The 57,671-nt window shown below is 63.7% G+C and carries 46 protein-coding genes, 1 tRNA gene, 2 rRNA genes and 4 pseudogenes (1 of these 53 cut by a window edge); 44 read left to right on the top strand and 9 right to left on the bottom strand.

The window, feature by feature from the left end; all coding sequences use genetic code 11:
- Nucleotides 1-158: 158 nt before the first annotated feature.
- From K1X41_RS05785 to K1X41_RS05680, 22 genes and pseudogenes are all read left to right on the top strand, one after another.
- Nucleotides 159-3,263: ribosomal RNA gene (locus tag K1X41_RS05785) — 23S ribosomal RNA — on the top strand.
- Nucleotides 3,264-3,408: 145 nt separating this feature from the next.
- Nucleotides 3,409-3,525, top strand: a 5S ribosomal RNA gene (gene rrf / locus K1X41_RS05780).
- 115 nt (nt 3,526-3,640) lie between these two features.
- The gene (locus K1X41_RS05775) at nt 3,641-4,354 is read left to right on the top strand and encodes a hypothetical protein (protein ID WP_220175544.1); all 714 of its coding nucleotides are present in this window, start codon (nt 3,641-3,643) and stop codon (nt 4,352-4,354) included.
- A gap of 38 nt (nt 4,355-4,392) precedes the next feature.
- Entirely contained in the window at nt 4,393-5,229 is an 837-nt protein-coding gene (locus K1X41_RS05770) for a hypothetical protein (protein ID WP_220175543.1), read from the top strand.
- A gap of 29 nt (nt 5,230-5,258) precedes the next feature.
- The gene (locus K1X41_RS05765; protein WP_258566670.1) at nt 5,259-6,266 is read left to right on the top strand and encodes a hypothetical protein; all 1,008 of its coding nucleotides are present in this window, start codon (nt 5,259-5,261) and stop codon (nt 6,264-6,266) included.
- Complete coding sequence (locus K1X41_RS05760; protein WP_220175542.1) at nt 6,263-7,303, top strand: HAD-IIA family hydrolase; 1,041 nt, start codon at nt 6,263-6,265, stop codon at nt 7,301-7,303. Before K1X41_RS05765 ends, K1X41_RS05760 begins: the two co-directional genes overlap by 4 nt.
- 189 nt (nt 7,304-7,492) lie before the next feature.
- Nucleotides 7,493-7,819 carry a hypothetical protein gene (locus K1X41_RS05755; protein ID WP_220175880.1) on the top strand — a complete coding sequence of 109 codons (327 nt, stop codon included), beginning with the start codon at nt 7,493-7,495 and terminating at the stop codon, nt 7,817-7,819.
- Nucleotides 7,809-8,681, top strand: a complete 873-nt coding sequence (locus K1X41_RS05750) for a TlyA family RNA methyltransferase (RefSeq protein ID WP_220175541.1) — start codon at nt 7,809-7,811, stop codon at nt 8,679-8,681. Before K1X41_RS05755 ends, K1X41_RS05750 begins: the two co-directional genes overlap by 11 nt.
- Nucleotides 8,678-9,607: an NAD kinase gene (locus tag K1X41_RS05745; protein WP_132204131.1), complete on the top strand. Its 930-nt coding sequence runs from the start codon at nt 8,678-8,680 to the stop codon at nt 9,605-9,607. Before K1X41_RS05750 ends, K1X41_RS05745 begins: the two co-directional genes overlap by 4 nt.
- Nucleotides 9,604-11,291: pseudogene (gene recN, locus K1X41_RS05740) on the top strand (DNA repair protein RecN). The gene K1X41_RS05745 and the pseudogene recN overlap by 4 nt, the downstream one beginning before the upstream one ends.
- 68 nt (nt 11,292-11,359) lie before the next feature.
- Complete coding sequence (locus K1X41_RS05735) at nt 11,360-12,625, top strand: AI-2E family transporter (protein WP_132204135.1); 1,266 nt, start codon at nt 11,360-11,362, stop codon at nt 12,623-12,625.
- A gap of 54 nt (nt 12,626-12,679) precedes the next feature.
- Nucleotides 12,680-14,386, top strand: coding sequence for a CTP synthase (locus tag K1X41_RS05730; RefSeq protein ID WP_220175540.1), 1,707 nt, complete (start codon nt 12,680-12,682; stop codon nt 14,384-14,386).
- The gene (locus K1X41_RS05725; protein WP_258566669.1) at nt 14,379-15,038 is read left to right on the top strand and encodes an NUDIX domain-containing protein; all 660 of its coding nucleotides are present in this window, start codon (nt 14,379-14,381) and stop codon (nt 15,036-15,038) included. The genes K1X41_RS05730 and K1X41_RS05725 overlap by 8 nt, the downstream gene beginning before the upstream one ends.
- Nucleotides 15,038-16,060: a site-specific tyrosine recombinase XerD gene (locus K1X41_RS05720; protein WP_220175538.1), complete on the top strand. Its 1,023-nt coding sequence runs from the start codon at nt 15,038-15,040 to the stop codon at nt 16,058-16,060. The genes K1X41_RS05725 and K1X41_RS05720 overlap by 1 nt, the downstream gene beginning before the upstream one ends.
- Nucleotides 16,061-16,365: 305 nt before the next feature.
- Nucleotides 16,366-17,220 (top strand): ParA family protein, encoded by an 855-nt coding sequence (locus tag K1X41_RS05715; protein ID WP_132204143.1) that lies wholly within the window; start codon nt 16,366-16,368, stop codon nt 17,218-17,220.
- A gap of 8 nt (nt 17,221-17,228) precedes the next feature.
- Entirely contained in the window at nt 17,229-18,092 is an 864-nt protein-coding gene (locus K1X41_RS05710) for a segregation and condensation protein A (RefSeq protein ID WP_220175537.1), read from the top strand.
- Nucleotides 18,085-18,894 carry an SMC-Scp complex subunit ScpB gene (gene scpB, locus K1X41_RS05705; protein WP_220175536.1) on the top strand — a complete coding sequence of 270 codons (810 nt, stop codon included), beginning with the start codon at nt 18,085-18,087 and terminating at the stop codon, nt 18,892-18,894. The genes K1X41_RS05710 and scpB overlap by 8 nt, the downstream gene beginning before the upstream one ends.
- A 154-nt stretch (nt 18,895-19,048) precedes the next feature.
- Nucleotides 19,049-19,756: pseudogene (locus K1X41_RS05700) on the top strand (pseudouridine synthase); the annotation flags it as partial.
- A gap of 410 nt (nt 19,757-20,166) precedes the next feature.
- Nucleotides 20,167-21,276: a prephenate dehydrogenase gene (locus K1X41_RS05695; RefSeq protein WP_220175535.1), complete on the top strand. Its 1,110-nt coding sequence runs from the start codon at nt 20,167-20,169 to the stop codon at nt 21,274-21,276.
- Nucleotides 21,261-22,043 carry a (d)CMP kinase gene (gene cmk / locus K1X41_RS05690; protein ID WP_220175534.1) on the top strand — a complete coding sequence of 261 codons (783 nt, stop codon included), beginning with the start codon at nt 21,261-21,263 and terminating at the stop codon, nt 22,041-22,043. Before K1X41_RS05695 ends, cmk begins: the two co-directional genes overlap by 16 nt.
- Nucleotides 22,040-23,611, top strand: coding sequence for a ribosome biogenesis GTPase Der (der, locus tag K1X41_RS05685; protein ID WP_132204153.1), 1,572 nt, complete (start codon nt 22,040-22,042; stop codon nt 23,609-23,611). The genes cmk and der overlap by 4 nt, the downstream gene beginning before the upstream one ends.
- Nucleotides 23,612-23,928: 317 nt before the next feature.
- Nucleotides 23,929-24,852: a DUF817 domain-containing protein gene (locus K1X41_RS05680; protein ID WP_220175533.1), complete on the top strand. Its 924-nt coding sequence runs from the start codon at nt 23,929-23,931 to the stop codon at nt 24,850-24,852.
- On the opposite strand, the gene K1X41_RS15420 is transcribed toward K1X41_RS05680, so the two are convergent.
- Nucleotides 24,849-25,334: a DUF4190 domain-containing protein gene (locus K1X41_RS15420; RefSeq protein WP_258566667.1), complete on the bottom strand. Its 486-nt coding sequence runs from the start codon at nt 25,332-25,334 to the stop codon at nt 24,849-24,851. The genes K1X41_RS05680 and K1X41_RS15420 overlap by 4 nt on opposite strands.
- Nucleotides 25,335-25,549: 215 nt before the next feature.
- Here K1X41_RS15420 and K1X41_RS05670 point away from each other — a divergent pair, with 215 nt between their 5' ends.
- Nucleotides 25,550-26,209, top strand: a complete 660-nt coding sequence (locus K1X41_RS05670; protein ID WP_220175532.1) for a maleylpyruvate isomerase family mycothiol-dependent enzyme — start codon at nt 25,550-25,552, stop codon at nt 26,207-26,209.
- Between the two features lie 75 nt (nt 26,210-26,284).
- Here the strand turns inward: K1X41_RS05670 and K1X41_RS05665 are convergent, their stop codons facing one another.
- Together K1X41_RS05665 and K1X41_RS05660 are read right to left on the bottom strand one after the other, a co-directional pair.
- Nucleotides 26,285-27,832, bottom strand: coding sequence for an MFS transporter (locus K1X41_RS05665; protein ID WP_133615785.1), 1,548 nt, complete (start codon nt 27,830-27,832; stop codon nt 26,285-26,287).
- A 344-nt stretch (nt 27,833-28,176) separates the two neighbouring features.
- Complete coding sequence (locus tag K1X41_RS05660; RefSeq protein WP_220175531.1) at nt 28,177-28,899, bottom strand: TetR/AcrR family transcriptional regulator; 723 nt, start codon at nt 28,897-28,899, stop codon at nt 28,177-28,179.
- A 171-nt stretch (nt 28,900-29,070) separates the two neighbouring features.
- Between K1X41_RS05660 and rraA the strand changes: the two genes are divergently transcribed.
- Both rraA and K1X41_RS15415 read left to right on the top strand, forming a co-directional pair.
- Complete coding sequence (gene rraA, locus K1X41_RS05655; RefSeq protein WP_133615788.1) at nt 29,071-29,541, top strand: ribonuclease E activity regulator RraA; 471 nt, start codon at nt 29,071-29,073, stop codon at nt 29,539-29,541.
- 622 nt (nt 29,542-30,163) lie between these two features.
- Nucleotides 30,164-30,637 (top strand): annotated as a pseudogene (locus K1X41_RS15415) (lysoplasmalogenase family protein); the annotation flags it as partial.
- 58 nt (nt 30,638-30,695) lie between these two features.
- On the opposite strand, the gene K1X41_RS05650 reads toward K1X41_RS15415, so the two are convergent.
- Nucleotides 30,696-31,694: an NUDIX domain-containing protein gene (locus K1X41_RS05650; protein WP_220175530.1), complete on the bottom strand. Its 999-nt coding sequence runs from the start codon at nt 31,692-31,694 to the stop codon at nt 30,696-30,698.
- 296 nt (nt 31,695-31,990) lie between these two features.
- Between K1X41_RS05650 and K1X41_RS05645 the strand changes: the two genes are divergently transcribed.
- The 8 genes and pseudogenes from K1X41_RS05645 to K1X41_RS05610 all read left to right on the top strand — a co-directional run bounded on the left by K1X41_RS05645 (nt 31,991) and on the right by K1X41_RS05610 (nt 41,810).
- Nucleotides 31,991-32,067: transfer RNA gene (locus K1X41_RS05645), tRNA-Pro, on the top strand.
- A gap of 179 nt (nt 32,068-32,246) precedes the next feature.
- Nucleotides 32,247-32,492, top strand: coding sequence for a helix-turn-helix domain-containing protein (locus K1X41_RS05640; protein ID WP_220175529.1), 246 nt, complete (start codon nt 32,247-32,249; stop codon nt 32,490-32,492).
- A gap of 4 nt (nt 32,493-32,496) precedes the next feature.
- Nucleotides 32,497-33,462, top strand: a pseudogene (locus K1X41_RS15925) (tyrosine-type recombinase/integrase); the annotation flags it as partial.
- Between the two features lie 110 nt (nt 33,463-33,572).
- Nucleotides 33,573-34,825 (top strand): IS3 family transposase gene (locus tag K1X41_RS05630; protein WP_258566719.1). Its coding sequence is split into 2 segments (ribosomal slippage): nt 33,573-33,864 and nt 33,864-34,825, totalling 1,254 coding nucleotides; the frame shifts between segments, so codons are not numbered across the junction.
- Between the two features lie 61 nt (nt 34,826-34,886).
- Nucleotides 34,887-35,501 (top strand): SAM-dependent DNA methyltransferase, encoded by a 615-nt coding sequence (locus tag K1X41_RS05625; protein ID WP_220175528.1) that lies wholly within the window; start codon nt 34,887-34,889, stop codon nt 35,499-35,501.
- On the top strand, nt 35,498-37,186 hold the full coding sequence (locus K1X41_RS05620) for an Eco57I restriction-modification methylase domain-containing protein (protein ID WP_220175527.1): 1,689 nt from the start codon (nt 35,498-35,500) through the stop codon (nt 37,184-37,186). The genes K1X41_RS05625 and K1X41_RS05620 overlap by 4 nt, the downstream gene beginning before the upstream one ends.
- Nucleotides 37,183-39,384, top strand: coding sequence for a GmrSD restriction endonuclease domain-containing protein (locus K1X41_RS05615; RefSeq protein WP_220175526.1), 2,202 nt, complete (start codon nt 37,183-37,185; stop codon nt 39,382-39,384). Before K1X41_RS05620 ends, K1X41_RS05615 begins: the two co-directional genes overlap by 4 nt.
- The gene (locus K1X41_RS05610; RefSeq protein ID WP_220175525.1) at nt 39,381-41,810 is read left to right on the top strand and encodes a GIY-YIG nuclease family protein; all 2,430 of its coding nucleotides are present in this window, start codon (nt 39,381-39,383) and stop codon (nt 41,808-41,810) included. Before K1X41_RS05615 ends, K1X41_RS05610 begins: the two co-directional genes overlap by 4 nt.
- An 852-nt stretch (nt 41,811-42,662) precedes the next feature.
- On the opposite strand, the gene K1X41_RS05605 is transcribed toward K1X41_RS05610, so the two are convergent.
- The 5 genes from K1X41_RS05605 to K1X41_RS05585 all read right to left on the bottom strand — a co-directional run bounded on the left by K1X41_RS05605 (nt 42,663) and on the right by K1X41_RS05585 (nt 46,332).
- A complete protein-coding gene (locus K1X41_RS05605; RefSeq protein WP_258566666.1) occupies nt 42,663-43,712 on the bottom strand; it encodes a VOC family protein in 1,050 nt (349 codons plus the stop codon).
- A gap of 44 nt (nt 43,713-43,756) precedes the next feature.
- Complete coding sequence (locus K1X41_RS05600) at nt 43,757-44,359, bottom strand: DUF305 domain-containing protein (RefSeq protein WP_243735989.1); 603 nt, start codon at nt 44,357-44,359, stop codon at nt 43,757-43,759.
- An 82-nt stretch (nt 44,360-44,441) separates the two neighbouring features.
- Nucleotides 44,442-45,116: a DUF3105 domain-containing protein gene (locus tag K1X41_RS05595; protein WP_132204195.1), complete on the bottom strand. Its 675-nt coding sequence runs from the start codon at nt 45,114-45,116 to the stop codon at nt 44,442-44,444.
- 160 nt (nt 45,117-45,276) lie between these two features.
- Nucleotides 45,277-45,747, bottom strand: coding sequence for a MarR family winged helix-turn-helix transcriptional regulator (locus K1X41_RS05590; RefSeq protein ID WP_243642867.1), 471 nt, complete (start codon nt 45,745-45,747; stop codon nt 45,277-45,279).
- Between the two features lie 228 nt (nt 45,748-45,975).
- The gene (locus K1X41_RS05585; protein WP_133615798.1) at nt 45,976-46,332 is read right to left on the bottom strand and encodes an ArsR/SmtB family transcription factor; all 357 of its coding nucleotides are present in this window, start codon (nt 46,330-46,332) and stop codon (nt 45,976-45,978) included.
- A gap of 16 nt (nt 46,333-46,348) precedes the next feature.
- Here K1X41_RS05585 and K1X41_RS05580 point away from each other — a divergent pair, with 16 nt between their 5' ends.
- From K1X41_RS05580 to K1X41_RS05530, 11 genes are all read left to right on the top strand, one after another.
- A complete protein-coding gene (locus K1X41_RS05580) occupies nt 46,349-46,819 on the top strand; it encodes an SRPBCC domain-containing protein (protein ID WP_220175524.1) in 471 nt (156 codons plus the stop codon).
- Nucleotides 46,820-47,223: 404 nt separating this feature from the next.
- Nucleotides 47,224-48,267 (top strand): ABC transporter substrate-binding protein, encoded by a 1,044-nt coding sequence (locus K1X41_RS05575; protein WP_220175523.1) that lies wholly within the window; start codon nt 47,224-47,226, stop codon nt 48,265-48,267.
- Entirely contained in the window at nt 48,260-49,075 is an 816-nt protein-coding gene (locus K1X41_RS05570; protein ID WP_132204203.1) for an ABC transporter ATP-binding protein, read from the top strand. The genes K1X41_RS05575 and K1X41_RS05570 overlap by 8 nt, the downstream gene beginning before the upstream one ends.
- Nucleotides 49,076-49,078: 3 nt before the next feature.
- The gene (locus K1X41_RS05565; RefSeq protein WP_133615806.1) at nt 49,079-49,924 is read left to right on the top strand and encodes an ABC transporter permease; all 846 of its coding nucleotides are present in this window, start codon (nt 49,079-49,081) and stop codon (nt 49,922-49,924) included.
- Nucleotides 49,925-49,960: 36 nt separating this feature from the next.
- Nucleotides 49,961-51,505: an aldehyde dehydrogenase family protein gene (locus tag K1X41_RS05560; RefSeq protein WP_132204207.1), complete on the top strand. Its 1,545-nt coding sequence runs from the start codon at nt 49,961-49,963 to the stop codon at nt 51,503-51,505.
- Nucleotides 51,502-52,530, top strand: a complete 1,029-nt coding sequence (locus K1X41_RS05555; RefSeq protein WP_258566665.1) for a dipeptidase — start codon at nt 51,502-51,504, stop codon at nt 52,528-52,530. The genes K1X41_RS05560 and K1X41_RS05555 overlap by 4 nt, the downstream gene beginning before the upstream one ends.
- The gene (locus K1X41_RS05550) at nt 52,527-54,101 is read left to right on the top strand and encodes a phytoene desaturase family protein (RefSeq protein ID WP_220175522.1); all 1,575 of its coding nucleotides are present in this window, start codon (nt 52,527-52,529) and stop codon (nt 54,099-54,101) included. Before K1X41_RS05555 ends, K1X41_RS05550 begins: the two co-directional genes overlap by 4 nt.
- Nucleotides 54,098-54,394 carry a muconolactone Delta-isomerase gene (locus K1X41_RS05545; RefSeq protein WP_132204211.1) on the top strand — a complete coding sequence of 99 codons (297 nt, stop codon included), beginning with the start codon at nt 54,098-54,100 and terminating at the stop codon, nt 54,392-54,394. The genes K1X41_RS05550 and K1X41_RS05545 overlap by 4 nt, the downstream gene beginning before the upstream one ends.
- Nucleotides 54,395-54,399: 5 nt before the next feature.
- Nucleotides 54,400-55,416: a LacI family DNA-binding transcriptional regulator gene (locus K1X41_RS05540; protein ID WP_220175521.1), complete on the top strand. Its 1,017-nt coding sequence runs from the start codon at nt 54,400-54,402 to the stop codon at nt 55,414-55,416.
- 363 nt (nt 55,417-55,779) lie between these two features.
- Nucleotides 55,780-56,316 carry a PadR family transcriptional regulator gene (locus tag K1X41_RS05535; RefSeq protein WP_220175520.1) on the top strand — a complete coding sequence of 179 codons (537 nt, stop codon included), beginning with the start codon at nt 55,780-55,782 and terminating at the stop codon, nt 56,314-56,316.
- Between the two features lie 35 nt (nt 56,317-56,351).
- Nucleotides 56,352-57,671: the 5' portion of an ABC1 kinase family protein gene (locus K1X41_RS05530; RefSeq protein WP_258566664.1), read on the top strand. The gene runs 375 nt beyond the window's last position; 1,320 of the gene's 1,695 nt are visible here — the first part of the coding sequence; the start codon lies at nt 56,352-56,354; its stop codon lies beyond the right edge, outside the window.

The following is a 57,671-nucleotide window of genomic DNA, read 5'->3' as shown; positions in this document are numbered from 1 at the left end:
ATCGACCGTACGTTGAGAACTACACAGTGGACGCGAGCATCTTATAACATCCCTTTTTTGGGGTGTTATTGATACTAATAATTTCATTGGTCACACATGACTGTGATTGGTCTTTCGGGACTGGTTGTGGTGGTGTGTGTTTCTGAATACTTATGTGATTTCAAGTTTATAAGAGCAAACGGTGGATGCCTTGGCATCTGGAGCCGAAGAAGGACGTAGTAATCTGCGATAAGCCTCGGGGAGCCGATAAACGGGCTGTGATTCGAGGATTTCCGAATGGGGAAACCCCGCCAGGGCGCGTGCGTACCTGGTGACTCCCGCCTGAATATATAGGGCGGGTAGAGGGAACGTGGGGAAGTGAAACATCTCAGTACCCACAGGAAGAGAAAACAACAGTGATTCCGGTAGTAGTGGCGAGCGAACCCGGATGAGGCTAAACCGATTATGTGTGATACCTGGCAGGGGTTGCATAGTCGGGGTTGCGGGACATACCGTGAGGCGCTGCTGAGCCTCGAACGTGAGAGTGAAGCTATAGGAGAACCGCTTGGAACGGCGGACCGGAGTGGGTGAGAGTCCCGTATCCGAAATGGTTTTACCGCGTGGTGTGTATCCCAAGTAGCACGGGGCCCGAGAAATCCCGTGTGAATCAGTCAGGACCACCTGATAAGCCTAAATACTTCCAGATGACCGATAGCGGACTAGTACCGTGAGGGAAAGGTGAAAAGTACCCCGGGAGGGGAGTGAAATAGTACCTGAAACCGTTTGCTTACAATCCGTCGGAGCACCCTTGTAGGTGTGACGGCGTGCCTTTGAAGAATGAGCCTGCGAGTTAGCGATATGTGGCGAGGTTAACCCGTGTGGGGAAGCCGTAGCGAAAGCGAGTCTGAATAGGGCGATTCAGTCGCATGTCCTAGACCCGAAGCGAAGTGATCTATCCATGGCCAGGTTGAAGCGCGTGTAAGAGCGCGTGGAGGACCGAACCCACTTAGGTTGAAAACTGAGGGGATGAGCTGTGGATAGGGGTGAAAGGCCAATCAAACTTCGTGATAGCTGGTTCTCTCCGAAATGCATTTAGGTGCAGCGTTGCGTGTTTCTTGCCGGAGGTAGAGCTACTGGATGGCCGATGGGCCCTACAAGGTTACTGACGTCAGCTAAACTCCGAATGCCGGTAAGTGAGAGCGCAGCAGTGAGACTGTGGGGGATAAGCTTCATAGTCGAGAGGGAAACAACCCAGATCACCAACTAAGGTCCCAAAGCGCGTGCTAAGTGGAAAAGGATGTGGAGTTGCTGTGACAACCAGGAGGTTGGCTTAGAAGCAGCCACCCTTGAAAGAGTGCGTAATAGCTCACTGGTCAAGTGATTCCGCGCCGACAATGTAACGGGGCTCAAGCACGCCACCGAAGTTGTGGCATTCATATAACAGGTAGGCCTTCGTGGTCCAGCCGTATGGATGGGTAGGAGAGCGTCGTGTGGCGAGTGAAGCGGCGGTGTGAACCAGCCGTGGATGCCACACGAGTGAGAATGCAGGCATGAGTAGCGAAAGACGGGTGAGAAACCCGTCCTCCGGAAGACCAAGGGTTCCAGGGTCAAGCTAATCTTCCCTGGGTAAGTCGGGACCTAAGGCGAGGCCGACAGGCGTAGTCGATGGACAACGGGTTGATATTCCCGTACCGGCGGTAAACCGTCAAAGACCTAACTAGTAGTGCTAAGCAATCCAAAGCTGACTGGATCCTTCGGGTGATGGTTTGTGGCGGCTGCGAACCCGAACTGGGGTGGTGAGCGTGAGGTGTGACGCAGGAAGGTAGCCTGTGCCGGGCGATGGTTGTCCCGGTGTAAGTGCGTAGGCTGAGGGATAGGCAAATCCGTTCCTCGTGAAGGCTGAGACACGACGCGGACCCGTATGGGGAAGCAGGTGATCCTATGCTGCCAAGAAAAGCATCGACGTGAGGTTTGCTGTTGCCCGTACCCCAAACCGACTCAGGTGGTCAGGTAGAGAATACTCAGGAGATCGAGATAATCATGGTGAAGGAACTCGGCAAAATGCCCCCGTAACTTCGGGAGAAGGGGGCCATCCACTTATACGGATTTACTCCGGAAAGGGTGTGGTGGCCGCAGAGACCAGTGGGAAGCGACTGTTTACTAAAAACACAGGTCCGTGCTAACACGCAAGTGGACGTATACGGACTGACGCCTGCCCGGTGCTGGAAGGTTAAGAGGAGAGGTTAGACCTTTGGGTCGAAGCTTTGAATTTAAGCCCCAGTAAACGGCGGTGGTAACTATAACCATCCTAAGGTAGCGAAATTCCTTGTCGGGTAAGTTCCGACCTGCACGAATGGCGTAACGACTTCCCAGCTGTCTCCACCGTGAACTCGGCGAAATTGCAGTACGAGTAAAGATGCTCGTTACGCGCAGAAGGACGGAAAGACCCCGTGACCTTTACTACAGCTTGGTATTGGTGTTCGGTGTGGCTTGTGTAGGATAGGTGGGAGACTGTGAAGCGGGCACGCTAGTGTTCGTGGAGTCGTTGTTGAAATACCACTCTGGTCATATTGGATATCTAACTACGAACCCTGATCGGGTTTTAGGACAGTGCCTGGTGGGTAGTTTAACTGGGGCGGTTGCCTCCTAAAAAGTAACGGAGGCGCCCAAAGGTTCCCTCAACCTGGTTGGCAATCAGGTGGCGAGTGTAAGTGCACAAGGGAGCTTGACTGTGAGACTGACAGGTCGAGCAGGGACGAAAGTCGGGACTAGTGATCCGGCAGTGGCTTGTGGAAGCGCTGTCGCTCAACGGATAAAAGGTACCTCGGGGATAACAGGCTGATCTTGCCCAAGAGTCCATATCGACGGCATGGTTTGGCACCTCGATGTCGGCTCGTCGCATCCTGGGGCTGGAGTTGGTCCCAAGGGTTGGGCTGTTCGCCCATTAAAGCGGTACGCGAGCTGGGTTTAGAACGTCGTGAGACAGTTCGGTCCCTATCCTCTGCGCGCGTTGGAGATTTGAGAGGATCTGACCCTAGTACGAGAGGACCGGGTTGGACGGACCTCTGGTGTGCCAGTTGTTCTGCCAAGGGCATGGCTGGTTGGCTACGTTCGGGATGGATAACCGCTGAAAGCATCTAAGCGGGAAGCCGGCCTCGAGATGAGATCTCCTTACACCTTTGAGTGTGTGAGGCTCCCAGTAGATGACTGGGTTGATAGGCCAGATGTGGAAGCACTGTAAGGTGTGGAGCTGACTGGTACTAATAAGCCGACGACTTGATTTCATCCCCACTATTGTGTGGGGGCATGAGTTCTTCAGTAACGATGTATTCGCGTCCACTTTGTGGTTCCCAACGGGCGGCCACACACTTTCCCTGATGGGCGGTTGAACCGTTCGTGGGGGTGGTGTGGTTGACAAGTTGATAGAGTTACGGCGGCTATAGCGTCAGGGAAACGCCCGGTCACATTCCGAACCCGGAAGCTAAGACTGACTGCGCCGATGGTACTGCACTCGGGAGGGTGTGGGAGAGTAGGACACCGCCGGACACCTTTTATCGAGGGTCGTATCCAGGGACAACCAGTGATGGTTATCCTTGGATGCGACCCTCGACTCATTTCACGACATTTTTTATCTCAATAGCGCGCAGCTGGAGGCACCATTATGAACGATCGGGATCGACGAGAGCGCCCGGACGACGGCGCCCCCAGCAAGCGCCGTGAGGGTTCACCGTACCGCGGGGACCGCACTGATGGCCCGCGTGGACGCCAGGACGACCGCTCCGGACGCTCCGACTCCGGACGGCCGCAGCAGCGCCGTGACGGGGACCTGACCGCCGCGAGAGCGGCTACCGCGGGAACGACGGTGGAGACCGCCGCCCTGCTCAGAGTGGACGGGACGACCGTGGTGGACGCCCGCCGTTCCGTGGTGGCGATGACCGTCGTCCGCAGCGCGACGACCGCGGTGGGAAGCCGCCTTACGGCAACCGTGACGACCGTGGTGGCGAGCGCGGTGGATACCGCGGCGGCGATGACCGTCGTCCCCAGCGCGACGATCGTGGCGGCCGGCCGTCCTTCGGCGGCAACCGTGATGACCGGGGTGGCGACCGCGGTGGATACCGCGGCGGCGATGACCGTCGTCCCCAGCGCGACGACCGCGGTGGGAAGCCGTCGTACGGCAACCGTGACGATCGTGGTGGCGACCGCGGTGGATACCGTGGTGGCGATGACCGTCGTCCGCAGCGCGACGACCGCGGTGGGAAGCCGTCGTACGGCAACCGTGACGATCGGGGTGGCGAGCGCGGTGGATACCGTGGTGGCGATGATCGTCGTCCGCAGCGTGACGACCGTGGTGGGGGCCGTCTTACGGCAACCGTGACGAGCGGGGTGGCGAGCGCGGTGGATACCGTGGTGGCGATGACCGTCGTCCGCAGCGTGACGACCGCGGTGGGAGGCCGTCTTACGGCAACCGCGACGACCGTGGCGGTCGGCCGTCGTATGGGAACCGTGACGACCGTGGCGGGAAGCCGTCCTATGGCAACCGTGACGATCGTGGTGGTGACCGCGGTGGATTCCGTGGTGGCGATGACCGTCGTCCGCAGCGTGACGACCGTGGTGGGAGGCCGTCGTACGGCAACCGCGATGATCGTGGAGGCCGGCCGTCCTTCGGCGGCAACCGCGACGACCGCGGTGGGAAGCCTTCCTATGGCAACCGTGACGATCGTGGTGGTGACCGCGGTGGATTCCGTGGCGGCGATGACCGTCGTCCGCAGCGTGATGACCGTGGTGGGAAGCCGTCGTACGGCAACCGCGACGACCGCGGCGGCAGGCCCTCCTACGGCAATCGTGACGATCGTGGTGGCGACCGCGGTGGATACCGTGGCGGCGATGACCGTCGTCCCCAGCGCGATGACCGTGGCGGGAAGCCGTCGTACGGCAACCGGGATCATCAGGGAGAATCGCGTCCACAGCGTCGTGACGATCGGGGAGATTCACGCCCTGCTCGTCGCGATGATCGAGGCGATCGAGGCGGCGACCGTCGCGAGAGTGGCAACCGTGAGGGTGGCCAGAGCTACGGCCGTGGCGGTACCCGTGGCGGCGGGCGGAGTGACCGCGGCGGAAGCGACCGTGAATTTACGGAAGCTGAGCGCCTGCAGCACGAACTGCGTCCCGTCCGTGCTGAGCACGACGACCCGATCATCCCGGACGAGGTTGATCCGCGCGATCTGCACCCCTCGGCTCGCAATGAGCTGAAGACGCTGCAGCCCGAGGTCCAGGAGCGCGTGTCGCGACACCTGGCGATGGTCGCCTTCCTCATCGACGACGATCCCGAGCTTGCACACCAGCACGCCGTTTCCGCAAGCCGTCGCGCAGGCAGGATCCCGGTTGCCCGCGAGACGCTCGCGATCACTGCATACCGTACGGGCGACTTTGCCCTCGCCCTGCGTGAGCTGCGCACCTACCGGCGACTCAGCGGACTCGACGGACACGTTGCACTCATGGTCGACTGCGAGCGCGGCCTCGGCCGTCCGGAGAAGGCCATCGAGACCGGTCTTGAAGTCGACTCGAAGACGCTCGATACTGATCAGCGTGTGCACTTGGCGATCGCCATGTCCGGCGCCCGCCTTGACCTGGGCCAGACCCAGCAGGCGCTCTTCGAACTTGAGATCCCCGAGCTGAACCCGAATAAGGCGTTCTCCTGGAGCCCCGCACTGTTCTCGGCCTACGCGGCTGTGCTTGAAGATCTGGGGCGTGAGTCCGAGGCCGCCAAGTGGAACCAGCACGCGGATCGTGCGTTCGCTGCCCTCGCCGAACACGCGGGTGGACAGGACGAGCTTGAGGTCTTCGAAATCGAGGAAGAGTACGAGCAGGAATCCGGTTACAGCCCGGACACTGCTGAGCACTCGGACGACATCGCGGACACTGAATCTGAGGCTGATGAGGCTGATGAGGCTGATGAGGCTGATGAGGCTGACACCGCCCAGGCTCTCGAGACTGAATTGGCTCCTGCGGAGGAGGTCGAAGAAGCCCCCGCAGCTGATCTGGAATCCGCACCCGAGGATGTGCCTGGAGAAGCTGCAAGCGTGAGTGAGCTAGCGGCTGCAGAGTCTGAGAACGTAGCGGCTGCAGAGCCAGAGGCTGTAGAAGCGGAAGCAGCTCCGGCAGCTACGGAGGCCGAGCTCGCTGCTGCGACAACAGCAGAGATCTCGATCGAGGACGAGGTCGACGAGTTGCTCGCCGAAGCCGGGATCACTGACGGTCCCGCGGAGGCGGAGGAGAAGTCCGAGTGAGCCTGTTCGGACGCAAAGCCGCTCCGCTGGGGGCCGCACCGATTGAGGGCCGTGAGCTGTTGCTCGCGGACCTCGACGGTGTGGTCTACCGCGGCCCCGGGGCGATCCCGGGCGCTGTGGCTGAGCTGAATCGAGCCGGTGAGCACACCCGTCTGGGCTACATCACGAACAACGCTTCACGGACCGATGCCGCGGTCGCTGGGCACTTGCGTGAACTGGGCCTGAATGCCGCGCCTGACGACGTGGTGACCTCCCCTCAAGCAGCGGTCGCTCTATTGCGTGAAACCGTGGCACCCGGAGCGCTCGTATTCGTCATCGGAGGCGAGGGCCTCACTGATGAGCTGGCCAAGGCCGGCTATCGCGTGACACGCAGCGCAGACGACCAGCCTGACGCCGTGTTGCAGGGCTTCGCGCCTGAGGTGGGCTGGGTGCATCTGGCCGAGGCGGCTTTTGCGCTCGCCGAGCAGCCGGGACGCGATCCGCTGCCCTGGATTGCGACGAACACGGACTGGACGATCCCCGTTGCACGTGGCCTCGCGCCGGGCAACGGCACCCTCGTCTCGGCCGTCCATACCGCGGTGCAGCGGCTCCCCGTGTTCGCGGGCAAGCCGGAGACACCGATCTTCGAGGCGGCGTTTGAGCGTTTCGGTACGCGCAACGCTCTCATGATCGGCGATCGGCTGGACACCGATATGAAGGGGGCCCGCGCGGCCGGGATTCCCTCACTGCACGTGCTCACAGGAGTGGACCGCCCCAAGCAGCTCGTCGCGGCGTCGAAAGACATGCACCCTGACTACATTGTCGCAACGCTCGCGGAGCTCCATGAGCCGTACCCTGAAACGGTGCAGCGCAAGGACGGGAGTATGCAGGTCGGCTCCGCTCGGGTGGGCATGGACGGCCATGTCGTGCGCATCGATGCCGAGGGGGATTCGCGGATCAATCTGCTGCGCGCAGGCTGCGCGGCGATCTGGAACTCTGGCCTGGCAATCTACGGCCTCCGCGTCCCAGAAATCCTCTACGAAGATCACTGGGTCTAAAGATCGCGCCCAGGCGCCCCTGTGCAACGACGGCTCTTCGATGAGTGCTGCACGCCGTGAGGCGCGAGCACCGGCGACCCATCGATGATTGTGCGGGGCCCGCGCGGGCTCCCGAAGCCAGCACGCGGGCGCCGGGGCTTGCGCGGGCAGGATCTCGGCCGCGTCAGGGGTGAACGCTAGGCTGGTGACATGAGCGACTTCGAAGCAAACGGTGGGGGATCCGGATCGGGCGCAGTGCGACCCGGGCCGCGTCCCGGCGCGCCCGTGAGCGCTCCAGCCGCTCCAGTCGCTCCAGTGTCGTCGCCTGCTCCGGCGTCGCCCGAGGGTCCGGCGTCGCCCGAGGGTCCGGCGTCGCCCGCGGCTTCCGCCGCGCCTCTGGCGCACGGCGAGGAGAGCCTGCTCAGCCGGATCGATCTCATCGAAGCGCAGCCACTCCCGCAGCGCGCCGAAGGATTTGCTCAGCTTCACGACGAGCTCCTCGCGGAGCTGCAGCGAGGGGACCACGGTGGCGTCTGACCCCACCGCAATCTGGGACGGGGATCCCACGCGCCTGGACCGTGTGCTCCCCGAGCTCGGACTTGCCCGTTCTCGCAGCCGCGCCACCGAGCTCATCGCTGCGGGCGGCGTGACGGTCGACGCAAAGCCCGCGACAAAGCCGGGCCTGCGCGTCATGCCCGGCACTCGGATCACCGTCGCGGGCGATGACCACTATGTCGGCCGCGCCGCCCACAAGCTGATCGCCGCGCTCGACACCTTTGGGGTGCCCGTCGACGGCACCACAGCCCTCGATATCGGTGCGTCCACGGGCGGCTTTACCCAGGTCCTTCTTGAACGCGGGGCGCGCGCCGTGCAGGCGATTGATGTCGGCAGAGACCAGCTTGCGCCACAGCTGCGCGCCGACTCCCGAGTGCACCTCGTCGAGGGGCGCAACGCTCGCGAGCTCACGGCGGACAATCTCGCAGCGGATACGGGGATTCCGGAACAGCCCACCCTCGTGGTAGCCGATCTCTCGTTCATCTCGCTCTCGCTTGTATTCCCCGCAATTGCGCGCGTCGCGGCGACCGAGGCGCATCTGGTGCTGCTGATTAAGCCTCAGTTTGAGGTCGGACGTGTGCGCGACGGCGTGGTCACCTCGCCCGAGCTGTGGGCAGAGGCGATCCGGATCGTGCTGCGTGCGGCGGCTGAGCATGGCTTCACCGCGCAGGGCCTCGCACCGTCCCCGATTGCGGGAGGCATGGGCAACCGTGAATTCCTGGCACACTTTGTGCGCGGATCGGATCCCCATCCGACAGAATGGGAAGGGCGAATCGCGGAGCTCAGTGCAGTGCCGCAGCCCGCTCCCGGGAACCTCCCGGGGCGAGTGGAGGGAGCGCAATGACCACCACGGTGCCAGACGGGGCCCCTCGCCGCTTTCTCATCGTCTCCCACACGCACCGCGAAGAAGCCATCGCCGCAACTGTGGCCGCTGTCACCGCGCTGCACGCCGCAGGCGTCGTCACGGTCTTTGACGCTGACGATCGCGATGAGTTCGCCCCGCACCTCGACGTCTCGCAGATCGCCCGGCTGGGAGTCGACGTTGCGGTCACGCAGCTTGAAGCTGCGATCGTGCTCGGAGGCGATGGCACGATTCTCCGCGCCGCCGAGCTGCTCCGCGGATCGCAGTGCCCCATCGTCGGAGTCAACCTCGGCCACGTCGGGTTCCTTGCCGAGATGGAGAGTTTCGACCTCGCGTCGACGATCGATCGAGTGCTGCGCCGTGATTACACCGTGGAGGAGCGACTGACCCTCGATGTCAGCGCTACCTGCGATGGCGAGGTGATCGCGGACACCTGGGCTCTGAACGAGGCGAGCGTCGAGAAGCGTCGCCGCATGCTCGAGGTCGAGATCGGGGTAGACGGGCTCCCAGTCTCCTCCTTTGCCTGCGACGGCATGGTGATTGCAACGCCGACGGGATCCACGGCGTACGCCTTCTCAGCCGGCGGTCCGGTCGTGTGGCCCGGTGTGCAGGCCATGCTGATGGTCCCGATCGCGGCACACGCACTCTTCAACCGGCCGCTCGTAACCGGCACCGACTCAGTGCTGAGCGTTCGGATCCTGCCCCAGAACGTCGGCCCTGGGGTGCTGTGGTGCGATGGGCGACGGCGGACTGAACTGCCAGCTGGATCGATTATTCGGGTGCGGCAGTCAACACTCTCCGTGCGGCTCGCCCGGCTGAGTGCTGCGCCGTTCTCCGATCGGCTCGTGCGGAAGTTCCATCTTCCCGTGTCAGGTTGGCGCGGCAACGGACGCGAGGTGCAGGCATGATCGATGAACTCCGGATCAGGGATCTCGGCGTTATCGCCGACGCGACCCTGCCGCTCGGCCCCGGCTTCACCGCGATCACTGGGGAGACCGGCGCAGGCAAGACGATGGTCGTCAGTGCGCTCGGGCTCTTGATGGGCGAGCGCAGTGATGCCGGAGCCGTGCGCACCGGAGCAAGCCAGGCGCGCGTCAACGGGCTCGTGCACACGGCGGATCCTGCCGTCGCAGAGATCGTGGATGAACTCGGCGGTGACGTTGAGGACGGCGAGCTGGTGCTGAGCCGCACAGTGAGCGCTGAGGGGCGCAGCCGAGCGAGTGTTGGCGGGGCCAGCGCTCCCGTCGGGAGTCTCACGCGGCTCGCAGATCGGCTCTTCGCCGTGCACGGCCAGTCTGAGCAACTCCGCTTGCGCTCAGCGGCGGCGCAGCGCGACACCCTCGATCGCTTCGGAGGGGCCGAAATTGAGGCGACGCTGACGGAGTACCGCACGGCGCACCGGAACAGGCGTGAGCTGGGCGAGCGGGTTGCTGAGCTCACAGCGGCGCGCGATGAGCGTGCGGCAGAGGCTGCCAGGCTGCGCGCTGAGCTCGACGAGATCGCGCAGGTCGATCCGCAGCCGGGTGAGGACACCGAGCTGGCAGCGCGCATTGACCTACTGAGCAACGTCGAGGCCCTCCGCGAGGCCACGGTCGCCGCGCACGAGGCGCTCGCAACCGAATCCGATGATCCCATGAGTCGTGACGCTGGCAGTCTCGTCGATGCCGCGATCCGAGATCTGGAGCGCGTGGCTGCGCACGACGAGCGCTTGGGATCGGTGCTCGAGACTCTGCGCGGTGTGAGCTTCCAGATCGCCGACTCCGGGAAGGAACTCGCGGCCTACGTCGACGATCTCGACGTCGAGGGGCCGGGCGAACTGGCGCGAGCCAATGAGCGTCTTGCGGCGCTGAACGCACTCTTCCGGCTGTACGGGGTCGACGCCGCTGCGGTGATCGAGTACTCAGCACGCAGTGCGGCGAGGCTCACCGAGCTTGAAGGTGATGACGACCTGATCGTCGACCTCGCGGCGCAATTGGACACCGTCACTGCGAGTGAGCGCGCGCTCGCAGATCAGTTGACGGCCCAGCGCACGGCGGCGGCGGCGAAGCTCTCCGAGCTGGTCACCGTTGAGCTGCGGCAGCTCGCACTCCCGATGCTGAGTTCCAGGTGCTGGTCTCCCCGCTTGACACGCTCGGCAACGCCGGCGGTGACGAAGTGCAACTCCTGCTGAGCCCCCACCCGGGTGCGACGCCGCGGCCGATCGCGAAGAGCGCGTCGGGCGGCGAACTGTCGCGCGTGATGCTCGCGCTTGAGGTCGTCGTGGCAGGCGTCGATCCCGTGCCCACGTTTGTGTTCGACGAAGTCGACGCGGGCGTCGGCGGCGCAGCGGCGATCGAGATCGGCAGGCGTCTCGCCCGTCTCGCCCGGTCCTCGCAGGTCATCGTGGTGACCCACCTGGCGCAGGTGGCCGCGTTTGCCGGGAATCACCTCCAGGTCGTCAAAGACTCGGCCGGCGGCTTTACCGAGTCGAGCTGCAGGCGGCTCGACGGCGAGGCGAGGCTCGCGGAGATGGCCCGCCTGCTGTCTGGCCTCAGCGACTCAGAGAGCGCTCTCGAACACGCCGCGGAACTGCTGGCCCTGCGCGAGGCGTAGCTCAGGCACCACCGCAGCGTCGCGCGGGTGCTTGCGCCAGGGGAGGGGCCTGCTGCTACGCTCCACACATGGTGAAGATCTTCGGACGACGGCGGCATCGGGGAGGCACGACCACCCCAGATCTCGGGGCGGACGCGGCGACGAAGGCTGAGTACCTTGATTCGCATCCCGCCGTGGTGCACGCGGACATCGAGCAGATGGATGCGGACACGCGTGAGATGTATCGCGACGCGCGCGAGGCCGCGCTTGACGCACACGAGGAGCGGGCAAAAACGCAGCAGCGTGAATTCGTGGTGCGCAACCCGTTCCAGCTCGGCTTCACGGTCACCCTGGGTGTGCTCGTGGCCATGCTCTTCGGCGGGATGATCGAGCAGCTTTCGACGATCATCATGTACGTGGTGGCTGCGCTGTTCGTCGCACTCGGGCTGGATCCCGTGGTGCGGTGGCTCGAGCGGAAGGGGCTCGGTCGCGGGCTCGGCATCGGGGTCGTATTCGGTGGGTTTGTTGTCGTGATTGCCGCGCTCCTGGCGGTCGTGATTCCAATGATCGCGAATCAGATCTCGTTGCTCGTGCGCAGCGCCCCCACACTGTTTCGCGACATTACGCACCAGCAGTGGTTCATTGATCTGAACGAGAACTTCGGCAAGTTCGTTGACTTCGACGGCCTGCTCAAAATGGGGCAAGATCTTGTCAGCAAGCCGGAGAACTGGGCGCAGGTTGCAGGCGGAGTCTGGCAGGCCGGTATCGGCATCGCGAACGGGCTCACCGCAGGCCTGATCGTCCTGATCCTCACCCTCTACTTCCTCGCGTCGCTGCGCACAATCAAGCGCGCCTTCTACACGCTCGTACCGCGCTCAGGGCGTGCGAAGGTGATGGATATCACCGAGCAGGTCACGAAGTCCGTCGGTGGGTACGTCAGCGGCATGGTGGTGCTTGCATTCATCAACGCCACGCTCGGCTTCATCATGATGACGATCGTCGGGGTACCGTTCGCGGGCCTTGTGGCGGTCGGAGTGTTCCTGCTCGCCATGATCCCACTCATCGGGTCTGTGGTGGCAACCGTGCTGGTGTCGACAGTCGCGCTGTTCGACTCGCCGATGACCGCGATCATCGCAGCGGCGTACTACCTGGTCTACATGCAGATCGAGTCGTATGTGCTCACGCCACGCATCATGAACCGCGTGGTGAGTGTGCCTGGTGCCCTCGTCGTGATCGGTGCCCTCGCCGGCGGCGCCCTCTTGGGCCTGCTCGGCGCGCTGATCTCCATCCCGGTCACGGCAATGGTGCTCATGATCATCAAGCAGGTGTGGGTTCCGCGGCAAGAGCTGCGGTAGCTCACCGCGAAACCTGCGTACCGCACCCGGATACAACTGATAGGATCAAAGCCCGTGGGAACAGAGCAGCGCACGGACCAGGCCCGTACTACAAAGCACATCTTTGTGACCGGGGGTGTCGTCTCCTCTCTCGGTAAAGGATTGACGGCAGCAAGCCTCGGCAATCTTCTGACGGCACGTGGGCTCCACGTCGTCATGCAGAAGCTTGACCCGTATCTGAATGTGGATCCGGGCACGATGAACCCGTTCCAGCACGGCGAAGTGTTCGTGACGGATGACGGGGCAGAGACCGATCTTGATATCGGACACTACGAGCGATTCCTCGGGATCAACCTGTCGCAGGCGGCCAACGTCACGACGGGGCAGATCTACCAGCAGGTCATCGCCAAGGAGCGCCGCGGCGAATACCTCGGGGACACGGTCCAGGTGATCCCGCACATCACGAACGAGATCAAGCGCCGGATGCGCCTGCAGTCGAACGAGGTGCCTCAGCCCGACGTGATCATCACCGAGGTCGGCGGCACAGTAGGCGACATCGAATCGCAGCCCTTCCTTGAGTCGGCACGCCAGGTGCGGCACGAGCTCGGCCGAGGCAACGTGTTCTTCGTGCACGTCTCACTCGTGCCCTTCATGGGCGCCTCGGGGGAGCAGAAGACGAAACCGACGCAGCACTCCGTTGCCGCGCTGCGCTCGATCGGAATCCAGCCGGACGCGCTCGTGCTCCGCAGCGACCGCCCCGTGACCGAGGACAACCTCCGCAAGATCGCGCTCATGTGCGACGTCGAAGAGCGCGCTGTGATCAACGCGATCGACGTGCCGAGCATCTACGACCTGCCTACGCTGCTGAACGACCAGGAGCTCGACTCGATCATCGTTAAGTCGCTGGGGCTCTCGGAGCGCGCGACCGATGTCGATTGGACGGGGTGGCAGCCGGTGCTCGACGCCGTGCACAACCCGAAGGGCGAGGTCACTCTCGCGCTCGTCGGCAAGTACATTGATCTTCCCGATGCGTACCTCTCAGTCACGGAAGCGCTGCGGGCCGGAGGCTTCGCACACTCCACCAAGGTGAACCTGCGCTGGGTGCCCTCGGACAACTGTGAGACGGCGGAGGGCGCACGTGAGGCGCTCGGCGACGTCGACGGCATCTGCGTTCCCGGCGGGTTCGGGATCCGCGGCATCGAGGGCAAACTCGGCGCACTCCGCTTCGCCCGCGAGAACGGCATCCCCACGCTCGGCCTGTGCCTCGGACTGCAGTGCATGGTGATCGAGTATGCGCGCAACGTGACGGGCCTCGAAGGCGCTTCGTCTACTGAGTTCGATCCGGAGACACCGGTTCCAGTGATCGCGACGATGGCTGAGCAGGTCGACATTATCGATGGTGGCGACCTGGGAGGCACCATGCGTCTGGGCCTGTATGAGGCTGCGCTCGCTGAAGGCTCCCTTGCAGCCAAGCTCTACGGAGCTCCGACGGCGACCGAGCGTCACCGCCACCGCTACGAGGTGAACAACCGCTACCGCGAGCAGATCGCCCAGTCCGGACTGTCGTTCTCCGGCACGAGCCCCGACGGCGAGCTTGTCGAGTACGTCGAATTGCCGGCCGACCAGCATCCGTTCTATATCGCGACGCAGGCGCATCCCGAGTTGCGCTCGCGCCCCGGCACTCCGCATCCTCTGTTCGCGGGCCTCGTCGGTGCCGCGATCGAGCGCCGGGACGCCGCACGCCTGTTCGATGGCGATGCTGAGGTCGCCAGCGGTGAGTAGCGAGCCCACTGCGGGCAACGAGCAGCTCGCTGACGAGCCGGCCGACGTGGTCGTGCTCGACAGCGAGCTGCTCGTGCGCGGGCACGTCTGGGACGTGCGCCGCGAGCGATTCCAGTTCGGCGGCACCGAGCTCGTGCGCGACTACCTCGATCACCCTGGTGCCGTCGCCGTCCTCGCGCTCGACGCTGAGGATCGCGTGCTGCTCATTCAGCAGTACCGGCACGCGATCGGCCATCGCGACTGGGAGATTCCCGCCGGCCTCATGGATATGCCGGGCGAATCCGGGCTGGCCGGAGCACAGCGAGAGCTCGCAGAGGAAGCCGACCTCCGCGCCGAATCGTGGGGGATTCTGCTGGATCTCTTCCTCTCGCCGGGAGGCACCAGTGAGGCGATGCGGATTTTCCTCGCGCGCGACGTCCACGAGGTGACCCACGATTTCGTGCGCTCAGAGGAAGAGGCTGAACTCGTGCCGCGCTGGGTGCCGCTCGAGGATGCGGTCGCAGCGGCACTCGACGGGCGGATCCAGAACGCCGTGACCGCAAGTGCCGTGCTGGCAGCGGCCGCCGCTCGGGCGAGCGGCTGGTCGACGCTGCGGGATCCGGAACTGCAGTGGACGGCACGTGAAGCCGCCCGGGGAGAGCGCTCCTCCTGATGGGTGTGAGCGTGGCACTGGGGACGCAGCGGTTCCTGCGCCACGTCGCGCTGGAGCTCGGGCTGTCCGAGAACAGCCAGGCAGCGTACCGCCGCGATCTTGTGGCGTATGCCGCGTGGCTTGACGAGCACGGGATCACTGACCTTGCGGAGGTCACTCCCGAAACCCTCTCCGGCTACGTGGTGGATCTGGGAGATCCGGCGCACCCGTTGGCACCAGCCTCGATCACGCGCAGGCTGTCGACGGTGCGCGGTATGCACCGCTTTCTGTTTGAAGAGGGGCTGCTCGAAACGCACGCCGGGAGCGGTGTGCGTACACCGAAGCGGGCGCTGCGACTGCCGAAGGCGCTTGCAGTCGAAGAGGTCGAGGCGCTGCTCGCCGCTGCTGGCGGCTCTGCGGCTGCCGTCGGAGGCGATGCTGCTGGGGACTCTGCGGGTGCTGGGAGCGCCGGCTCCGACGACGCGGTCGCGCTGCGCGATCGCGCTCTCCTTGAGCTGCTCTACGCGAGCGGTGCGCGCATCAGCGAGGTCACCGCGCTCGATCTCGATGACCTGCTCGCCGGTGCCGGGCTGGGCGAGGCCTGGGTGGACCCGGAGGGGTCCCTCAGCTCAGGCGGCTTCCTGCAAGTGACGGGCAAGGGATCAAAGCAGCGGATCGTGCCATACGGCAGCTACGCCGGGCGAGCGCTCGCCGCATACCTCGTGCGGGCCCGACCCCAGATGGCAGCCGCCGGATCTGGCACTCCCGCACTGTTTCTCGGCCCGCGCGGGGGCAGGCTTTCGCGGCAGAGTGCGTGGCTGGTGATTCGGGCAGCTGCTGAGCGGGCGGGGATCACCGCGGAAGTGTCGCCGCACACCCTGCGGCACTCGTTCGCGACCCACCTGCTCTCCGGTGGGGCCGATGTGCGCACTGTGCAGGAGCTTCTGGGGCACTCTTCGGTGACGACCACCCAGATCTATACGCAGGTGACAGCGGATACGCTGCGCGAGCACTATCTGCTCGCGCACCCGCGCGCTCGCTAGCGTTGGCGGCTTGGCGGCTTGGCGGCTTGGCGGTCTCCCGGATCTCTCTTTCCCCAGTTCGCCATCGATCCGTCTTCTGGGCTTCGGCGCCGCTGTTTCCCGGCACCTCGGTGTGCGTGCCGTTGTAGCCCGGGCGCTACTCCCGTCGAGCCCACAGAAATTCGGTCCTCCACTCACCTTGAACCCTCGATGTCGCTCGCTTCGATCCCGCACCGGGCGAGGGCGGCTCGCGCTGCGGCCAGAGAGGCGTGCGCGTCCACGATAGGATGGAGCGTTAGCGAGCCACGCGAGAGGAGGGTCAGGGAATGGCGAAGAAACAGGTCGATCTGGGACCGACCGGTCGGCCAGAGCGCATCATCCCTGCGCCCGCAAAGCTGGAGCGTCACGGACCGGCGCGAATCATTGCGATGTGCAACCAAAAGGGCGGGGTCGGAAAGACCACGAGCACCATCAATCTGGCTGCAGCACTCGCCAGGTACGGACGGCGCGTCCTCGCCGTCGACTTTGACCCGCAGGGAGCCCTGTCGGCAGGCCTCGGCGTGCCAGCGCACGACGTGGTCACGATCTACGACCTGATGCTCGGCAAAGTGAAGGATCCGCACGAGGCGATCCAGCACACGGGCACTCCCGGTCTCGACGTGATCCCCGCGAACATCGACCTCTCGGCAGCCGAGGTTCATCTCGTCTCCGAGGTCGCTCGCGAGCAGATCCTCGGCGGCGTGCTGCGCAAGGTCGTGGACGATTACGACGTGATCCTTGTCGATTGCCAGCCCTCCCTCGGCCTCCTCACCGTCAACGCGCTGACCGCGAGCCACGGCGTGCTGATCCCGCTGGCCTGTGAATACTTCGCCCTCCGCGGAGTCGCTCTGCTTGTCGAGACGGTCGAGAAGGTGAAGGATCGCCTGAACCCGGCGCTCGAACTCGACGGCATCCTCGCGACGATGTACGACCCGCGCACGCTGCACGCCCGCGAGGTACTGGAGCGGGTCGTCGACACCTTCGGTGACAAGGTCTTCGACACCGTGATCGGTCGCACCGTGAAGCTGCCCGACGCGCAGATCGCCGCGAAGTCGGTGCTCGACTACGCGCCGGCCAATGCGGCCTCCGAGGCGTATCTGAAGCTGGCGCGAGAGCTCGTGCAGCGGGGCGCGGTCGCCTAATTCCGGACATGGCAGCGCTCGACACGAACCAGGAGCCGGGCGTGCGCGATGCGTCCGGAGACACGAGCGCGCCACAATCCACCGCAGGCGATGAGTTCCGCGTCTCGCTTGAAGTGTTCGACGGGCCGTTCGACCTGCTGCTCAACCTCGTCGGAAAGCACGAACTCGATATCACTGAGGTCTCACTGAGCCTCGTCACTGACGAGTTCATCTCCTACCTTGCGACCTTCGAGGGGCAGGGAATCGCTGAACTCGATCGCGCCTCCGAATTCCTCGTCGTTGCCGCCACGCTGCTCGATCTCAAGATCGCGAGCCTCCTGCCGCAGGGTGAAGCGGTTGACGCTGAAGACATCGCGCTGCTCGAGGCGCGCGACCTCCTGTTCGCGCGGCTGCTGCAGTACCGCGCGTTCAAACAGGCGAGCGCCTGGTTCCGCACTCAGCTGGCAGCTGAGGAATCGCGCCATCCGCGGCTCGTGCCGCTCGATGCGAAGTACCGCGAGCGCACGCCAGAACTCGTGTGGACGCTCTCGCTCGCCGACTTCACGGCGATCGCCGCTCTCGCCTGCGCCCCGCGCGAGATCCCGACTATCGGCCTCGATCACCTCCACGCTCCGCTGGTCTCGATCCGGGAGCAGGCGGCGATAATCGTCTCTTCCCTTCGCTCGGGCGGCGCACGGAGCTTCCGCGAACTCATTGCGGGGGTGACAGAACCCGGTGTGGTCGTCGCCCGCTTCCTCGCAATCCTTGAGCTCTACCGTCGCGCTGCAGTCACCTTCGAGCAGGCAGAGCCGCTCGGCGAGTTGCTCGTGCAGTGGACGGGCGAGAGCTGGTCCGACGATGAACTCGCAACACTGGGGAATGACTATGACTGATCAAGCGAGCGCACCCGACCGCGATGACAGCCGCGACCACGATGACGGCGGCGACCACATCGATGGGTCCGAGCATGCTCCGTCCAGCTCGTCGGAGCAGCGGTCGGAGACTCCCCAGGAAACGCAGGGGAGCGTGAGCGACGATCTCGCCGCCGTCCGCGCGGCGCACACGCTCACGCAGCAGCTCGAGGCACTGCTCATCGTTGCAGACGAGCCGCTGAGCGCAGTGGCCCTCGCAACCGCCACTGATCGCCCGGTGCGCGAGGTTCGGGCGGCACTTGTGGCGCTCGCCGCAGAGTTTGATGGTGTGGGCGCAGACGCAGATTCCAGCGGCGGATCGAGCGCCGGATCGGGATCCGGATCGGGATCGGGATCCGGATCCGGCGCAGGTTCTGGTGCAGGCGCAGCCCGCGGCTTTGAGCTGCGCGAGGTCGCTGGTGGGTACCGGTTCTACGTCCGTGAGAGCCTGGACCCACTGATCGCAGATTTCGTGCACCAGCAGAGCCCGGCGCGGCTCTCGCAGGCCGCACTTGAGACACTCGCCGTGATCGCCTACCGCCAGCCGATTGCGCGCGGTGCGATCGCCTCCATCCGTGCCGTCAACGTTGACTCCGTGGTCCGCACGCTGCTCGCGCGCGGACTGATCACCGAGGTCGGCCACGACCCGGAGACGACCGCCACGCTGTACGGCACCTCAGACGCACTGCTTGGACACCTCGGTATCGGGGACATTTCCGAGCTGCCACCGATCGCTCCCTTGCTGGACGATCCATCAGAAGGGTTTGCACATGAGTCGCTCTGAATCGGGCCTCGGCGGGACGTTCTCCGTCGACGGCAAGGAGGTCGAGATCGACCTGGCCGAGTTCGGCTGGCCAGCGGATCGCCCCGCCTACACGGACGACGAGGACGACGAACGCGGCGGCGACCAGCCAGCAGCGCACGAGGACGACGGCCGGATTCGGCTTCAGAAGGCTCTGGCGCACGCCGGAATCGCTTCCCGCCGCGCCTGTGAGACGCTGATTACGAGTGGGCGGGTCACGGTCAACGGTGAGACCGAGCGCGAGCTCGGATCCCGCATCGATCCGACCACGGATGAGGTGCGCGTCGATGGCGTCGTTGTGCAGCTCGACGCCACGAAACGCTACTTCGTGCTCAACAAGCCGCGCGGCGTGGTCTCCACGATGAGTGACGAGAACGGCCGTCCCGATCTGCGAGAGTTCACCGAGCAGGTGGAAGATCGGCTCTACAACGTCGGTCGGCTTGACACGGACACGAGCGGGCTGCTGATCCTCACCAACGACGGCGAGCTCGCGCACCGCCTCGCGCACCCCAGTTTCGGAGTGCAGAAAACCTACATCGCGAAGGTGCGCGGCCGCGTCACCCCCGCGGTGATCCAGCGCCTGAAAGACGGCGTCGAACTCTCGGACGGCCCGATCCACGCCGACAGGGCGAAGCTGCTGCCAGACGGATCAGGGAGCGCGCACTCGCTCGTTGAGCTCACGCTGCACTCCGGTCGCAACCGGATCGTGCGCCGGATGCTCGCCGAGGTGGGGCACCCCGTCGTTGAGCTCGTGCGCCGTCAGTTCGGTCCGCTGCACCTCGGCACCCTGCGCGTGGGCGAGATGCGTGAGCTGGCTCCCGCTGAGCGCGGGGCGCTCCTCTCGGCCACTTCGGTAGACGACGCGAACGATACGTCTGGTGGCAAGCGTGGCTCGCGCCGGCCGGTGACCTCGGGGCGGCCAGGCGATGGCAAGGGCGCGCAGGGCATGCGCGGGATCGCAGCCAAGGGCAATCCGCACGGACGTCGCGGCTCAGGCGGCGAGACCCGTGGTGGGAGCGGCGAGGCACGCGGAGCCGGAGGCTCTGGCGGATCCGGTGGGGCTGGTGGCGCTGGCCGAGCCGGAGGCGCTGGCGGAGCTGGACGCAACGGCGGTGGGCGCGCGGGAGGCAGCACGTCTGGCGGCGGCCCTCGCGGCGGCAACTCCGGTGGCGGCACGCGGGACAGCGGTGGTCCTCGTGATGACAGGCGTGGCGGCGGGAACTTCGGAGGCGGCCAGCAGCGCCGCGGGCAGCGATGAGCGCGGCACCGAAGGGGGACGGGGCCCGAGCAGCGCGCACCCGTGGCCCCGTCCACGTGATCGGCGCTGGCCTGCTCGGCGCCAGTGTCGGTCTCGGCTTGCGTGAGCGCGGCATCGACGTCACCCTCGAAGATCTCTCACCCACCACAGTGGCGCTGGCTGCCGACTACGGAGCCGGCCGAGTGCGCACCGCGGCTGATCCAGCACCCGCGATTGTGATCGTGGCGACCCCGCCCGACGTCGCTGCAGACGCGGTCGAGCGCGCCCTCACGAGCTTCCCGAGCGCAGTAGTGACCGACGTGACGAGCGTGAAACTCGCACCGCTCCTCGAGCTCACCAGGCGCGGTGTCGACCTCACAAACTATGTCGGTTCGCACCCCATGGCCGGACGCGAGCGCGGTGGCGCGATCATGGCGCGCGCCGACCTCTTCGTGGCGCGCCCCTGGGTGATCTGCCGCGACGAAGCGACCCCCGCCGAAGCTCTCACCCTCGTTGAGGGGGTCGCACTCGACCTGGGCGGCGTGCTGATCGAGATGACCCCGGAGGAGCACGACCGTTCCGTCGGACTGGTCTCGCACCTGCCGCAGGTGGTGTCGAGTCTGCTCGCAGCCCGCCTCGTGCCCGCCACAGAACAGGCGATCGGCCTCGCCGGTGGCGGCTTACGCGACACGACACGGATCGCGGCGAGCGACCCCGAACTCTGGATGCAGATTCTCGGTGCAAACCGGGAGCCGGTGGTAGAACTCCTCGACGCCTTCGGAGCGGATATCGCAGCGTTCGCCGATGCTCTGCGCGATCCCGCGCAAACCGGGGCGAAACGGCGGATTGCTGATCTCCTCGCGGCCGGGAATCGTGGCGTTGGTCGGATCCCCGGCAAGCACGGATCGTCCGAGCGATTCACCACGATTACGGTGCTGATCGACGATACGCCGGGCCAGCTGGGACTCCTGCTCACCGAACTCGGAGAACTGGGCATTAACATGGAAGACTTGCGCCTAGAGCACTCGCCGGGCGCGCAGATTGGTTTTGCGGAAATCGCAGTCCTGCCAGAGGTGGCGGAGCGGGCGATCACTGATCTGGTCGAACGTGGATGGAGGACGCTGTGATTGACGCTGAAATCGGGGGGACCCCCAGGAGTGCCGCACCCGAGCCCATTCTCGTTGCGATCGACGGCCCCGCCGGGAGCGGCAAGTCCAGCGTCTCGCGTGCCGCAGCGGAGCGCCTGGAGTTCGGAATCCTGGACACGGGAGCTGCGTACCGCGCCCTCGCCTGGACGGCCCGCCGGATCGGGCTCGATCTCGATGACACTGCTGCGATGGAGACGCTGCTCGACGCGTGGACATACCGAATCACGATGCGCGGCGCACAGCACGTCACAGTGTCCGTCACTGGTGGCCTCAGCGCTGCCGTGCCGCAGCTCACCGCGCCGACCGACATCACGGCTGAGATCCGCGACAACGCGATCAGCGGCCAGGTGAGCCGCGTGTCGAAGCTCCCCGTGGTGCGGGAACGCCTAAACCGGATGTTCCGAAACGCGGTCGCAAACTCGGGGCTGCCCGGAGTCGTCATCGAGGGCCGCGACATCACGACCGTGGTTGCTCCCGATGCTCCCGTGCGGATCCTACTCACCGCGACGCCCGAGGTGCGGGCTGCCAGACGAGCGGGAGAACTGCCCGGCCTCACGCCCGAACACGTGCTCGCCGATCTGCAAGCGCGCGACGCGAAGGACGCCCTCGTGGTGGACTTCATGAACCCCGCACCGGGGGTCACGCTCGTAGACACGAGCAACCTGAACTTCGAACAGTCTGTACAGGCTGTGGTCGATATCGTACGAGCGGCGCAGGGCGCTGCAGAAGAGAAGAGCGAACTATGAGCACGGAACCGAAGGGCGCCGCAGGCGCCGACGCGAACGAAACTGAGGTGTTCGACGCGTCCGCGATCGACGCCACCGAGATCATTGTGGGCGAGGGGTTCACCCCGGAACTCGACACTGACGGGGTGACCGACGAGGAGCGCCTCCGGGCGATGCGCTCGAACCTCGATGGCTTCGACCTCGAAGACGAAGACCTCGTCATCATGAACGAGGACGGCGAGTTCCTCGGCTTCGCCGAGCCGGCTGCCGAAGCGCTGCCGGTCGTCGCCATCGTGGGACGCCCGAACGTCGGCAAGTCCGCGTTGGTGAACCGCATCCTCGGCCGCCGCGAGGCAGTCGTCGAAGACACCCCCGGGGTGACGCGCGACCGCGTGACCTACCCGGCGGAGTGGAACGGGACGCGATTCTCGCTCGTCGACACGGGCGGCTGGGAACCCGATGCTCGCGGCCTCGACGCGTCTGTTGCGCTGCAGGCTGAGGTGGCCATTGAACTCTGCGATGCCGTGCTGTTCGTCGTCGACTCTCGCGTGGGCCCGACCGCCACGGATGAGCACGTAGTGCAGTTGCTGCGCCGCACCGACAAGCCCGTATTCCTCGTTGCCAACAAGGTCGATGACGTGGTGCTCGAGCCAGAGGCCGCACAGCTCTGGTCGCTGGGTCTTGGCGAGCCGCACGCGGTTTCCGCGCTGCACGGCCGCGGCGTTGCTGACCTGCTCGACAAGGTGATCGCCGGACTCCCGGAGGAGTCTGCGGTCGCGATGCCGAAGCTCACCGGCCCGCGCCGCGTTGCGCTGCTCGGACGCCCGAACGTGGGCAAGTCGAGCCTCCTGAACAAGGCTGCTGGCGAGGAGCGCGCCGTCGTCTCCGATCTCGCAGGCACCACGCGCGATCCGGTGGATGAGCAGGTAGAGATCGCAGGCCGTGTCTGGACCTTCGTGGACACCGCCGGTATTCGCCGCCGCGTGCACCTGCAGAAGGGCGCTGACTTCTACGCATCGCTGCGCACCGCAGCCGCGCTGGAAAAGGCTGAGGTTGCCGTCGTGCTCATCGACGTGACGCAGGAGATCAGCGACCAGGATCTGCGCATCATCGACCTCGTGCTCGAGTCGGGCCGCGCGCTCGTGCTTGCGTTCAACAAGTGGGATCTGCTCGACGACGATCGCCGCCGCTACCTCGAGCGGGAGATCGAACAGGATCTCGCGCACGTTGACTGGGCGCCCCGCGTCAACATCTCGGCGCGCACTGGCCGCCACCTCGAGAAGCTTGTTCCTGCGCTGGAGCGCGCGCTCGAGTCGTGGGATACGCGTATCCCGACGGCGAAGTTCAACGCGTTCGTCGCTGAGCTCGTGCAGGAGCACCCGCACCCGCTGCGCGGAGGCAAGCAGCCGAAGATCCTGTTCGGCACGCAGGTGCAGAACCGCCCGCCGACATTCGTGCTGTTCACCTCGGGCTTCCTGGATCCCGGCTACCGCCGCTTCATCCAGCGCCGCCTGCGCGAGCGCTACAACTTCGAGGGCACGCCCATCGTGATCAACATGCGCATTCGCGAGAAGCGCGTCCGCGCGTAGCCGGTCCTGGTTCCAGGCCCCGGGCACCCATGTGGGTGGCCGGGGCCTGTGGCGTTTCCGGGGCCGCTCGCGGGGTGTTGCCGGGGCTGGGACGTTGGGGCTGGGCGCATCGCCTGCCCCCGGATCCTGCACCCCCGATCCTGGCCCCCGATCCCGCAGCCACGATCCTGGCCCCCGATCCCGCAGCCACGAGAGCATGGGTGTTTCACGAGAGCACGGCCAAATTCCCGTGTTTTCCCCCTTCCCTCGTGAAACACCCCTTCTCTCGTCGCCGAGGCCCGGGCGCAGCCCCAGCAAGGCTGTCGTAGGGTAAGTGGATGGATTCACCTGGCGCAGCGAACGACAGCGCCGCGAGCACCCTGACCCCGCTCGAGCGGGCAATCGACCGGGCGGCGCATCGCGTGCTCGCCAACGCGCCGGCCAGGGGTGTGCGGTCCGTGCTCGTGGAGTGCGCCGTGTTCGTGCTGAAACAAGCGTGGGCATGCATCTTCGGCGCGTTGCTGCTGGTCGCGATCGTCGCCGCGCGGCTGTGGTACCCGGACGACGCGATCCTGGCGCGCAATGACGCCCTCACCATTGCCGCGATCCTGATCCAGATCGGTATGCTCGCGTTCAAGCTCGAAAGCGGTCGAGAGTTGTGGGTGATTCTGCTGTTCCACATCGCTGGCACCGCGATGGAAGTGTTCAAGACCGACGTGGGTTCCTGGTCGTATGAGGCGGAGGGCTTCCTGCACATTGGTGCGGTTCCCCTGTTTAGCGGGTTCATGTACGCCGCGGTGGGCTCGTACATGGTGCGCGTGTACCGGCTGCACCATCTCCGCTTCACCCGCTATCCGGCGATCTGGGCAACCACCATCGTGGCTGCCGCGATCTACGCAAACTTCTTCGCGCACCACTTCATCGTGGATCTGCGCTGGGCGCTGATTGTCGTCGTGCTGCTGCTGTGGGGGCGCACGATCATGCACTTCCGCGTGTGGCGCGTGACGCTGCGTGTTCCGGTGCTGCTCGTGTTCGTCGGCGTCGCGGTGTTCATCTGGTTCGCGGAGAACATCGGGACCTGGGCCGGCGCGTGGCTGTACCCGCATCAGACGGGCGGGTGGGAGCTGGTCTCGCCGCAGAAGCTTGTGGCGTGGTTCCTGCTCATGATCATCTCCGTGGTCATGGTGACATGGGTGTACCCGCCGCGCGATGTGGACGCGGCGGGTACGGATGCCTCGGATCTGGATCCGGTGCCGGCTTAGAACCCGGTGAAGGGGATCGCGAGGAGCCCTGCGCCCAGGATCGTGACACCGATGAGCATGCCGATCGCGGTGAAGGCGAGCATGATGCCGTTCAGCCACACGCCCCACAGCGCCAGGGTGCGCTCGGTGGTGTGGCGACGCAGTGCGATGATGCCGAAGACGAGGCCCGCGATCGGAGCGAGGAATGTCCAGCCGCTCACGATCGAAGCGATGCCGAGCACGAAGCTGACGATTGCGAAGATACGCACGGTCTCTGGGCTGGACTTGCCAGCCGCGGAGGCGGTGCCTGCGGGGCCGACGGCACCTGTGGCTCCGGAGCCACCTGCGGCACCGGCAGGAGCTGCTGGTACCGTGTACGGCGCCTGGGTCGCATAGCCGGAGTCGCCGTAGGCGGGGTGTGCGAAGCTGGGGTCCGGGTAAGCGGTGGTGCCCTGATCGCTCTGCGTGGGAGTGACTTCGGGGAGGCTCGCGGTGGTGTTCATGGTGCTCTCCTTTCGAGAGATCGGCGGGTCTGGGGTTCGTCCCCGTCCTGATACTTCAAAGCTACGGCGGCACCGGGGTGTGGCGCGTCCACCCCCGGTATCGAGCGGGTGATACTCGAGTACCGTGCGCTGAGATACCGGGGGCTCACGGGTGTAGCGAAGGGGATCGCGTAGGCTCTCCCACAGCACATCGACCACTCACCTGGAGGCACCTCGTGACTCTCACACCAGCCGCGTACTGGGAGCTGATCCACGCCGAGCGTGCGCGAGTGGTCGCTATGCTTGAGCGGCTCACCCCGGAGCAGTGGGCTGCGAGATCGCTCTGCGCGGAGTGGAACGTGGAGCAGGTCACTGCACACCTCACCGCAGCGGCTCACACGGGCACAGCGGCTTGGGTGCGGAGCATCGTGTTGGCCGGGTTTGACCCGGGGCGTCACAACGCGCGCAGGCTCGCTGAACGGCTGGGGGAGACACCCGTTGAGACGCTGGATCAGCTGCGTGCATCTCTCACGTTGACTGTGGCACCAACGAAGGACTACGCCGCCTGGCTCGGCGAGGTGATCGTGCACGGGCAGGACATCGCGCGGGCGCTCGGGATCGAACTGGTGCCGGATCCGGCAGCGGTGCGCGAAGTGGCTGAGTTCTACGCCGCGAAAGACTTCGCCGTGAACAGCAAGAGCCAGGTGCGCGGGCTGCGGCTCGAGGCGAGCGACGGCGCCGATCCGAGCGATCCTGCGTCCCGATTCAGCACCGGTACCGGGCCCGTGGTGCGCGGCCCGCTGCTGGATCTCGTGCTCGCGATGGCGGGCCGCCCGTCTGCCTGCGAGCGGCTCGACGGTGAGGGTGCGGCGGAATTGCGGAAGAGGCTCGACTAGCGGGAGCGAGGTCGAAAACAACGCGGGCCGACGTTGAATCAGAGGATCCAACACCGGCCCGCATCGCCCCACGCGCTAGTGCGTTGCCTTGGACACGTCGGTGCCCCTGGGGGTGAGGAAGAACACCGCTGCTGCGACCACGAACATCACGATGCCGCCCGTGATCCCCGTCCACTGCAGCGCGTGTGTGAACGCGACGCCGGCTTCGGTGGCCAGGGCCGGTACCTGCAGCTCGTCCGCGATCGACACCGCGGCGCCGAGCGATTCACTGGCCTGCCCCGCGAGCTTTGGATCGATGCCGGTGAGCACCTGCGAGCCGATGAGCTCTGCACGGTACAGTAGCGCTGCAACGCTGCCGAGGATTGCGACGCCGAGCACCGCGCCCAGCTCGTAGGAGGTCTCCTCGATCGCGCCAGCGCTGCCAGCCTTCTCCTCCGGTGAGCCGTGCATGATCATGGCGGAGCCGATCGCGAGCGAGCCGCTGCCGAGGCCCACGAGGGCGAGTGCGATGATCACGGTCAGGTTGGTCAGTGTGCCCGGCTGGATGCCCACGAGCAGCATGCCGATTGCCGCCGCCGCGATCCCGCCAGCGAGCACCGCGCGTGCACCGATGACCCGGGCCAGCGGGGGAGCGGCGAGCGAGGCGATGGCACCAGCGATCGCGATCGGGAACAGCCGGATCCCCGCTTCAACGGGTGACGCACCGTCGACGAGCTGCATCCACTGCGCCACGAGCAGCAGTGCGGCCACCATAGCGAAGGTCGAGCCGAGCGCTGCCAGCACACCCGCGGAGAACGCGCGGTTGCGGAACAGCTTGAGTTCCAGCAGCGGTGAGGTGCTGCGCATGCAGCGCAGTACGAACCAGGTGAGCAGCGCGGCACCGGCGAAGAACGCGATGAGCGCCTCCGGCACCAGGAAGCTCGCTTCCTTGCCGAACGTCTTGATGGCCCACACGAGCAGCGTCATCCCCACGAGGGAGAGCAGCGCGGCGAACGCGTCCCAGCGTCCCACGTTCTTCACGCGCGACTCTGGCAGGATCAGGGCGCCAGCGACGACACCGATCACCATGAGTGGCACGTTGATGAGGAATGCTGCGTGCCACGAGAAGTGCTCGAGCAGGACCCCGCCGATCAGCGGCCCGACGGCGGCGCCCAGGCTCGACACCGCAGCCCAGATACTCAGGGCAGTGGCGCGCTCCTTCGGATCGGTGAAGATGACTCGGATCAGCGAGAGAGTGATCGGCATGATCATCGCGCCGCCGATGCCGAGCAGCGCGCGGATCCCGATCACGGCCTCTGCGCTGTTCGCCAGCAGAATCAGCAGCGACGCTCCGCCGAAGATGGTGTAGCCGAGCAGCAGCATCCGCTTGCGGCCCCAGCGATCAGCGATCGCCGCGAAGGAGACGAGCAGCCCCGCGAGCACGAGCGAGTACACGTCAATGATCCAGAGCTGCTGATCCGAGGTGGGGTGCAACTCAGCGGCCATCTCGGGCAGCGCGATGTTCAGGATCGTCATGTCCATGATGATCACGAGCAGGCTTGCCGTGAGTACTGCGACTGCCGCCCAGCGGCGGCCGCGGCTGAGGAGCTGCGCGGGGGCCTGGGGTGCGGGAGGGGTGGACATTGGTCCTGCCTTTCGACGGTGGTGGGGTGGTGTTGGAGATGGTGGCCGGGTGCCGCAGCCTCCGGCTGGGTGAGGCGAAACGAGCGACCGTGCCGGGGGGCGATGAGCGTGGAACCGGGTGAGGCGCCGAACGGGTTGGCGATCTTGGCGATCTTGTCGAGTTCAGTCGAGTTGGTCGAGCTTTCGCACGAGTGAAGGGATCCGAGGAGGGTGCCTGCGCGGCCGCGGACGTCTGAGTGTGTGCGCGAGTTCCCGTGAGCCGAGTTCCCGTGAGCCGAGGTGCTGGAGCCGAGGTGCGGGAGCGGCGAGGTGCTGGAGGAGCGACGGGGCTGATGAGCCCTGGGCTACGGTGTGCGGTCCGTAGTTCGTCGCTGTCCAGAGACCTCAGTGAGATCGGGTCGATCCCGCACCCCGGTTCGCTCCGGTAACTCCGGGAGATCCGGGAGATCCGGTACCTGCGGCAGCCGGGCCAGTGCGAGGAGCACCCGTGTGAGGTGTTCGCGGCTGAGCGGCTCATCATGGAGGCCGGCGTGGATCGTGGCGCCGTCGAGATAGACCGAGATCGCGAGCGCCGCCTCTGCGCCGACCGGGCCGGTGAGCATGTCGATCAGGCGATCGTTCCACCGCAACGCGAGCGCGCGGAGCCGAGGATCGGTCGTGCCGCTGGTCATGAGGGCGATGTCGGAGAGTACGGTGCGGCGATCGTGGAGGAACGTGACGACGTCGTCGATCACGCGGGTCGGATCGTGTGCAATCTCTGCCACATACGGCTCGATGGTGGCGAGCGACTCGTCGATTTCCTCCGCGAGCTGCTGCAGGGCTGCCTCGCGGAGCTCGTCGATCGATGCGAAGTGCTGGGTGGTGGATCCGAGCGGCACGCCGGCCCGCGCGGCGATGGCGCGGTGGGTGAGCGCCGCGACACCGTGCTCGGCCGCGAGCTCGGCAGCCGCGGCGAGGATCTCGCGGCGGCGTGCTTCCGGATCGCGGCGGCGCGGGGTGGCGGTCGCGGTGTGAGCGCTGGATCCGGGCACCGTGGAGGCGGTCTGCGGATCTACCGACGTGACCATGTGTCCCTCCCCAAGACCTGTACTTATGTACATGTACTTTTGTACACTAGTGGATCGTGTGACGCAAGGTGTCGGGTTCACTGAGAAGCTCCCCCGTTTGTCAGAGGATCCCGGTAGCGTTGTGCGTGTCCGGCGGCCACAAGGTCACCAGACCCAAGGAGGATACGCACAATGGCTCAGATCAGCACGGCCGACCTGTACGACGAACGCGGCGACGAGCTGCAGTCGGTGCCGCTGCAGTTCCAAGACATCGGCGGGATGAGCGGCTTCACTGGCGTCGTTCGCACAGTCCGCTGCTTCCAAGACAACGCCCTGCTCAAGCAGGTGCTCTCGACTCCGGGCGACGGAGCAGTGCTCGTGATCGACGGTGCCGGATCGCTGGCCACTGCGCTCGTGGGTGACGTGATCGCCGGCCTCGCTGTGGATAACGGCTGGTGTGGGCTCATCGTGCACGGTGCGATCCGTGACCGCGTCGCGATTGGCACACTTCCGTTCGGGGTGAAGGCACTCGGGTCGAACCCGGCCAAGTCCACGAAGACGGGTGCTGGTGAGGTCGACGTGGAGGTCGAGTTCGGCGGCGCGGTGTTCCGGCCCGGGGCGACCGTGTGGTGCGACGAAGACGGAATCCTCGTCGAGCGGTAGTCCTGCCTGCTTGCTTGCTTGCTTGCTTGCCTGCCTGCCTGTGTGGGTGCGGGTGTGGGGATGAGTGCCTGTGCCCGCTGTGCCTGCTGTGCCCGCTGTGCCCGCTGGGCCTGTGTCGGCGTAGGCACGAGAGTCGGTGCCGCAGCCGCAGCCGCAGCCGCAGCCGCAGCCGGTGCCGGTACCGGTGCCGCAGCTGCAGCCGGTGCCGGTGCCGCACCCGCAGTCGGTGCCGGAGGCTCGTGACGTGTGCGCCAGTGTCCTTCCCTTACCGATCCCTCCCAGAGGCTAGCGGGCCGGGTCGAGCGGTGTCTCAACACCGACCATGACTCAAGCCGTGGTCGGTGTCGTGGATGCGTGCGGTCTGGCCTGCTCCCGCACAGCGATGATTCGGCCGCCATTCCGCATTTGATCTGCCGGAATTCTGTAGCGAGCTGCCTGAGACACGCCACAATTTTGTGGTGTCGCACACCTGATCCGGCAGTGGATCCCGGGTGCGCAGTAGGATCACACTGTGAGCACTCGGATCCGGGCACTGGTGCCGTTCATTCCCTACATTGCGGTGTCGATCGTGCACGTCGTTGCACGATTTCTTGACCACCCGCTCGACGGGCCAACGAAGCTCATGCTCATGCCAGCACTCGCGCTTGGGGTGATCTGGGCCTCGGCGTCGATCCGGCCGTGGCCGCGCGGTGTGATCGCGCTGCTCGTGGCCTCCGTGCTGTTCTCCTGGCTGGGTGACGGGGCAGCCGTGTTCTTCCCGATGTTCGAGGACGAGCTGCCGATGATGCTGCTCTGCTTCGGGCTCGCGCACGTGGGTTACCTGCTGCTGATGTGGCGGGCGGGCGGTATCGCGGTGCGCCGGATCCCTGTGTGGGCGCCGCTCTACGTGCTCGCATACGTGGCGCTGATCTTGATCCTGATGCCGCACACCGGAGCACTGACGTTCCCGGTAATGATCTATGGGCTACTGCTCGCGGGCACTGCGGCGATGGCGTCACGCTGCGGCCCGGTGATCGCGTGGGGTGGCGCGTGGTTCCTGGTGTCAGACGCGATTCTGTCGCTGCGGATCTTCCTGCCGGAATCGATGCCGGACTGGACGAGCGGGATGGTGATGCTCACCTACACGCTCGGGCAGGGGCTGATCGCCGCCGGAATTACTGCTGCGCTGCGTCGCCGAGCCGCTCAGGAAGCTGCGGGAGGTCTTGCGGATCCTGCAGCGCCTGTTCACCCTGCTGGTCCTGCTGGCTCAGTGGGCCCGGGGGCTCCGGAAGCACCCGAAGTAACTTCTTAGCGCCGCGGGTCGTAGCGGCGCCGGCCGCGAGTACGCGTGCTTTGAGGGCGGCGTCGCTCGTGACGACCGTGGTGATCGCGCTCGCCGCAGTGAGGGATTCGACCTCGGCGACAATTGCGTCGTCGCCCAGTGCCTCGGCGTCAATCACGCGGACGTGTGCGCCGTCGCCAATTCCGCGCGCCGCACCCTCCACCACCATCGTCCACTGAGGGAACGCGTCGGCGAGGTCGGGAATTACCGTTTCGGGGAGGTCGAAGAAGCCGGATCGGATGCTGTTGCCCGCGGCAGCGAACACGTCGATCCGATCCCGCAGCCGCACCGCGGCCGCCCGCCGGTCACGCCACCAACCGTCTGGCACCGCGCCCACCACGTTCGCTGAGTCGACCACGATGGTGGGGGTGTGTCCGAGTAGCGGGCGCAGCAGTCTCCAGCTGGTCGCGAAAGCGGGGTGGAGTTCAAGATCTTCCACCTCGTCGAGCGGAACCCAAGCGAGGGCGTGGCTCTCGGGGTCGGTGATCTCTGGTTCGAAGGGAACGGCGACATCGGCGATGAGCGTGGTGTAGGTCCAGCCACCGCGATCCAGCACGTGGGTGAAACGCGGGATCATCACGTTGTCAGGAACACCGGCCTCCTCCTGCGCCTCACGGATCCCAGCTGCGATGGCCGATTCGTGCTCGTGGCGGGCGCCGCCGGGGATGCCCCAGGTGTCGCCGTGATCACTCCAGGTGACACGGTGCTGCATGAGGATGGCGTTGCGCGCCGGATCGAAGGCGAGCAGGCCTGCGGCGCCGAAACGCCCCCAGTAGCGCCCCCCGTCACTGGCAGTGACCCACGCATCGCCGGCATCTCGAAGGTCGCTCATGCTCCCAGCGTAGTCGGGGGAGCAGCGAGGTGGGCTGGGTGTTGCGGGTGATAGCAGTGAGCGGCGTGGCGGTGTGCGGTGTCTTGTAGCTGGGATGTTGTCGCAGTTGCGCGCTGTGCGGGGCATTAGAAGCCTGCCTAGCCGTAATCCCCTGGTATCCAGTACGGCTGGAGTGGTGACGCGCCCGGGGTGCGTCGAGAACGCGTCGGTGGTCACTGGTTGGCCCGGAGTATGGGTAAGATAGAGGGGTTGCCATGATGGCGGTTCCCCTGCGGGGGCCAAGATCTTGGGTACAACGGGCTGTGGCGCAGCTTGGTAGCGCACCTGACTGGGGGTCAGGGGGTCGCAGGTTCAAATCCTGTCAGCCCGACCAGAAAGTCGCGGAAACTCAAGGGTTTCCGCGACTTTTTAGGTTGTGATATTTGATCCGGCCATCTAATACCCATCTAAAACCCCTCCTGAAATGCCTTCTGAACAGCATTTTGTTCGGTTCGCGAGTGTCGCCTGCGGGTGGTTCCGGTTGTTTGGGAGCGCATTGTGCACCTGGTCTTTATGACCAGCCCAACCCCGCTTCCGTTGCCTCCGCTCGACCTACCGCCACTGCTCGATATCCGCGAGCTGTCGAAATATCTCGGCGTGCCCGTCTCGACGATCTACGACTGGCGCTCGCGCGGTGTCGGCCCGCGTGCGTACCGCTTTGGCAAGCATCTCAAGTTCGCCGTCACGGACGTGACCGAGTGGATCGAAGCGCAGCGCGACCCGGCGCCTTCTGTGCGGACTCGCCCTCCTCAGGGATGACACGATGAGTCGCCCACGCTTGACGATCGGCACTTACGGTGAGGTCACGACCCGTCGTCGCCCGAGCGGACGCGTCGAGGCCCGCGCCCGCTACCGAGACTGGGACGGCGCTACCCGGCTCGTACAGGCGAGCGGCGACACCGCGGCCGCTGCAACCCATGCGCTCAAAGCCAAATGCGTCGACCGCAATCTGATTGCACCGAGTGCGGGGTCACTCACGGCCGACAGCCCGTTCCCCGACCTGGTGGCGTACTGGCTCGAAGACTTCGAGCTGGAGGATCGGCTGGCGACAGCTACTCGGCAACTGTATGAGCGAGACATGCGCACCCTTATGCTGCCCGCGTTCAAGGATCTGACGTTGCGCGAGATCGGGGTCGCCCGATGCGACCAGTTCTTGAAGCGGCTCGCCAAGGATTCGTATTCGAAAGCGAAGCATGCGCGCGTGGTGCTGCGACTCGCCCTCGCGCTGGCGGTGCGACACGAGGTACTGTTGCGCAACCCGGTCGATCATGTTGCGCGGTTGCATCGCGACGTACGGATGCCTGACGCGTTCACGACCGAGGAGATCACCGCAATCCGTGCGGCGATTGCGTATTGGGAAGCCGGACGCGACGTCTCGGGGCCGAAGCCCGACGGGCAACTCGGTGCAATCATCGAGGTCATGCTCGGCACGTCCGCGCGCATCGGCGAGGTGCTTGCAATCCGCCGACAGGATATTGATCTGAGCGTGCCGTCCCTGCGGGTCACCGGAACGATCGTCAGCCCGAAAGCTGAACCGACGGCGCGACAGGATCACCCGAAGACCGCGCGATCGCGACGCACGATTCAACTTCCAGGGTTCGCCGCGACTGCTGTGCAACTGCGGTTGAAGCAACTCGACACAATTGACCCCGACGCGTTGCTGTTCTGCTCCCGCGAGGGCACCCCGCTGACGACGAACAACGTACGTCGTCAGTTGCGCCACGTCATGAACCTGGCGGGAATCGAGGGTGTCACTCCGCACAAGTTTCGGCGTACCGTCGCGACTGAAGCACCCTGGGTTTGTTGGAGGCTCCAGAGTTATGGAACGAGAATGGAGCCATGGTCCAACACAAGAACAAGGGACGCCGCTATTCCACTGAGGAGAAGGCTGCAGCGGTCCGGATGGTGCGAACGCTCCGCGCCGAGCTCGGCACGAGCCAAGGAACGACGTCGCGGGTGGCTGAGCAGCTCGGTTATGGTGTCGAGTCAGTGCGCTCCTGGGTGCGTCAAGCTGACATCGATGACGGTGTGAAAGCTGGGGTGACGACCGACGAGCAGACACGTATGCGAGAGCTTGAACAAGAGGTGCGTGAACTCAAGCGCGCGAATGAAATCCTGAAACGTGCCGCGTCTTTCTTCGGGGCGGAGCTCGACCGCCAACACCGGAGCTAGTGCGATTCATTAACGCGAATAAGGACGATATCGTGGCCGGCCGAAGGCTCGGGGTCGAGCGCACCTGCAGCGTGCTGCAGGTGGCCCCGTCGACGTATTATGCCGCGAATGGCAGACCAGCCTCTGCTCGGCGAATTAGAGATGCAGAGCTCGCGCCCAGACTGCTCGAGCTCTGGGAATCGAACTACTCCGTCTATGGCGTGCGGAAGCTCTGGAAAGCCGCGCAGCGTGCGGGCATCAATATCGGCCGTGATCAGGTCGCCCGGCTCATGAAAGCCCTCGGGATTGAGGGCGTGCGCCGGGACAAGCGCGTGAAAACTACGAAGCCTGACCCGCGAATGCCGCGGCATCCTGATCTCGTGAACCGGGTATTCAGGGCGGATGGGCCGAACCAGTTGTGGGTCACCGATTTGACGTTCGTGCCGACCTGGCAGGGCGTCGCCTACGTGTGCTTCATCATTGACGCATATAGCCGTGCGATCGTGGGCTGGCGGTGTGCGTCGAGCATGAAGACCGAGACGGTACTCGACGCGATCGAGATGGCACGATGGTCACGCGGGAAGCACCTCCCGGCGCTGCGCTGCCATAGCGATGCGGGCAGTCAATTCACGTCTATTCGCTACGGTGAACGCCTCGCGGAGATCGGGGCGACGCCCTCGATTGGGACTGTTGGTGACAGCTATGACAATGCCCTCGCTGAGACGGTGAACGGGTATTACAAGGCTGAGTTGGTGCGCGGGCCAGCGAAGTCGGGGCCGTGGAAAACGATTGACGATCTCGAACTCGCGACACTGGGATGGGTGCACTGGCACAACACGCAGCGGCTCCACGGCTACCTCGGGGACGTGCCTCCGCTCGAGCATGAAGAAAAGTTCTATGCTGGGGTTACCAGCGCCAAAGAACTGGTAGAAATCAAATGAGCTGAGCCTCCACTAAACCCAGGGCGATTCAGTGTCGGTGGTCTACGCCATAATGAAGGGCATGACTGGGGCAAAGATGAGCGGGAGTGTAATGGCGGAACCGCGGCACATCAAATCTCGGGAACGGGTGCGCGACCTCGGCGAGGTATATACACAGCCCCGCGAGGTGAACGCAATGCTTGACCTCATTCCCGACGCGTTCGTCGAAATCGACACCCGCTTTCTAGAGCCGGCGGCGGGTGATGGGAACTTTCTCGTCGCGATTCTGGATCGCAAGATCGCGCTCATCGACGAGAGGAAGTTCGGTGGGACCGCGGACTGGTTTGAGTTCGCACTTCTGCGTTGCGTGGCCTCCATCTATGCAGTTGACATCGATGAGCAAAACGTTCACGAGGCGCGCGAGCGCATGTTGGCGATGATTACGGCAGCGGCTGCCTTCGACGACGGGGATGCCTCAGAGTCATTCCGTCGTGCGGCGCGCGAGATCCTCCGAACGAACATCGTGGTTGGTGACTCGCTGAACGGCGCCGAGCAGATCGTGTTCATTGAGTACTCACCCCTGTCGGGTGAGCGCTTCCAGCGGGTGCCTTCAGAGTTGGAGGCACCCGCGATGGATTTGTTTTACGAACCTCCTGTGCCGTTGCCGACCGTGCATTTCTCGGAGATGGGGGCATGACGAGCACTTTCGTGGCACAGACTCCGGATGCCCACGTTCCGGATGTGCTGGAGACGCTCGCGCAACTACCGAACGACGACGTTTATACTCCACCGAAGGTAGTGGCGGCTATGCTCGACATCTTGCCCGAGCAGGTCTGGTCAGAACCGAGCTACACATGGCTTGACCCTGCAACCAAATCAGGAATCTATCTTCGCGAGGTATTCAAGCGGCTCATGGTCGGTCTCGCTGACTGGGAGCCGGATGGCGAGAAGCGTCGTGCGCACATTTTGCGGCACATGCTCTACGGCGCCGCAACCACGCAGCTTAACGGCGAGATCGCCCGCCGAACGCTCTACCAAACGAAAAACGCGACCGGCACCGAGGTGAAGGACCCGGCGCTGGCTGACCTCATCGTGCACTTCGACGACCCCGACGGGAACATCCCATTCATTGAGACCGAGCACACGCTCGATGATCTCGGGAAATTTAAGGGATCGAAGTGCGAGCGGTGCGGTGCGCCTGCAGCATTAATTAGGGCGCAGCGTGAATCGTTTGCTTACTCATTTATCCACGAAACGTACCCAACGAAGGAGGTGGCCGATATGCAGTTTGACGTGATCATCGGGAACCCGCCCTACCAGATAGGCGTCGAGGGCAACACTCGGACCAAGCCGATTTACAACCTGTTCGTGGAGCGAGCCATCGCGATGAACCCCCGGTACGTGGTGATGATCACGCCGTCTCGGTGGTTCGCCGGAGGTCTTGGTCTCGATGAGTACCGCACCCGGATGATTGCGGATCGCCACCTGAAAATCCTGGTCGATAGCCCAAAGATATTTGATGTGTTTCCCCAGGCGAAAATCCGTGGTGGTGTCTCCTACTTCCTCTGGGATCGCAGTCATGATGGCGACTGCGATTTCACCACCAAGATCGATGGTCGCACGATCTCGACCGCAACCCGTGATCTGCGAGATGGTGATGGTGTTTTACTCCGCGACAATGTTGGAGTAGCCATAGTGAAGCACGTGATGAACCATCACGCTTGGTTCGGATCGATTGAGAAGAACGTATCTACGGGTGTTGCATTTAATGACAATTTCCGCACGAATTACAAGGGCGCTGTGGCTGATGAATTCTCTGGCGCAGTACCTCTGATCTTCGGCACCAAGATCGGGTACGTTCCTCGAGCCGCGATCACGAAGAATGAGGAGTGGGTGAACCGGTGGAAAGTGCTTGTTCCGAATGCTAGTAGTGGCGACACCGCTCTAGACAATAGTGGACGAATTATTGATGTCGTTCTCGGCGAACCGATCGCATTGGCTCCGGGCTCAATTTGTACCCAAAGCTACCTGGTGGCAGGTACTTTTCCAACTCGATCTGAAACCGAGAACTACGCATACTTTCTTGCAACGAAGTTCGCACGTTTTCTTGTGCTTCAGAGAAAAATTTCCCAACACGTGACCGGTGAACGGTTCAAGTTCGTTCCTGATCTCGACTTTACTCGCCGCTGGACAGACACGGATCTCTATGACCGATTCAATCTGACGCAGGAGGAGATCGACTACATCGAGGCATCAATTAAGCCGCGTTCGCTCATCCTCTCGCTCGACTCATCAATCCCGGCGACGCACCTCCCAGGCGGTCGAAAATACCGCGCTGGTGATGCCTCCGCTGACTCGGACGAGAGTGGTGACGACGAGTGAAGACCGACGTAGTCAAGCCAAAGGATGTCTTCTACAACCCGACACAGTTGGTTGTTCCTCTCTTCCAGCGTCCGTATGTCTGGTCAAAAGAGACCCAGTGGGCTCCGTTGTGGCAGGACATCGTCCGCGTCATTGAAATCATTAGCAAGCACAACCCGAACGCGTCACACTTTCTGGGCGCAATCGTCATTCAGCAAGTGCCGACCACACTGGGAGCGCTTCCGACCTGGAATATCATTGACGGGCAGCAGCGTCTCACCACGCTACAGATTCTTCTGGATGCGCTCCACGACCAACTCGTTCACCGCGGCCTGGAACAACTTGCTGGGCAGATTCTTCCGCTGATCGAGAATCCCACGGACTATCGCGCTTCGGAGGAAGATCGATACAAGCTATGGCCGACCAACCGAGACCGTGACGGTTTCGTTGCGGTGATGTCGGCCACCGCTCCCGCCGACTATGACCAGATACTCGCCTCGAGATTGAGCGATGCCCACCGCTTCTTCTCTGAGGAGATTGCTGCATGGCTGGGCGATGATGATGGATCTATCGGTCGCGCACGCACCCTTGTTCCGACCATTTTGGATCGCCTTGAAATCGCCAACATCCGTCTCGAAGTAAACGAAGACGCCCAGGCGATATTCGAGACTCTCAATGCGCGTGGCACCCCGCTTTCAGCCGCCGACCTCATCAAGAATTTTGTGTTCCAAAACCTCGACGCAACACCCGATGCGGCTGAGCAGGCATACCTGAACTATTGGGCAGAGTTTGAGACCCCCTGGTGGGAACAGCAGATCACCACAGGGCGTATCACGAACTCACGGATCTCCCTGTTTCTCTGGCAATGGCTCACTGCGCGAACCCTTAGCGAGTTCCCAATTCGAGAAGTTTTCAGCCAGTTTAAGCATTACGTTAACACCGTCGCCAAGGACGTCTCCGCTCTATTACCGCGGATCAGAGCCGCATCCGATCGCTATCGGGCCATCATCGAGGGGGCAGAGAAGCCGAACGGGCCGCTCAGCAGGGTTGAGTTGTTCAGCTACAGGGTAGGAACGCTGGACTCCGAAGTCGCGCGCCCGCTCATTATCTGGCTGGACGAGCCCGAACAGACGGAGGTATCCGGTTCCGATAAGGGACGCGTACTTGCAACGCTAGAGAGTTGGCTTGTCCGGCGCGCGCTGGTGAAAACCGCCTCACAGGGCGCAAACCGCTTCATCATCGACGTGATCAAACACCTCCGAGAGCAACCGAATGACGCGCTTCCAGAAGCGATCGAGAACTACCTTGCGTCGAACGACACGCCCGTTGGCTACTGGCCAGGAGACGATGAAGTGCGTGATGCGTTAGTGGGGGCAAAGGCGTACACCAAATACCGGCGCGTTCGTCTTCGGATGGTGCTCGAAGCCGTCGAAGACGCCAAACGGGGTTACCCCGATGGTAAGCAGCTCACGATGGGGCCGGTTGTGCGCGAAAAGGGAACCGTTGAGCACCTTATGCCGCAGAAATGGCGGAAACACTGGTCGGCTGATTTGACCGAGGAACAGCAGTTCGTGCGCGACCAGATTCTTCACCAGCTGGGCAACCTCACCCTTGTTACTCAGAAGCTGAACAGCACGATCAATAACGGGTCGTGGCTGTCGAAGCGTGAGCATTTTCTGAACCACGATGATGTGCTCATCACGAAGGATGCGATGAACCTCGCGCCGCTTGAGTGGGACGAGCGCACGATTGAAGCACGAACAGATCAGCTTGCCGAGCAAATCCTTGACATTTGGCCGGTGCCCGTAGGCCACATTGGGCTCCCCGCCGACACCCCACGTCAGCCGACCGAGACTGCGCACGTCTACATTGCACATCTCGTTTCATCGGGCTGGCTCAATGCGGGTACACGTCTGAGGTGCCGTCATCCCAACTCACAATTCGCTGACGCGCTTGCGATCGTGTCGGAGGACGGCTTGCTCTACGTCGGGGACACCGCGTACGACACGCCCTCAGGAGCAGCGACGGCAGCGACTGGAAGAGGGCATAACGGATGGTGGTGGTGGGTCGTCGAGGACACCCAGCGGAGCCTTCAAGACATTCGCGCTGAATATCTGGCCAGCTTGGGTGAAGCAGACGCAGAGATCATTGACGAGACAACCATCGTCGACTCGGTGTTTTCATTCACTGAGAATGATGACGGTGAGGAGATGGAGTGACGAACTACATCTATGCCTACACACACGCGGGAAACGCAAAGTCGTGGCGACGCCCGAATGGGCAAAAAGGTGACTCCTGGATCAAGGTCGGCCAGACCGTAAATCCTGGCATTGACCGGGTCCGGCAGCAGGTCGGTACGGCCTTCCCCGGGCTCCAGGGCGTGGATGTATTGTTTCACTCTGAGCCAGCGACGAAACCAGATGGAACCGACTTTACCGACCACGACGTGCACCGGGTCCTCACCGGCGCCGGTGTGGTGAATCCGGGTGGGGAGTGGTTCGAAGCGACGGAGAGTGAAGTCTGGGCGGCGATCCGTGCCTTGCAGTGCGGCGTTCCATTTGATCCGACGCGCATTCAGGACTTTCCGATGCGGCCTGAGCAGAAAGATGCCGTTGAGCAGACCGCCGCATTCTTCCGGGCGCATGCTGGAGGCACCCCGAAATATCTGTGGAACGCGAAGATGCGTTTTGGCAAGACTTTCACCACCTACCAGCTCGCGAACGCGATGGGATGGACGAAGCTGCTCATCCTCACCTACAAGCCCGCTGTTCGAAGCGCCTGGCGCGACGACCTGCTCGGCCACGTGGACTTCATCGACTGGCAGTATGTGGATCGCGACACCCCGCCGCAAGATGCTGACACGATGATCGATAGCGGCAGACCAACGGCCTGGTTTGCGTCATTTCAGGATGTCATCGGGCGAGATCCTGCGGGCCTACCGAAGCCACGGAACGAGACCCTGCACCTCGTTGACTGGGACTGCATTGTCATTGACGAGTTCCATTTCGGCGCCTCAACCGCTGCCGCACGGGAGGTGTACGACCCGCAAGATAAGTCTGAAGCGGCCATGGCACAGATGTTTGCGAAAGCATCGGAAGTGGCGTCCGACAACGAAGCTGATGTGGTCTTGGAGCCCGACGCTGGGCTGAAAACGAAGTTTCACCTGCACCTCTCGGGCACCCCGTTCAAAGCGATTACCAACGGAGACTACGACGAGTCTGAAGTCTTCAACTGGACCTACATCGACGAACAGCGCGAGAAAGAAAACTGGAATCGTTCGGAGGGGCCGAACCCTTACTCCGAGCTTCCGCAGATGAAGATGTACACCTACGCAATGGGTGCTCCTGCGGGCGACTGGGATGACGGCGGAGAGTTTGCCGGTTTCGACTTGAACACCTATTTCAAGGCGAAGAGGGACAGCGATGCGTACGTCTTCGAGAAGCCGGATTATGTTGCTTCTTTTCTTGACCTGATCCGCGGTAAGAAGGCACTGCCGGAGCGGGTAATAGAAGCGTTCGAGACAAATGCCCAATTTCCCTATGAGGCTGCGGAATTTGCGGATGCCGTGCGGCACTCGGTCTGGTACATGCAGGATGTTGCTGCGTGCGAAGCAATGGCTGAACTGCTGAGGCACGACCCTTACTTCTCGGGGTTCGAAATATATGTCGCCGCGGGCACGAAGGCGAAGATCGGAGCGAAAGCGCTCGAGCCGCTCCAGGCTGCGATCCGTCATGCAGAAGAAGCAGGGAAGTCCGGTTCGATCACGCTCTCGTGCGGCAAACTCATGACCGGCGTGACCGTGCCAGAGTGGTCATCGATCTTCATGCTTCGCTCGCTGAAGGCTCCCGAATCGTACTTCCAGGCCGCGTTTCGGGTGCAGTCTCCGTGGAAGATCGACGGCGAGACCAAGAAACAAACGGCCTATGTGTTCGAGTTTGACCCGAATCGTGCGCTTTCACTCGTGGCACTCTATGGCACAGAGCTGGCCAACAATTCCTCCGACCGGCAAGCCACCCAGGCGTCCGTGCTCGGCGAACTGATCAACTTCCTGCCAATCTTCGCAATTGACGGTGGCCGGATGGAGCAACTCGACGTCCAAGCAATCCTCGACTGGGCACACGGCGGTATCGGCGCGAACGCTCTCGCTCGCCGCTGGCGATCGGTGGATCTTTACAACCTAAACGGCGTCACGATGGATCGGCTCCTCCAAGACGCTGATCTCATCGCCGAGCTGGAGCAGATTGAAGACTTCCGTACGATCCGCGAAGAGGCAGAGAAGATCGTAACGGCATCGAAGAAGCTCACCACCGTGAAGCGCGAGGGCGGTGGAGCGAACGAACAGAAGAAGCCGAAGAAGGAGATCGCCGAGAAGCGTCGTGACCTGCGCAACAAGCTCAAAAAGGTGACGGCGAAGGTACTGATCTTTATGTACCTCACTGACTATCGAGAAGAGCGCCTCGCACACGTCATCGAGTCGCTGGACACCGAGCTGTTCCTTCGATCTACGGGTCTTTCGCTTGAGTCCTATCGGAAGCTCACTGAGATCGGCGTGATCGACGTCGGCAACATGACTGACGCTATCCAAAAGTTCCGTTACTTCGAGAAGAAGAGCGTCGAAGGCCTGGTTTCGGTCGAGAATGAATGATGCGTAAGAAAGGGAAGTTGCTGGAGGGAAGGGCGATCAGTTCTATGCTACTTTGCTTGACCCATCAGAAACCCATCTCAATCACCCGTGACGGACCGCCAACAACCGGGTAGACTAGCCCAAGAGGGATCACTCGATCCCCGGTACGATCAGGGAAAACTCGAGATTTTCGCAAGCTTTCGGTGGTGCTCAAAAACCTCCAAGGGGTCGCAGGTTCAAATCCTGTCAGCCCGACCAATAGCTCCGGAACTACTGCAGGGATCTGCGGTAGTTCCGGAGTCTTTTTTGTTACCCAGAAACTCGCGATTCACCGAATCCCGCTTTGGCCTCACATTGCGAGACGCCTGCACAGGACCCGGCACGAACACCGCGACATCAATAGTTGGTCTCAAGAATCGGCTGATGCGGGAAACCTCTGACCCGATCTGTGTCGTCGATCGTCACGCGGACCTCCGCTCTGGATCGCCGCAAGACAGCAGCCCAGCCGTTGTGGGAGCCGAATCTTCGTTCGCTGAGCTCAGAAAGACGCGCACACCCGGGGCATCCAAACGAACTGCCGTGTGGTGAGTTGTGCCGGACTCCGCAAGGTCGCGCTTCCGAACGAGGGCGGAACCCTGAGATGCCGGGGCGGTGTGCAGGGGAGAGCCTCCAGACCGGGCCGACGAGAGTTTCCCCTCCGGCAGTCCAGCACGCAGGCCAACACGCAGGCAAGTTGGGAGTTGTCCGAAAGCTCTCCGCCTGAGTGATTGTGGTGACGCCGCGGAGGATCCCTCTTGCGCTGAGACACCTCAGTGTGTGTACCTCCAGCTGAAGTGCCCGGGCCCCCCAAGCGCTTCAGAACGACACGTCGGTCTAGACCACCACCCGCACCAGATTCCCCCATGGGTCCGCGACGAAAATTCCGCCCGCTACAGCGTCGACGGCAACGCCAGCGGCCCGCGCTCGCTCAGCAACAGCGTCAACGCTCGCAGCGTCGGGGAGCGTGATCGACACGGATCCCAGACCCACGTCGGTGGACCGGGGGCCGGCGCCCGAGCTCATCCAGGTGTTCGTCGCGAGATGGTGGTGGTAGCCGCCCGCCGAGTAGAACAGTGCCCCGTCGGCCTCAGACACCACGTCGAAGCCGAGCGTGTCAGCATAGAACTCGCGCGCTTCATCGAGATCGCCAACCTTTAGGTGCACGTGCCCCATAGCTGCGGTACCCAGCGCTTCGCCGCCGAGGTGCGTGGTGATGAACTCGTTCGGATCGAGCGCATCACTGCCCATCACCACCTGCCCGTCGACCCACGTCCATTCCTCCTCCGGACGGTCCACGTACAGCTCCAGACCGTTCCCCTCGGGATCTCCGAAGTAGAACGCCTGGCTCACCCGGTGATCCGCCGACCCTTGGAAGCTTGCCGGTGCCTGCTCCGCCACGCGCAGGAGCGTCTGCGCCAGCGTCGCCTCATCCGGATACAGAATCGCCGTGTGGTAGAGCCCGGCATCGTCCGGCTTCGGCAGCGGCTCCTTCGATTCCGTGAGTCTGATCAACGGTGTCTTCGCAAGCCCGAGCAGCGCTTCGCCAGCTCGCTCTTCCAAGATCGAGAGCCCGATGGCGTCTTCGTAGTACGCGCGCACCGCCGCCAGGTCTCGCACTTTGAGCTCGTTCACTCCCATCGCAGTCTCGGCGGGGAGCCCGTCAGCGCGCTCGGACGGCGCCCCGGCCGGGCCGCGTACCTCACCAGTAACGGCGGAACCCGCAGCCGCAGTTCCCGCCCCCACGGGATTCTCCGCGGAAGCAGAATCCGCGCGGCTCGCGAACCACCACACGGCCCCCGCGACTATCGCAATGATCACGACTCCCGCGGTGATGAGGAGTGGGGTGCGAGCGGAGTTCCGTGTCGCTTTCTGGGCAGCATTCATGTGGGTGATCCTCAACAGTTGTGGGGTGGACGGTGCTCGCGGGGTTAGGGCGCCGAAGGCTGGCGCTCCGCAAGGAGATCCTGCATCAGCTGAATCTCGCTGCGTTGCGCGGCGACCATGCTGTTGGCGAGATCGGTGACGGTCCGGTTCGAACTGCGCCGCACGATCGCTTCCGCCATCTCAACGCCGCCCTCATGGTGCGCGATCATGAGCTGGAGAAACAGGCGGTCCGCGTCAGGGCCGGTGGCCTCGCGCAGCTCAGCGAGCTGCTCGCTGCTCGCCATGCCGGGCATGGTCTCAGGGGGTGCTTGCGTGGCGGATCCGGAATCGCTGGCATCCTGCACGCGAGACGCGTGGCCCGCGTGCGCACCGCCCTCCCCGGGGAGTGGGCGGTGCATCCAAGTCATGGCGGGCTCGGGCGACGCCTGCGGCAGCCCCCAGATCGCGAGCCATCCGAACATCTGCCCCGCCTGCTGCCCCTGGGACGTTGCGATGTCGTATCCCAGGAGCCGGATCGCGGGATCGGCCGATTGCTCGCGCACGATGTACGACATCTCCACTGCCTGCTCGTGATGGACCTGCATGTCTCTCGCGAACCCCGCTTCGGCACTCAGCGTGGTCGGAGTTGTTTCGGGTGTGGCAGTCACGCGGCCAATGATCAATGACGTGGCCACCAATACAAGCGCAACGACTGTCGCGATGAATATGCTGAGGCCTGTGCCGATCCGACTAGACGACACGCCCCGCGCCCTCGTACGCGCCCGAGCAGGAAGCGCCGGGTTCTGGGGCAGACGCCGACTTCCAGTACCGGTCGATGAACTGCCCGAGCCGCGCATCGCTGGGGGAGTCCATCGTGATCTGAGCGCCCCACGCTGACACGGCAATCGGTGTCTCAAGGCCCGGGAAGGGTGAGACGATCGCGTACTGATCCGGCACGGCCGATCGCAATTCGTCGAGCTGCTCATCCGTCACCGTGTCCGGATTGTACGTGACCCAGATCGCGCCGTGCTCAAGCGAGTGCACCGCGTTCTCGTTCGGCTGGGGCTCGCTGTAGATGCCGCAGTTGAGCCAGGCCTGGAAGTGATTTCCACCCGCGGGTGGCTTCATATCGTACTCGGCCTCGTAGTCCACCGGAGCGGGCCCGACGTGCGTGGCCGGCAAGTTCGTGAACTCTTGCAGCCCCTCGATCGCGATGTCCTGCGGCCGCTGCGCGGGCTCCGCGGCGGTGGCGATAAATGTCACGATGAGCGCCAATACTGCCGCACCCCCGATAGAACCGCTCACGATGGCGATCTTGCGCCTGCGTTGCTGCGCCCGGCGCTCCTGTTGGTATCGCTCGACCTTCTTCGCGCGCGCGTCTGCCCGCTGCTGCTTTACGGTCTGCTGACCCGCCGAATCACCCAAGAAATCTCCCCGATCGGACTTTAGTTGTCGCGACAAGCATTCGGGGTCTGCCTGGGAGAAGCCTCAGTTCGCACGGTGGGGGAGGCGCAGCGGAGGTCTGCGGACAGGGCCGCGCCGGATCGGGGCGAGCGCGTCGATCCCGCTCTGAGCCTGTGGTGGCCTAGCTTGCGCGGTGATCGGCCAGCCTGCGGCCGATCGTTTCTGAGATATTGGCGAGAGCTTCGAGTTCTGACTCGGTAAGCGCATCCACCACGAGTTTGCGTGCGAGTTCGATGTGCTCCGGAATGGCGCGGATGAAGTGCCTGCGGCCAGCGCTTGTGAGTCGGATATTCGTCGCTCGGCGATCCTCGGCGCACGGCACCCGCTCCACGAGCCCGCGCTGCTCGAGTCGTGTGCACACATGCGAGAGTCGCGGCAGCGTGGCGGCGGTGTCCGTGGCGAGCTCGGTCATGCGCAAAGTTGCGCCGGGCGACACGTACAAGCTCGACAGCACGGTGAATTCGAAGTGTGTGAGATCGGAGTCGCGCTGCAACTGAGCATCGAGTTCGTGGGGGAGAAGCTGCACGAGGTTGATGAGCCCGAGCCACGCCTTCGACTCTCGCTCGGTCATCCGCGGAGCTTTCTCTGTCATGTCCCTATTCCATCACTTTGTGTGGCGGGGTGGTGCAACCGTGGCGTGCGCGTGTGTGCGTGTTCTTGATTCCATTTCTGCTCCAGCTCCTGCTCCTGTTCGTGCTCCTGTCACAACTCCGGTACTGCGCCCCCGCCATGCGGACGCCGCGTAGTAGTGCCGCGTGATCGAAAGGTTCCCGGAGCGAGACAGTTGATGAGTGGGTGCTCACTGCGAGTGCCCGAGACCTCACTGAGTACCTGGGATCTTGGGTGCGGGCTCCGCGTCGTTCAGCGATTCAAGCAGCTCAACGGCTGAGCGCGCGTAGTCCCCGATCCAGCGGTCCTGAATGCGCTTAATCGGGAGGGGGGCAAGAGCGAGATGGCGCTCGCGCCCTATTTTGCGACCCGTCACCAGCTCTGCGCGCTCCAGCACTCGAAGATGTTGCAGCACTGTCGTGCGATCGAGGGCGGGGAACCGGTTGCAGAGCTCACCTGTGGTGTGGGAGGACTCTTTGAGCGCATCGAGAATCTGCCGCCGAGTCGCGGAGGCGAGAGCTTTGAATACCAAATCATCATCGGAGGGCTTGATTTGATCCACTGACACGTTGTAAATTTATCACATGAATGAGCTGACGGAGCTGAAGTTCACGGTTTCGGGCCGCGTTTCGCGCCCCTGTGCCGAGGTGTACGAGGCTGTTGCGGATCCCGAGCAGCTCTCGAAATACTTCACGACTGGCGGCGCTCGGGGGCGCCTTGAATCGGGTGCTGTGGTGCAGTGGGACTTCCACGATTTTCCCGGAGCGTTTCCGGTCACTGTGGTGGAGGCGGTGCCGCACTCACGCATTGTGATTCAGTGGGAGGGGCAGGAAGCCGCGGGAGGGGTCGGGAGCACCACTGTCGAGTTCGAATTCGAACCCGTCGCAGACGACGCCACGAGAACGTTAGTGACCATCACAGAGTCCTCGTGGAATCCTACGTCGCTCGGGGCACGCAGTGCATTCGATAACTGCCAGGGCTGGACGGGGATGCTCGCGGCGCTCAAGGCGTGGCTCGAGTATGGAATCAACCTGCGCGAAGGGTTCTACGCCTAGTGCACCTGGCGTAGGGGTGCAACGGCAGTTCGCCGCCGCCGACTCCCCGGAGATACTCACCGCACCGGGGTGCGGTCGCACCTGAACGCCTCGAGTGCGTGCATGAGAGATCGTGGACAGGGCTCGTCGAGGGCTGGCCTCAGGGGCCCCGAGTGGACGGTGCGGATTTCGAGGAGCCGTGCTAGCCCGCGCGCTGGGATGCTGTGCCAGCCCATGCGCGCGGGGGCTGTGCCGGCCCGTGCGCGGGGACGCGGTGTGTGGCGAGGGCGCCCGGCGAAGCTGAGCAATCATGTAATCCTTTACATTAATGTGCCATCTGCCTTGCGGTGAGTTCGAACGGTGTGTATCGTGGCTCAATGTACACGATTACATTCGGCTGCAGTCGCAATCAAAGGGGATGTCACATGCGCGCTACACAGAAGTCACTCGTCACTCGTAGAACGTTGTCCGTGCTCGTCGCGATCTCGACCGCGGTGGTGCTTGCAGCGTGTTCGGGAACCGGGGGTGCCGGTACCCCGGAAGGAACCGCTGAAGCGGGCACCGAGGCCGTCACCGTGTCTCTCGACTGGAACTCGTATGTCGCGTACCACGCACCCTTCGTCCTTGCCGACGAAGAGGGGATCTGGGAGAAACACGGAGTGCAGGTGAAGCACACGATGCCGGGCGGTTCGGGTGACGCACTCCTCGAAGTGGGCACAGCGAAAACAGATATCGCCTGGGCGGATCTTTCGACCGCCGCGGCATCGATGCTGCAGGAGGTCCCGGTGACAGCCGTTGCGAAAGTGCAGAACAAGAATGCCAGCGGGCTCACCGTCCTTGCCGGCACTCAACTCGACAGCGCGCGCGACGTGAGTGGCATGCGTATCGGCTCCACTCCGGGCGGATCCGACTCGACTCTTGTGGGGGCATTTCTGCGGGCCAACGGAATCGACGAGGCTGACGTCGAGATCGTGAGCTTGCCCGCAAACGGCAAGTTCGCCGCCCTGATGACTGGTGAGGTCGACGCGATCAGCGGACAGGTGTATTACTACATCAGCAACGCCGCCAGCCAAGGCGCGACTGCTGCCGGGAAATCCTATTCAGACATGGGCCTCGACGTGCTTGACCACGGCTTCGTTGCAAATGATGCCTTCCTCGAAGCAAATCCTTCGGCAGTGACCGGATTCTTGGCGGCATACCGGGAGGCACTGGCTCGCACAATTGACGATCCTGCCGCTGCGTGTGCTGTGCTGTCGTCGAAGTCTGACGGAGCGCTCTTGCCCGACGACTGCGAGGCGCAACTGGACGGGTGGTTGCCACTCGTCAGCGATCCGAACGAGAGCAGCTGGGGCGAAAGCAGCGAAGCGGAATGGGAGAGCACCGTTGCTGTCCTGAAGGAATTTGGGGGCGCTGAGGGCGACCGGCAGACCTCCACGATGTTCACGAATGAGGTGCTTCCGAATGACTAAATCAGAGCAGACCCCCATTGCAGTCACTTGTGAGCACGTGAGTAAGCGTTACCTCACGAGATCCGCAGAAGTGACGGCGCTTAATGACGTCTCCGTCACCGTACGGCCCGGCGAATTCGTATCGCTGCTGGGTCCCAGCGGCTGTGGCAAAACAACTCTGCTGCGGCTCATTGCTGGCCTTGAACAGCCGAGTGACGGGGACGTCCGAATCGACGAGCAGGAAGTGCGGGACGCCCACCCGGATCTCGGCGTCGTGTTCCAAACAGACCTGCTCATGCCCTGGCGAACGGTGCTCGATAACGTCCTCCTGCAAGCCGAGGTTCGTGGACAGAAGAACCCAGCGTCGATCCAACGGGCGAAAGACTTGCTGGCTCAGGTCGGGTTACAGGATTTTGTCACCAGCTACCCCCACGAACTCTCCGGGGGCATGAAGCAGCGCGTGGGCATCTGCAGGGCGCTGCTGCACAAGCCACGACTGCTGCTGATGGACGAGCCCTTCGCGGCGCTCGACGCGATGACGCGTGATCAAATCTCTGTCGAGCTTTCCGAGCTCGCCTCGCACGCGGGCACCACGATTGTTTTTGTCACGCACTCCATTCCTGAAGCCGTGTTTTTGTCGGACCGGATCTATGTGATGTCCGCTCGACCCGGTCGTATCGCTGCAGAGGTGGTCGTGGACCAGCCGCAGCCGCGTCAATTGCACTACCGACAGAATTCCGCGTTCATCTCGAAAGTTGCTGAGGTCACTGCGATTTTCGAATCTCTGGGCGTGCTTCGCGACAACCAACAACAGAGCGTGGAGGCGTGAGCCATGTCCAAACAGACTGAATCGACCGTGGCGGTAACCCTGCGTCAGCCAGGTCCTACCAAGCGGCGAGGCGGCGCGGCAAAAGCCCCCCACTGGCTCGCTCGCATGCCTTGGATCGCGCCCGTCCTCACTCTCGTCGTGGTGATCCTGCTCTGGGAAATCGGCGTGCGAGCCTCAGGGGTCCCGAGGTTCCTCTTGCCTGCTCCCAGCGCGGTGGCGCAATCGATGGTCGAGAACTGGGACCTGCTCATGCGGCATGCGGGAGTCACACTCGCAGAGACACTCATCGGCTTTGTACTGAGCGTCATTGTCGGCATTGTGCTCGCGGTGGTCATGGTGATGTGGCCGCTTGCCGGCGCAGCGATCTTCCCCATCCTGGTGGCATCACAGGTGATCCCGAAGGTGGCGATCGCGCCGCTCATGGTGGTGTGGATCGGTACGGGCGTGACCACGGCGTCACTCATCGCATTCGTCATGGCATTCTTCCCGGTTGTCGTGAATGCCACGCTCGGCATGAAGTCCGTAAATTCCTCGTCGATCGATCTTCTCAACTCAATGCGAGCGAGCCGGTGGCAGATGTTTCGCTACCTTCGGTTTCCGAACGCGATTCCGCACATCATGACCGGGCTCCAACTCGCAGTCGCATTCGCAATCGTCGGAGCAATCGTGGGGGAGTTCGTGGGCAGCGACTCTGGCCTCGGCTACCTGCTGATCGTCGCCCAGGGCAATCTCCGGACCGAGCTGCTGTTTGCCGATCTCGTTGTGCTGACCGCGATGGGGCTGATCTTGTACTACGGAGTAGAAGTGATCGGCCGTTTGTTCCTCCGCAACCGACGAGAGCACCGCTAGCCGCTGCTGGGCTAGCGCACACAGAAAGGACGTCCGATGAACGACGATGGAACACAGGGGAACGGACGTGCGCAGTTGCGTTCTTTCAGCTCACTCATTGACGGTGAAGTGCGCGTCGGGGACACGAGCGAACCGCTGCTCGACCCCGCGACAGGGGTGCAGTGGGGCGAGGTCTCCTGGAGCGAAAAACTCGCGACGGAGGCGATCGAAGCCGCGCGGCGAAACTTCGCACGTCGTGCCTGGGTCGACTGCACCCGGAGCGAGCGGGCAGACCTGTTCGATGCGATCTCCCGCGGCGTCGAGTCGCGTGCTGACGAACTCGCTGAGCTGGAGACCCTGGCAAATGGCAAGCCGATCGCGGCGACGCGCGCCGAGGTGCTGGCCAGCGCCAGGTGGTGGCAGTACTACGCGGCGTTGATCCGCGGGCTCCGAGAGTCCCACTTCCGCAACTCCGCCACGAAACGCACGCTGCTCGAGCACGAGCCCGTCGGCGTTGTGTGCCTCGTGACCCCGTTCAACGGTGCATTCTCGCTGGGAACTTGGAAGCTCGCGCCGGCGTTGGCGGCCGGAAACTCGGTGATCATCAAGCCCCCGGTGAACTCACCAGGCTCTTCGCTGATCCTCGCTGAGATCCTCGCAGACGCGGGAGTGCCCGGCGACGTCGTGCAGATCGTGCAGGGCGGTGCAACCGTGGGGAGGGTGCTCGTTGAGCACCCCGGCGTGGACATGGTGTCGTTCACAGGCAGCACGGAAGCTGCGCAGCGCGTGGGAGCCGCCGTGAGCGGCCGACTGGCCAAATTTGTTGCAGAAGCCGGCGGAAAGTCTGCCCATGTGATCTTCGAGGACGCAGACGTTGAAGAGGCGGTGACGGCCGTTGTGCAGGGGGTCTTCTCGGGGACCGGGCAGACCTGTGTCGCTGGATCTCGTGTGCTCGTGCAGCGCTCGATTGCAGCGGAGTTTCACGCCGCACTGATTGCCAGGGTCACACAGCTCCGCGTGGGTGATCCTCACGATCCAGCCACTCATCTGGGGCCGATCGCAACGCGCCAGCAACTCGAGCGCATCCAGGGGATGCTGCGTCAAGCCAAACTCGACGGTGCCGAGACCCTCGTCGGAGGAACTGCACCCCAGAATTTGGCGAGCCACCTGTCCGGTGGGTACTGGCTGTCGCCAACTGTGCTCCGGAGTGCAGGTGCAACAGAAGACATTTGGCGCCAAGAGGTGTTCGGCCCGGTGCTCACCACCATTGAATTCGAAAGCGAAGCTGAGGCGATCGAACTCGCGAACGACTCGGAGTTTGGTCTTGCCGCAGGCTTCTGGACCAACGATGCGCGCCGAATCGAACGGGTCTCACGGAGATTGCAGGCGGGAACCGTGTGGGTCAACTGCTATCGCGGCATGGACTGGGAAACCCCATTTGGAGGGGTTAAACAGTCGGGACTTGGCCGTGAAAACGGTGTAGAAGGCCTTCGTGAATTCCAACAAGTGAAATCGGTGGTCATCGACAGCGGGCAGGCCCCGGACCCGTTCGGGATTGTTCCGATCACACCACGCGCACTACAAGAGGAGAAACTGAAGTGAATACGCTCGTGAGCGAAAGCCAGCCCGGATCCGCAATCGTTGTCGATTGCCTGGAATACAGCAAGCCCTCGCGAGAGCGCTTTCTCGAGTGGAAGACGGGGCGCGTTGGCTGTGTGCACGTCACCTTGGCCGTGTGGGAAACGGCGCGAGAGACACTCAGCGTCATCGGGCAGTGGAACGATCTCTTCGCCGAGAACTCCGATCTCGTTGCCCTCGCCCGTACCGCAGACGAGATTCGTGCCATCGCTGCATCCGGCCGGACCGCGGTGGTCTTCGGGTTCCAGAACACGGCACCGCTGGAAGACGATATTCGGCTCGTCCAGGTATTTCACGACCTGGGCGTGCGGATTGTGCAGCTGACCTACAACACGCAGAACAGCATTGCTGCCGGGTGCTGGGAGGACGACGACAGCGGGCTCTCCACACACGTCGGACGGCAGTTCGTGCGAGAGCTCAACAGCGTCGGCATGCTGATTGACCTTTCACACTGCTCCGAACGAAGTTGTCTCGACACCATCGAAGTGAGCAGCGCCCCCGTGGCGGTGACACATGCAAATCCGCTGGAGTTTGTCGGCACCGACGTCGAGCTCGGACGGCGGCCGAAGTCGAGCCAGGTGCTGCACGCTCTTGCGGAACGTGGCGGCGTCGTCGGGCTCAGCCCCTATGTGCGAATGCTCAAGAATGGGATCCACACGACTGAACAAGAGTTCGTCGACATGATCTCCTGGAGCGTTGAAACGTTCGGGGTGGAGCACGTAGCGCTCGGCACAGATTTCTATACGGGATACGGAATTGAAGCTGTGAAGTGGTGGCGCATGGGGCGCTGGGGGCGAGAGAGCCCCTTCCCAATTGATGAGAACGCCCCCGTCGTCGAGTGGCCAGCCTGGTTCAAATCGCCTGAAGCGTTCCCATCACTGGTGACGGCAATGGAAAAATCTGGGTTTGGCGCAACCGAGCTGGATCTCGTACTGGGAGGCAACTGGATCCGTCTGTTCGGTGAGGTGTTTGATCGGCAGGAACCATGACCCGTCGGGCGGTCGTGATCGGTGGCGGGCACAACGGGCTCGTCGCTGCGAACTACCTGGCGCGTGCGGGCTGGCACGTCACGCTGATTGAACGACGTGAGTCTCTCGGGGGCGTGGTGGGGCGCTTCGAATATCTCCCGGGCTTCGCATCATCAATCACGAACTCTCCCGGTTCGTTTGAGGGGACCATCCTTGAAGAATTGCAGTTGCAACGCTACGGACTGCGGTTTCATCGCCCAGAGGCAACGCTGCTGCACCCCATGGGGGATTCGCTGTTTGTCGGCTGGCGAGACCAGAGCTTGGTCAAGCAGCAACTCGATTCGTATGCGAATGGCGAATACGATCGGCATCGCAGACTCGTGGGGCGTTTAGACGCTCTGGGCGCTGCCGCGGGAATGTCGCTCTGGCAACGCCCGGAATCCCTCGAATCTGTGATCGATGGCATCGAAGAGCCGTGGCGGTCGGAGTTTGAGCGTGACATCGTGCACGGGACGCTTCGCGAACTCCTCGACTCGGCTCTCGACTCAGACGAAGCGAAGAGCCTCATGATGATGCTGGCGCTGAACGGGCAGCTGGTGTCACCGGACGCCGCGGGGTCGGCTTTCGGCCTGATGCTCCGCCCAATTTCGCGGGCGTCGAGTGCGACGGACCCCATGGGAAATGGGAGTTCTCCGCTGAGAGGGTCCGTGGGGCTGCCCATTGGATCAATGGCGGCAATCGTCGACGCGCTCGTCTCGTCTGCGCTCGCTCACGGGGTGCAGTTCCGGCTGGGCGCGCACGCGACCGAGCTGGAACTGAACGATGAGGGGCGAGTAGCCGCAATCCGGCTGGAAACTGGCGAACGCATCACCGGGATGGACGCCACAATTGCGACGGTGGAACCGTCGCGGCTCGCGGGCATGCTGCCTGCGGACTGGCAGCCCGAGACTGATCGACCCAGTGCGCCCAGTGGCTCAGCCTTCAAGATTGCGCTCGCGCTTGACGGCTTGCCGGGCATTCGGAACGCCCCAGAGGGCCCTCCACCCGAGGCGCTGCTCGAGGCACAGTTCCGAATCGGCCCGAGCACCGACTACATCACCGACGCGGTCGAAGCTGGAATTCGGGGTGAGCCATCATCGCATCCGATCATCTGGGGCTTGATTCCGAGCCTGACCTCTCCTGGCATCGCGCCTGACGGGCATCACCTCATGAGCCTCAATGTCTGGCATGCGCCGCACGCACTCGGAGCCGCGTATTGGCGCGACCACGGGGCGGAGTTCGCAGATCGATGCATCGCTCAGGTGGAAACAGCATTTCCCGGGACCACGGACCGAATTGTCGATCGCCGATGGCTGGGGCCGCACGAGCTGGAGGCGGAGTTTGGCCTGACCTCAAGCAACATCACCCACGGTGACATGCTGCCGGAACACATGCTGAACAGCAGACCGGGAAGGTCATTCACGGCAGCGCTCGAACAGGCAGGCGTGGTCCTCGGAGGAGCCGGGGCGTGGCCAGGGGGATACGTCACAGGAATCCCCGGACGAAATTCAGCAGCACGAGTACTCACAATGGATAGGGAGTTCGCAGCATGAGCGAAAAGAATGAGTTTTTGGTCAATATTCAGATCAACTGGCCGAGCGACCTCCCGGAGGACACGATTGCCCGGCTCTCAACGGAAGAGCGCCAGATGGCGGCGGAACTCGCACGCGCAGGGACCCTGGTCCGTATGTGGCGAGTACCCGGCCGCCGGGAGAACTGGGGGCTCTGGCGGGCGCAGGATGCAACTCAGATGCATCGGATCCTGAGCGAATTGCCGGTATGGCCCTACATGAATGTCACTGTCCATGCGCTCGCACAGCACCCTGTAGACCCCGTCTACACTTGAACGCGATGAAGCAAGTGGGCGTAGTCGACATTGCACGCGAGGCGGGCGTATCAACCGCGACCGTCTCGCGTGTGCTGAACGGCTCAGATTTGGTGACCGGAGCGACCCGAGAGCATGTGCTTGAGGTCGTGTCGAGGCTGGGCTACACGCCGAATGCGTTCGCATCAAGCCTCCGCAAAGGGCGCAACGACGCAATTGGTATTGCCGTGGCGAGCATCTCGCAGCCCTGGCACGTGAAACTGATTCGCGAGCTGCGCCGTGTGATCCGTGCGCAGGGCTTCACGACGATTGTCTACGATCTCGAACACTCTGAATCGGTGCTGATCGAGCACACCGAGAGTGCCAGGAGGCTGCGCCTCGCCGGAATGGTGCTTGCAACGGGTGACCGACTCGACGGAACTGAGGTGCGCGCTGCCCTCGACCGGATGGTCGAGACAGTGCCACTCGTCGTGATCGGACAAGAGCTCCCCGATGCCGAATGGACCACGGTGTCATTTGACGATGTCTCCGCTTCTGAACACGCAATTCTTGAGCTGCTTGAGCGACGCCCGAAACCAGTGCTCTTCCTCGGCGAAGCGGCCTCCTCCTATCTCAGTGAGGAGCGCAGAATCGGCGTGGAGCGTGCACTCGCGCGCTTCCCGGAGCTGCAGGCGGCCTCAGAAATGGTCGCCTTGGATGCGGGAATGAGCTACTCCGTTGGGTATCACGAGGTGCACTCCCGCTCAGCCACGCTGTCCCGATTTGGCACGGTGTTCTGTGTGAACGATGAACTCGCGCTCGGGGCATGCCGGGCCCTGAGTGAGCTGGGGATTCTCGTTCCTCGGGACATGATGGTGATTGGGTACGGCGATGTCGATATGCTGCCCTACCTCACCCCGTCGCTCTCCTCACTCAGCGGAGACGTGGGTGCGGTCGCTGAGCGTGTCGTTCGCGCAATCTTGGCGCGAATTGAGGGGGACCCTGTCGTGAACGGCCCACAATTGCAGCGCCAGATCGTGCACCGGGAGTCCACGGGAGGCTAAACTCCGGCATCCTTCGTGCGCGGTGCCCACCCGGGAACGTGGTGTCCGTCCAGGAACGCGGGGCCTGCCCGGGAACGCGGTGTCCGTCCAGGAGCGATGCTCGCGAGGCGCTGAGTTCCTGCCACGGCGCACGGCGTCTGCGCACACTGTGCGGTCGGGTGAGGGGTTCGCGGCTGGTGTGATCTGCGTGAGGAGCGTCGCGGCATCGCGGACGGAGATGCCGCGGTGATCTCCCCGAGAGCCTGCAGCGGTCCTCCCTGACAGCCCGCTGCGAAGTCCTACATTCGCCTCACACATCTCTGTTGATTGCGATTTGAACGATATATCGTTAGGTATCGTTCGCAATCGTTGAAGGAGATCAGCATGAGCACTTCATTCCCGGCCGGAGGCTTCGGCGCGATGAACGCTGACGGCGTATTCCAGTTCATGGATCAGCTGCGTTCCAACTTTGAACGGCGTGCAGGCAGCCGCATGGGCCGCGGCGATGTGCGCACCGCAGTGCTTGCCCTGCTCGCCGAGCAGCCGATGCACGGATACCAGATCATCCGTGAGATCGAGCAGCGCAGCGGCGGCAGCTGGAAGCCGAGCGCCGGATCCGTCTACCCAGCGCTGCAGCTCCTGGCTGACGAAGAGCTTATCGCCGCAGAGGAGTCGAACGGTCGGAAAACGTACAGTCTCACCGAGGCTGGCCGGGAAGCTGCGGCGGACGCCGAGGTGCCCTGGACGGAGCATGAAACCGAGCCGAGTCGCTCTCACGGTGCCCTCCCCAAAGCGGGGCTCGAGCTCGCGCAAGCCGCATCCCAGGTCGGCAGGAGCGGCACCCCTGAGCAGGTGGAAGAAGCGGTGACAGTGCTGAACGATGCCCGCCGCAGGCTGTACGCGATCCTCTCCCAGGAATAGGGCGCGTGTCAGCGGACCAGCTCCCTCACGAAGGCGTGGCAGCGAGATCCCGGGTCTCCGGGCCTCGCTATCGCCGGATCCTGCTCTTCGCCGGCTGGAACCTCGTCGTCACCTGGTGGTACGAGATCGCGCTGCCCAAGATGGGGCTCGCTCGCTTCGCTGAGCGCACGCGCTCACGCCGCATGCAGCGCATCGCCCAGCGCTTCCACGGCCTCGCCGTCGAGCTCGGCGGCCTCATGATTAAGGTCGGCCAGTTCATGTCTTCGCGTCTGGATGTGCTCCCGCCCGAGATCACCGCGGAACTCGCCGGACTCCAAGACGAGGTCGCGCCCGTCCCGTTTGCTGAGCTGCGGGAGCTCGCAGAAGCGGAGCTTGGTGCGCCGCTCGAGCGAGTGTACGCGAGTGTGTGCGAAACTCCCGTCGCGGCGGCATTACTCGGCCAGGTACACCGCGCCACGCTCCACGCGCAAGACGCTGCAGATACCGGACTCAGAGACGTCGTAGTCAAAGTGCAGCGTCCTGGCATCGGCGAGATCGTCGCCATCGACCTCGCCGCGCTCCGCCGGGTGGCCGGCTGGTTGCGGCGCGTACGCTTCATCTCCCGCCGAGTCGATATGCCGGCCCTCGTAGAAGAATTCGCCACCACCAGCCTCGAAGAGCTCGACTACCGACATGAAGCCAGGAGCGCGGCCCGGTTTGCCGCAGATTTTGCCGAAAATCCGCGAGTAGCCGTGCCCGAAATCGTGTGGGAGCGCAGCACCCGCCGCGTGCTGACCCTCGAAGACGTCACGGCGATCAAGATTTCTGACACTGCCGCACTGCGCGCCGCAGGCATCGACCCCGCAGCCGTCGCGAAAGAGTTTGCGACCATCATGTTCGATCAGCTCTTCACCACTGGCTTCTTCCACGCAGACCCGCACCCGGGAAACATGTTCGTGACGCCGGGACGGACGAGCGAGTCCGGGGTCGGCTCCAACGCCGACTGGAAGATCACATTCATCGATTTCGGCATGATGGGAGAGGTCCCAGAGTCGATGCTCGCGGGGCTCCGTAGACTCCTCATCGCAGTCGGCACGCGCGACGGATCCGCACTTGTCGCAGCAATCGGCGACATTGGAATGCTCCTGCCCTCGGCAGACATTCCCGAGCTCGAGCGCGCGATGACGCAGCTGTTTGCGCGATTCGGCGGTATGGCGGTCTCGGAACTGCAGCACGTCGACCCGGCAGAGCTGCAAAGTTTCGCATCCGAGTTCGGAGATTTCACCCGCTCGATGCCGTTCCAGCTGCCGGAGAACTTTCTGCTCGTGATCCGCACCACGTCGCTGACCTCAGGGGTGTGCACAGCCCTTGATCCC

The sequence above is a fragment of the Leucobacter luti genome, assembly GCF_019464495.1.
GTDB classification, from domain to species: Bacteria; Actinomycetota; Actinomycetes; order Actinomycetales; family Microbacteriaceae; genus Leucobacter; species Leucobacter luti_A.
Note: the sequence above shows the minus strand (reverse complement) of the source record. Positions and strands in the feature narration are given on the sequence as shown.

Coding starts and splice junctions, on each gene's coding strand:
- rraA (WP_133615788.1), top strand. CDS start 29,071: ATGGCTCAGATCAGCACGGCCGACCTGTACGACGAACGCGGCGACGAG.
- K1X41_RS05590 (WP_243642867.1), bottom strand. CDS start 45,747: ATGACAGAGAAAGCTCCGCGGATGACCGAGCGAGAGTCGAAGGCGTGG.
- der (WP_132204153.1), top strand. CDS start 22,040: ATGAGCACGGAACCGAAGGGCGCCGCAGGCGCCGACGCGAACGAAACT.
- K1X41_RS05735 (WP_132204135.1), top strand. CDS start 11,360: ATGGTGAAGATCTTCGGACGACGGCGGCATCGGGGAGGCACGACCACC.
- K1X41_RS05620 (WP_220175527.1), top strand. CDS start 35,498: ATGACGAGCACTTTCGTGGCACAGACTCCGGATGCCCACGTTCCGGAT.
- K1X41_RS15420 (WP_258566667.1), bottom strand. CDS start 25,334: ATGAACACCACCGCGAGCCTCCCCGAAGTCACTCCCACGCAGAGCGAT.
- K1X41_RS05650 (WP_220175530.1), bottom strand. CDS start 31,694: ATGAGCGACCTTCGAGATGCCGGCGATGCGTGGGTCACTGCCAGTGAC.
- K1X41_RS05545 (WP_132204211.1), top strand. CDS start 54,098: ATGAGCGAAAAGAATGAGTTTTTGGTCAATATTCAGATCAACTGGCCG.
- K1X41_RS05540 (WP_220175521.1), top strand. CDS start 54,400: ATGAAGCAAGTGGGCGTAGTCGACATTGCACGCGAGGCGGGCGTATCA.
- K1X41_RS05755 (WP_220175880.1), top strand. CDS start 7,493: ATGAGCGACTTCGAAGCAAACGGTGGGGGATCCGGATCGGGCGCAGTG.
- K1X41_RS05660 (WP_220175531.1), bottom strand. CDS start 28,899: ATGGTCACGTCGGTAGATCCGCAGACCGCCTCCACGGTGCCCGGATCC.
- K1X41_RS05680 (WP_220175533.1), top strand. CDS start 23,929: ATGGATTCACCTGGCGCAGCGAACGACAGCGCCGCGAGCACCCTGACC.
- scpB (WP_220175536.1), top strand. CDS start 18,085: ATGACTGATCAAGCGAGCGCACCCGACCGCGATGACAGCCGCGACCAC.
- K1X41_RS05570 (WP_132204203.1), top strand. CDS start 48,260: ATGACTAAATCAGAGCAGACCCCCATTGCAGTCACTTGTGAGCACGTG.
- K1X41_RS05710 (WP_220175537.1), top strand. CDS start 17,229: ATGGCAGCGCTCGACACGAACCAGGAGCCGGGCGTGCGCGATGCGTCC.
- K1X41_RS05695 (WP_220175535.1), top strand. CDS start 20,167: ATGAGCGCGGCACCGAAGGGGGACGGGGCCCGAGCAGCGCGCACCCGT.
- K1X41_RS05535 (WP_220175520.1), top strand. CDS start 55,780: ATGAGCACTTCATTCCCGGCCGGAGGCTTCGGCGCGATGAACGCTGAC.
- K1X41_RS05745 (WP_132204131.1), top strand. CDS start 8,678: ATGACCACCACGGTGCCAGACGGGGCCCCTCGCCGCTTTCTCATCGTC.
- K1X41_RS05550 (WP_220175522.1), top strand. CDS start 52,527: ATGACCCGTCGGGCGGTCGTGATCGGTGGCGGGCACAACGGGCTCGTC.
- K1X41_RS05775 (WP_220175544.1), top strand. CDS start 3,641: ATGAACGATCGGGATCGACGAGAGCGCCCGGACGACGGCGCCCCCAGC.
- K1X41_RS05640 (WP_220175529.1), top strand. CDS start 32,247: ATGACCAGCCCAACCCCGCTTCCGTTGCCTCCGCTCGACCTACCGCCA.
- K1X41_RS05715 (WP_132204143.1), top strand. CDS start 16,366: ATGGCGAAGAAACAGGTCGATCTGGGACCGACCGGTCGGCCAGAGCGC.
- K1X41_RS05605 (WP_258566666.1), bottom strand. CDS start 43,712: ATGAATGCTGCCCAGAAAGCGACACGGAACTCCGCTCGCACCCCACTC.
- K1X41_RS05720 (WP_220175538.1), top strand. CDS start 15,038: ATGGGTGTGAGCGTGGCACTGGGGACGCAGCGGTTCCTGCGCCACGTC.
- K1X41_RS05665 (WP_133615785.1), bottom strand. CDS start 27,832: ATGTCCACCCCTCCCGCACCCCAGGCCCCCGCGCAGCTCCTCAGCCGC.
- K1X41_RS05575 (WP_220175523.1), top strand. CDS start 47,224: ATGCGCGCTACACAGAAGTCACTCGTCACTCGTAGAACGTTGTCCGTG.
- K1X41_RS05625 (WP_220175528.1), top strand. CDS start 34,887: ATGACTGGGGCAAAGATGAGCGGGAGTGTAATGGCGGAACCGCGGCAC.
- cmk (WP_220175534.1), top strand. CDS start 21,261: ATGGAGGACGCTGTGATTGACGCTGAAATCGGGGGGACCCCCAGGAGT.
- K1X41_RS05560 (WP_132204207.1), top strand. CDS start 49,961: ATGAACGACGATGGAACACAGGGGAACGGACGTGCGCAGTTGCGTTCT.
- K1X41_RS05580 (WP_220175524.1), top strand. CDS start 46,349: ATGAATGAGCTGACGGAGCTGAAGTTCACGGTTTCGGGCCGCGTTTCG.
- K1X41_RS05565 (WP_133615806.1), top strand. CDS start 49,079: ATGTCCAAACAGACTGAATCGACCGTGGCGGTAACCCTGCGTCAGCCA.
- K1X41_RS05770 (WP_220175543.1), top strand. CDS start 4,393: ATGACCGTCGTCCGCAGCGTGACGACCGCGGTGGGAGGCCGTCTTACG.